This is a genomic window from Pseudomonas sp. A-RE-22 (assembly GCF_019956035.1).
In the GTDB taxonomy this organism is placed as follows: Bacteria; Pseudomonadota; Gammaproteobacteria; order Pseudomonadales; family Pseudomonadaceae; genus Aquipseudomonas; species Aquipseudomonas brassicacearum.
On the sequence record NZ_JAHBCZ010000025.1, the window covers coordinates 1 to 56,719 of the forward strand.

Here is a 56,719-nt window from a genome sequence, read left to right on the forward strand (position 1 = left end):
CAAGTGCGCCACGACTTCAACTTCGCCGCTGTCGGCGTGCCGGGCCTGACCCTGATGAACCGCTACATCAGCGGTGACAACGTGCACACCGCCACCGTTGATGACGGCAAGGAATGGGGCCGTGAAACAGAACTGGCCTACACCGTACAAAGTGGCGCGCTGAAGAGCCTCAACGTGAAATGGCGTAACGCATCGATTCGTCGGGACTACAGCACCAACGAATTCGATGAGAACCGCATTTTCATCAACTATCCATTCTCGCTTCTGTAATACCAGGATCCATTTGCCATGAGCGCATCCCATGGCAATCTGCGGCAGGGACGCCGATCCAGAGCGGTTCGTCGATCAAACGTTGACAAGGTAACGGAAGGATAAGGATATTCCCTCTCGGTCGTACGACAACTTATAACAACTGTACCTCTCATAGTTTGCTCAGGTAATGCCATGACCACGACACAGATTCGCCACCCCCTCAATCGCCTCCTATTGACCGGTGCCGCCGGCGGCCTTGGCAAAGTTTTGCGCGAGCGCCTCAAGCCTTTCGCCCGCCACATTCGCCTGTCGGACATCGCCAACATGGCCCCGGCAATCGACGAAAGCGAAGAAGTGGTGCCCTGCGACCTGTCGGACAAGCAGGCCGTGCATCAACTGGTCGAAGGTGTCGATGCCATCCTGCACTTCGGCGGTGTTTCGGTGGAGCGTCCGTTCGAAGAAATCCTCGGCGCCAACATCAGCGGCGTTTTCCACATTTATGAAGCCGCCCGCAAACACGGCGTCAAGCGGGTGATCTTCGCCAGCTCCAACCACGTCATCGGTTTCTACAAACAAGACCAGACCATCGACGCCCTCTCCCCTCGCCGCCCGGATGGTTACTACGGCCTGTCCAAGTCCTACGGCGAAGACGTCGCCAGTTTCTACTTCGATCGCTACGGCATCGAGACGGTCAGCATCCGCATCGGCTCGTCATTCGCCGAACCGCAGAACCGCAGGATGATGAGCACCTGGCTGAGCTTCGACGACCTCACTCAACTGATCGAATGCTCGCTCTACACCCCGAAAGTCGGCCACACCGTGGTCTACGGCGTGTCCGCCAACCGCGACGTCTGGTGGGACAACAGCCAGGCCGCACACCTGGGTTACCAGCCCAAGGACACCTCGGAAATTTTCCGCGCCAAGGTCGAAGCGCAGCCGATGCCGGCCGCCGATGACCCGGCCATGGTTTATCAGGGCGGCGCCTTTGTGGCGGCCGGCCCATTCGACGACTGATTCGCTGTTTTTCATGGGATACGCACGCACAAAGGAATCACCATGCAAGCCGAATTGATTGTCGATGCACGCAACGCCGTCGGGGAAAGCCCGGTTTGGGTCCCCGAGGAAAATGCCCTGTATTGGGTGGACATTCCCAGCGGTGGCCTGCAACGCTGGAATGCCAGCAGCGGAAAAATCCAGGGCTGGGAAGCCCCTGAAATGCTCGCCTGCCTCGCCTGTCACCAGGACGGTGGTTGGGTAGCGGGCATGGAGAGCGGTTTCTTTCGCCTGCACCCCAATGATGACGGCAGCCTGGACAGCGAACTGTGCGCAAGCGTCGAGCACAGCCGTACCGACATGCGCCTCAACGATGGCCGTTGCGACCGCCAGGGCCGCTTCTGGGCCGGCAGCATGGTGCTGAACATGGGCGCCAACGCGGACGCGGGCCGGATGTATCGCTACGAGGCAGGCCAGCGCAGCCCGGTCGAGGCGCAACTGAGCGGTTTCATCGTGCCCAACGGCCTGGGCTTCAGCCCGGACGGACGCACGATGTACCTCTCCGATTCACACCCGCTGGTGCAGCAGATCTGGGCTTTCGACTACGACATCGACAGCGGCACGCCGTCCAACCGGCGGCTGTTCGTCGACATGATGCCGTTGCCCGGTCGCCCGGATGGCGCCGCGGTGGATGCCGACGGTTGCTATTGGATCTGCGCCAATGATGCCGGGCTGATTCACCGTTTCACCCCGGACGGACGTCTCGACTGTTCGCTGCAAGTGCCGGTGAAAAAACCGACCATGTGCGCCTTTGGCGGCAGTCGCCTCGACACCCTCTTCGTCACCTCGATCCGCCCCGGTGACGACAACGACCCGCAGTCCCTGGCCGGTGGCGTGTTCGCCCTCAACCCCGGCGTCAAGGGCCTGGCTGAACCTGCTTTCGGAGGACGGGAGTACTCCGCGAACTGATCTGCTTCACCGATTCACTGGATGAGCCATAAAAAAACAACAAGACTGGAGATTGACCATGAATTTCAAACGTACGCTTCTGATCGCAGCCCTCCCCTTGGCCTTTCTGGCCCAGGCGGCCCATGCCCTCGATATCAAGATCGCCGACATCCACCCCAAGGGCTACCCAACTGTAGTCGCCGAGGAATCCATGGGTAAAACCTTGGAAAAGGAGAGTAACGGCGAGCTGAAGTTCAAGTATTTCCCAGGCGGTGTACTGGGTTCTGAAAAAGAAGTCATCGAGCAGATGCAAGCCGGCGCGATCCAGATGTCCCGGGTCAGCCTGGGTATCGTCGGCCCCGTCGTGCCGGACGTGAACGTCTTCAACATGCCATTCATTTTCCGCGACCAGGCCCACATGCGCGCTGTCATCGATGGTGAAGTCGGCGATGCGATCCTCGATCGGATCACCAATTCCGAATTCGGCCTGGTGGCCCTGGCCTGGATGGACGGCGGCACGCGCAACCTCTACACCAAGAAACCGGTGCGCAAGCTCGAAGACATGAAGGGCATGAAGATTCGCGTACAGGGCAACCCGATGTTCATCGAGACCATCAACGCCATGGGCGGCAATGGTATCGCGATGGACACCGGCGAGATCTTCAGCGCCTTGCAGACCGGCGTGATCGACGGCGCGGAAAACAACCCACCGACCATGCTCGAGCACAACCACTACCAGAACGCCAAGTACTACAGCCTGACCGGTCACCTGATCCTGCCTGAGCCGATCGTGATGTCGAAAATCACCTGGAACAAACTCACCCCAGAGCAGCAGGACATGGTGAAGAAAGCCGCCAAGGCCGCCCAGGCTGAAGAGCGCGTGCTGTGGGACAAGAAGTCCACCGCCAGTGAAGAAAAACTCAAGGCCGCCGGCGTCGAGTTCATCACCGTGGACAAGAAACCTTTCTACGACGCCACCGCACCGATCCGGGCCAAATACGGCGCGCCGTATGCCGACCTGATCAAGCGTATCGAAGCCGTTCAGTAAGCCCTCTCAATCCGTACTCATGAAAAGGCTGGGCGCGCCTGCGGTTAAAAGGTGCGCCCGGTTACGGTGGAACCCGATGAAGAATTTGCTGCTGCGTATCAACGACACGATTTACATGACGTGCATCTGGGTAGCCGGCCTATCTGTCCTGGCAGTTGCCCTGATGATTCCGTGGGGGGTGTTCGCCCGCTATGTACTCGGTACCGGCTCAAGCTGGCCAGAGCCCACCGCCATCTTGCTGATGATCGTGTTTACCTTCATCGGTGCCGCCGCCAGCTATCGCTCCGGCTCGCACATGGCCGTGGATATGGTCACTAGCCGCCTGCACCCGCACTGGCAAACCGCGGCGTCGATTTTCACCCAGCTATTGATGGCGGCGGTCTGCATCTTCATGACCATTTGGGGCACCAAGCTGTGCATGACCACTTGGAATCAATTCATGAGCGCCATCCCTACCCTGCGCGTCGGCATCACCTACATGCCGATTCCGGTCGGAGGTTTCCTGACCTTGATTTTTGTCCTGGAAAAACTCTTCCTGGGTGATCAAAGCCAACGTCGGGTCGTGCAGTTCGACCTGATCGAAGAAAGCGAAGGTGCCGTTTAATGGACGCTCTGATTCTGCTGGGCAGTTTTTTACTGTTGATCCTGATCGGCATGCCGGTCGCCTACGCGTTGGGCGCCGCCGCCCTGATCGGGGCGTGGTGGATCGATATTCCGTTCCAGGCCATGATGATCCAGGTAACAGGCGGGGTGAACAAATTCTCGTTGCTGGCCATTCCGTTCTTCGTGCTGGCCGGTGCGATCATGGCCGAAGGCGGCATGTCCCGCCGACTGGTGGCATTCGCCAGTGTGCTGGTGGGGTTCGTGCGTGGTGGCCTGTCATTGGTCAACCTGGTGGCCTCGAGTTTTTTTGGCGCGATCTCCGGCTCCTCGGTGGCCGACACCGCCTCGGTCGGTTCGGTGTTGATCCCGGAAATGGAACGCCGCGGCTATCCGCGTGATTACGCCACCGCCGTCACCGTCAGTGGTTCGGTGCAAGCGTTGCTGACACCGCCCAGCCACAACGCGGTGTTGTACTCCCTCGCCGCTGGCGGCACCGTCTCCATCGGTTCGTTGTTCATGGCCGGCATCGTCCCCGGCATCATGATGAACCTGTGCCTGATGGCGCTGTGCCTGGTCTTCGCGAAAAAACGCAATTACCCCAAGGGCGAAGTAATTCCCCTCAAGCAAGCGTTGAAGATCTGCAAGGAAGCCATGTGGGGCATGATGACCCTGTTCATCATCCTTGGCGGCATTCTCTCGGGTGTTTTCACCGCCACCGAATCGGCCGCCATCGCCGTGGTGTGGGCATTCTTCGTGACCATGTGCATCTATCGCGACTACAAGTGGAGCGAGTTGCCGAAACTGATGCACCGCACGGTACGCACCATCTCCATCGTGATGATCCTGATCGGCTTCGCCGCCAGCTTCGGCTACATCATGACGCTGATGGAGATCCCGGCGAAGATCACCACCGCGTTCCTGACACTGTCGGACAACCGCTACGTGATCCTGATGTGCATCAACGTGATGCTGCTGCTGTTGGGCACCGTGATGGACATGGCGCCATTGATCCTGATCCTGACACCGATCCTGATGCCGGTGATCGTGGGCATCGGCGTGGACCCGGTGCAGTTCGGCATGATCATGCTGGTGAACCTGGGTATCGGGCTGATCACGCCACCAGTGGGCGCGGTGTTGTTCGTCGGTTCCGCCATCGGCAAGGTCAGCATCGAAAGCACCGTCAAGGCGCTGCTGCCGTTCTACGCCATGCTGTTCGTAGTGCTGCTGCTCGTGACTTATGTTCCCGCCATTTCCCTGTGGTTGCCGCACCTGGTGTTGTAACCCCAAAAGCGCGCAAGTCCCCCCTTGTGTCGAGGGAGCAAGCTCCCTCGACACAAAAGCTTTTTCCCCACTCGACAGACGCGACCACCATGACGCAACCTCTTCTCTACCTCGAAGACGAACTCACCCGCCTCACCCTCGCCCCTCACCTGGGCGCCAGCCTCGTCGACTGGACGTTGCGCAGCAGCGGCGCGCCGCTGTTACGCCCTCCCGCTCCGCAAGCGCTGGAAAACCGTTTGCCCGGCAAGCTCGGCGGCTTCCCGTTGATCCCCTGGTCGAACCGGATCGCCAACGGCGGTTTCGACTGCCCCGGCGGCTGGCTGGCCCTGGAGGCCAATAGCCCCAACGATCCGTTTCCGATCCATGGCAGTGCCTGGCAACAACCGTGGCAAGTGATAGAGCAAAGTGCCCAGGACGTGTTGCTGCAACTCGACAGCCAATACCCGTTCGCCTATTGCGCCAGCCTGCGGATTCGCTTGAGCGGCGGTCAGTTGCAGATCGCCATGCACGTCACCCACATGGCCGAACAGGCCGCCTGGCACGGGCTGGGGTTGCATCCGTATTTTCCGCGCACCGCCAGTACTCGCCTGCAAACCCGCGCCAGCGAAGTCTGGCTGTGCGACGCATCGAAACTGCCAACGGAACTGAGGGACATCCCCGCAGAGTGGGATTTCCAGCACGCCCGGTTACTGCCAGACACGCTGGTCGACAACGGCTTCGGCGGTTGGGACGGGCACTGTCTGATCCAGCAACCGGACTTGGGTTATGAGCTGGAGTGCCGCGCCAGTGGCAGCGACTATTTCCTGCTGTACTGCCCCGTGGGCCTGGACTTCTTCTGCATCGAACCGGTCAGTCATCCGGTCAACGCCCATCACCTGCCGGGGCGACCGGGGTTGCGTTTGCTGGAGCAAGGGCAGTCGGTGGCGCTGGGGTTTTCGATGCAGTGTCGGATGCTCTAAGGCCCACTTCCCTGTGGGAGCAAGGCTTGCCCGCGATGAAGTGAAGGCGGTCTCCTGGGAAACCGAGGCGCCTGCATCGCGAGCAAGCTTTGCTCCCACAGGGTTTTGGGTTGCCAATGAATCCGCAGCCAAACGCAGGTCCCATTGTGGGAGCGAGCTTGCTCGCGATAGCGGTGGGTCTGCTGGCATCAATGTTGAAGTGCCGCCGCCTTCGCGAACAGGCTCGCTCCCACAGGGGGTCAGATGCCCAGGGTCAACCCATTGGCCGGCAACGGCAGCGCGGTCTTGTAGCGCACCTGCTTGAGGGCAAAGCTGGAGCGGATGTTCGCCACGCCCGGGACCTTGGTCAGGAAGTCCATCATGAACCGCTCCAGCGACTGGATGGTCGGCACCAGCACGCGGATCAGGTAATCCGGGTCGCCGGCCATCAGGTAGCACTCCATCACCTCCGGTCGGTCGGAGATCGCCTCTTCAAAGTGCTGCAGCGCCTCTTCCACCTGTTTCTCCAAACTCACATGGATGAACACGTTGACGTGCAGGCCCAGCAGGTCGGCGTCCAGCAGCGTGACTTGCTCGCGGATCACCCCCAGCTCCTCCATGGCCCGGACACGGTTGAAGCACGGCGTGGGCGACAGATTGACCGAACGGGCGAGATCGGCGTTGGTGATGCGGGCGTTTTCCTGAAGGCTGTTCAGAATGCCGATGTCGGTGCGATCCAATTTACGCATGAGACAAATAATCCTGTTTTTTATCGTTGTGCAGATTTTTTATCTGCAAATGATCTGAACAGCAAGCTAACAGAGAAAAATATTCTTCTGCGTCGAGCCTATGATTGTTGTAGGACAATTTCCCGTACCCGGGGAAATTCGTCAGCTAGCGCGCCCACTACAAGAAATTCACAAGATCGAGCGTAGAAAGCCATGAACCCAGCGTATGAACCGCTACGCCTGCACGTCCCCGAACCCTCGGGCCGTCCCGGCTGCCAGACCGACTTCTCCTACCTGCATCTGTCCGATGCCGGCACGGTGCGCAAACCTCCCATCGACGTCGAACCCGCCGACACCGCCGACCTGGCCCGTGGCCTGATTCGCGTGCTCGACGACCAGGGCAATGCCTTGGGCGACTGGGCCGCGGACATTCCCGTCGAGATCCTGCGCAAGGGCATGCGTGCCATGCTCAAGACTCGCATCTACGACAACCGCATGGTCGTCGCCCAGCGTCAGAAAAAGATGTCGTTCTACATGCAAAGCCTTGGCGAAGAAGCCATCGGCAGCGCCCAGGCCCTGGCGTTGAACATCGACGACATGTGCTTCCCCACCTACCGCCAGCAAAGCATCCTGATGGCCCGCGAAGTGCCGCTGGTGGACCTGATCTGCCAACTGCTGTCCAACGAGCGCGATCCGCTCAAGGGCCGCCAGTTGCCGATCATGTACTCGGTCAAGAACGCTGGTTTCTTCACCATTTCCGGCAACCTCGCCACGCAATTCGTCCAGGGCGTGGGCTGGGGCATGGCCTCGGCGATCAAGGGTGATACCAAGATCGCCTCGGCCTGGATCGGTGACGGCGCCACCGCCGAATCGGACTTCCACACTGCCCTCACCTTCGCTCACGTCTACCGGGCGCCGGTGATCCTCAACGTGGTCAACAACCAGTGGGCAATCTCCACCTTCCAGGCCATTGCCGGTGGTGAAGCCACGACCTTCGCCGGACGCGGCGTCGGTTGCGGCATCGCCTCCCTGCGCGTGGATGGCAACGATTTCATGGCGGTCTACGCCGCCTCGCGCTGGGCCGCCGAACGTGCCCGCCGCAACCTCGGCCCGGCGCTGATCGAATGGGTCACCTACCGCGCCGGCCCGCACTCCACCTCCGACGATCCGTCGAAGTACCGCCCCGCCGACGACTGGAGCCACTTCCCGCTGGGCGATCCGATTGCGCGCCTCAAGCAGCACATGGTGAAGATCGGCCAGTGGTCCGAAGAGGAACATGCGGCAGTTACCGCCGAACTCGAAGCCGAAGTGATCGCCGCGCAGAAGGAGGCCGAACAGTACGGCACCCTCGCCGGCGGGCAGATTCCAAGCGCCGCGACCATGTTCGAAGACGTCTACAAAGAGATGCCGGAGCACTTGAAGCGCCAGCGTCAGCAGTTGGGGATCTGACATGAACGATCACAACAACAATATTGCGTTGGACACCGCCATGACCACTACCACCATGACCATGATCCAGGCCCTGCGCTCGGCCATGGACGTGATGCTCGAACGCGACGACAACGTCGTGGTGTTCGGCCAGGACGTGGGTTACTTCGGCGGCGTGTTCCGCTGCACCGAAGGCCTGCAGAACAAGTACGGCACCTCGCGGGTGTTCGACGCACCGATTTCCGAAAGCGGCATCGTCGGCGTGGCGGTGGGCATGGGCGCCTACGGTCTGCGCCCAGTAGCCGAGATCCAGTTCGCCGACTATGTCTACCCAGCCTCGGACCAGATCATTTCCGAAGCGGCGCGCCTGCGCTATCGCTCGGCCGGCGAGTTCACCGCGCCAATGACCCTGCGCATGCCCTGCGGCGGCGGTATCTATGGCGGCCAGACCCACAGCCAGAGCATCGAAGCGATGTTCACCCAGGTCTGCGGCCTGCGCACCGTCATGCCATCCAACCCCTACGACGCCAAGGGCTTGCTGATCGCCTCCATCGAAAACGATGACCCGGTGATCTTCCTCGAACCCAAGCGCCTGTATAACGGCCCGTTCGACGGCCACCACGACCGCCCGGTAACACCGTGGTCGAAACACCCCTCGGCGCAAGTGCCGGACGGCTACTACACGGTGCCGCTGGACGTCGCCGCGATTACCCGTCCGGGCAAGGACGTGACCATCCTCACCTACGGCACCACGGTCTATGTGTCCCAGGTCGCCGCCGAGGAAACCGGTATCGACGCTGAGGTCATCGACCTGCGCAGCCTGTGGCCGCTGGACCTGGAAACCATCGTCAAGTCGGTGAAGAAAACCGGCCGCTGTGTGGTCGTCCACGAAGCCACCCGCACCTGCGGTTTCGGCGCCGAACTGGTGGCGTTGGTGCAAGAACACTGCTTCCACCACCTGGAAGCGCCTATCGAGCGTGTCACCGGTTGGGACACCCCCTACCCGCACGCGCAGGAGTGGGCGTATTTCCCAGGGCCGTCCCGTGTGGGCGCGGCGTTGAAACGGGTCATGGAGGTCTGAATGGGCACGCACGTTATCAAGATGCCGGACATCGGCGAAGGCATCGCGGAAGTTGAACTGTCGGTGTGGCACGTCAAGGTCGGCGACATGGTGGTCGAAGATCAGGTGCTGGCCGATGTCATGACCGACAAGGCCATGGTGGATATCCCCTCTCCGGTGCATGGCCGGGTCATCGCCCTGGGTGGCGAGCCCGGTGAAGTCATGGCGGTGGGCAGCGAATTGATCCGCATTGAAGTCGAAGGTGCGGGTAACCTGAAAGAATCGGCCCAACAGACGCCAGCGCCAGCCCCGGCTGCGCGAGCACCGAAGCCGGCACCCGTGGCAACACCTGAACCGGTGCCGGAAAAAACCGCCGCGCCACGCTGCGCCCCGCAAGCACCTGTGGCCCGCGACCCCGACGAGCGTCCACTGGCGTCGCCGGCCGTGCGCAAACACGCGCTGGACCTGGGCATTCAATTGCGCCTGGTCCAGGGCAGCGGCCCCGCCGGACGGGTCCTGCACGAGGACCTGGAAGCCTATCTGGCCCAAGGTCCGTCGACCCAGGCCAAGGGCGGTTCGGGTTATGTCGAGCGCCACGACGAGCAGCAGATCCCGGTGATCGGCATGCGTCGCAAGATCGCCCAGCGCATGCAGGAAGCGACCCAGCGCGCCGCCCATTTCAGCTACGTCGAAGAAATCGACGTCACCGCCCTGGAAGAGCTGCGGGTTCACTTGAATGAAAAACACGGCGCCAGTCGCGGCAAGCTGACCTTGCTGCCGTTCCTGGTCCGCGCCTTGGTCGTGGCCCTGCGCGACTTTCCGCAGATGAACGCGCGCTACGACGATGACGCCCAGGTCATCCACCGCTCAGGCGCGGTGCATGTGGGCGTCGCCACCCAGAGCGATGTTGGCCTGATGGTGCCGGTGGTGCGTCACGCCGAAGCCCGTAGCCTGTGGGACAGCGCGACGGAAATCTCCCGCCTGGCAACGGCGGCCCGCACGGGCAAGGCCAGCCGCGATGAGCTGTCCGGTTCGACCATCACCCTGACCAGCCTCGGTGCGCTCGGCGGCATCGTCAGCACGCCGGTGCTGAACCTGCCGGAAGTGGCGATTGTCGGCGTAAACAAAATCGTCGAGCGGCCCGTGGTGATCAAGGGCCAGATCGTGATCCGCAAGATGATGAACCTCTCCAGCTCTTTCGATCACCGGGTGGTCGACGGCATGGACGCGGCGCAATTCATCCAGGCCCTGCGTGGCCTGCTCGAACAACCCGCCACCCTGTTTGTGGACTAATCATCAATGGAGCAGGCGATGCAAACTTTGAACACCACGCTGCTGATCATCGGCGGCGGCCCTGGCGGCTATGTGACGGCGATCCGTGCCGGGCAACTGGGCATCTCGACCATCCTGGTGGAAGGCCAGGCGTTGGGCGGGACCTGCCTGAATATCGGCTGTATCCCGTCCAAGGCCTTGATCCATGTGGCCGAGCAGTTCCACCAGACCCGGCACCACAGCCAGGGGGCGGCCTTGGGCATCACGGTGGCGGCGCCGACGCTGGACATCGGCAAGAGCGTGGAATGGAAGGACGGCATCGTCGATCGCCTGACCACCGGCGTCGCGGCACTGTTGAAGAAGCACAAGGTCCAGGTCATTCACGGCTGGGCCAAGGTGATCGATGGCAAGACGGTCGAGGTCGGTGACACGCGCATCCAGTGCGAACACCTGCTGCTGGCCACCGGCTCGAAAAGCGTCAATCTGCCGATGCTGCCGGTGGGCGGGCCGATCATTTCCTCCACCGAAGCCCTCGCCCCCACCTCGGTGCCCAAGCATCTGGTGGTGGTCGGCGGTGGCTACATCGGCCTGGAGCTGGGCATTGCCTACCGCAAGCTCGGCGCCGAGGTCAGCGTGGTCGAGGCCCAGGAACGGATCCTGCCAGCCTATGACGGCGAGCTGACCCAACCAGTGCACGAGGCGCTCAAGCAGTTGGGCGTGAAGCTGTACCTCAAGCACAGCGTCGAAGGTTTCGATGCCCAGGCCAGCACCTTGCAAGTGCGTGATCCCGATGGCGAGACGCTGAACCTGGACACCGACCGGGTGCTGGTGGCCGTTGGTCGCAAACCCAACACCCAGGGCTGGAACCTCGAAGCGCTGGACTTGGCGATGAACGGTTCGGCGCTGAAAATCGACAACCGTTGCCAGACCAGCATGCGCAACGTCTGGGCCATCGGCGACCTGAGCGGCGAACCGATGCTCGCCCACCGGGCCATGGCCCAGGGTGAAATGGTCGCCGAGTTGATCGCCGGCCAGCACAGGGAGTTCAACCCAACGGCCATCGCCGCGGTGTGCTTCACCGATCCGGAACTGGTGGTGGTCGGCAAGACACCGGACGAGGCCAAGGCGGCCGGGCTCGATTGCATTGTGTCGAGCTTCCCGTTCGCCGCCAACGGTCGGGCCATGACCCTGGAATCGAAAAGCGGTTTCGTCCGGGTCGTGGCGCGACGGGACAATCACCTGATCGTTGGCTGGCAGGCGGTCGGCGTCGGCGTGTCGGAGCTGTCCACCGCGTTCGGCCAATCCCTGGAGATGGGCGCGCGCCTGGAGGACATCGCCGGCACCATCCACGCCCACCCGACGCTGGGCGAGGCCGTGCAGGAAGCGGCGTTGCGGGCGCTGGGGCATGCGTTGCATCTGTAACGCATCAGGATCATTCCCACGCTCCGCGTGGGAATGCAGCCAGGGACGCTCAGCGTCCCAAAGCCGAACGCGGAGCGTCCGTTGAAGTATTCCCACGCGGAGCATGGGAACAATCATCGAGTGAGGCTGCGAAACACCCGCGGAATGAAGTATTGTTGTCCCCATCCAAAAAACGTCAGAAGCCTTGAACCGTTTCGACGGTTGTTAAGAAATAGAGGGTGTCATGGGTAACGAGAGCATCAATTGGGACAAACTGGGCTTTGACTACATCAAGACCGACAAGCGCTACCTGTCGCACTGGCGCGATGGTGCCTGGGACGCGGGCACCCTGACCGAAGACAACGTGCTGCACATCAGCGAGGGCTCCACCGCCCTGCACTATGGTCAGCAGTGCTTCGAAGGCCTGAAGGCCTATCGCTGCAAGGACGGTTCGATCAACCTGTTCCGCCCGGACCAGAACGCCGCCCGCATGCAGCGCAGTTGCGCCCGCCTGCTGATGCCGCACGTCGAGACCGAGCAGTTCGTCGAAGCCTGCAAGCAAGTGGTCCGCGCCAACGAGCGCTTCATCCCGCCTTACGGCACCGGCGGCGCGCTGTACCTGCGCCCGTTCGTGATCGGCGTGGGTGACAACATCGGCGTGCGCACCGCACCCGAGTTCATCTTCTCGATTTTCTGCATCCCGGTCGGCGCCTATTTCAAGGGCGGCCTGACCCCGCACAACTTCCTGATCTCCAGCTTCGACCGCGCCGCCCCACAAGGCACCGGCGCGGCCAAGGTCGGTGGCAACTACGCCGCCAGCCTGATGCCCGGCTCCCAGGCCAAGAAGGCCAGTTTCGCCGACTGCATCTACCTGGACCCGATGACTCACTCGAAAATCGAGGAAGTCGGCTCGGCCAACTTCTTCGGCATCACCCACGACAACAAATTCGTCACCCCGAAATCCCCTTCGGTCCTGCCGGGCATCACTCGCCTGTCGCTGATCGAACTGGCCAAATCGCGCCTGGGCCTGGAAGTGATCGAAGGTGACGTGTTCATCGACAAGCTGTCGGACTTCAAGGAAGCCGGCGCCTGCGGTACCGCTGCGGTGATCACCCCGATTGGCGGCATCAGCTACAAGGACAAGCTGCACGTGTTCCACAGCGAAACCGAAGTCGGCCCGATCACCCAGAAGCTCTACAAAGAGCTGACCGGCGTGCAGACCGGCGACGTGGAAGCGCCAGCGGGTTGGATCGTCAAGGTTTGATCCAAGCCTTTGCGGGCACCTGAAGGCTTTTTGGCCTCAATAAAAAGCCCACCCCGGCTTCAGCAGGGGTGGGCTTTTTTATTCCTTCGCTCAGTTACCCTCGACGCAAAACCGGCCATCGCCCCCAACGCTGGCGAAACCATCCGTAACCGCTGACCAGCAAGATCCCGCCCAGCACCAGAACCGCGCCAACGATGAAGTTCGGCTCCAGCGGCTCATCCAGCAACCAGACGCCAAAACCGATGCCAAACAGCGGCGTCATGAACGACAGCACCCCCAGTTGCGAAGCGAGGTAGTGGCGCAGCAGGGAGAACCAGATCAGGAAGCTGGCGAAGGACACCAGCAACACCTGGAACGCCATGCTGGCGATGAGTTGCGGCGTGGGGTTGATCGTCGTTTGCCCTAGCGCTATCGACAGTCCAATCAACAGCACCCCGGCGCCAACCAGTTGGTAAAGCAGCGTCTGGCTGGCCGGCAGATTCGTCAAACGCGAACAGCGTACCGTCACCGTGGTTGCGCCCCACAGCGCACCGGCCAGCAAGCCCATGCCGTCACCGAGCAACGAGCTGCCGTTCGCTGCGCCCGAGCCCCCGCTGAAAGCCACCACGATCCCGCCGAAGGCAACGGCGATGCCCAGCCATTGCGCCGGCTTGAGGCGTTCGCTCGGCAGTTTCCAGTGCAAGCCGAGGGCGGCGAACATAGGTGCGGTATAGAGGAAAATCACCATGTGCGAAGCCGTCGTATGCCGCAGGCCTTCGCCCACCATCACGAACTCCAAGGCAAACAACAACCCCACCAGCAGGCCCGGGCGCCAACTGCCATCGGCCAGGGACAGGCGTTCACCGCGCACCAGCACCAACAACCAGACCAGTGCCGCAGCGATGGCCGAGCGCACGCCCAGTTGCAGCATCGGCGCCATGTCGGCGGCGCCGGCCTTGATCGCGACTTGCTGGAAACCCCAAATGGCACAGAGGCCGGTCATCAGGGCGCAGACCTGGCCATCCAGGGCGCGGCGGGTGGTCATGGGAACGGTCCTTGGGCAGAAAGAGATGAAAGGATTGTCTGCCTGACACCTTTGCTGGATATAGTGATTACCCGACAAGCCATCCCGGTAATCCGCCATTGCGGTCGATATGCAGCCTCCAGCCCAACATCTGAAGATTCCTCCGTTCGAAGCCGCCCTGCCCTCGTCGATTTTCTTTCGCAGCGCCTGCATGCCGGCCCATGCCACTTACCCCCGGCACCGGCATGCCTGGGGTGAGTTCGTCTACTCCTACAGTGGCGTGATGGAAATCGAGATCGCCCAGCACCACTACCTGGCGCCACCGCAGTACGGCATCTGGCTGCCACCGGACATGGAACACGTTGGCTTCAATCGCCATGAGGCCTGCCATTGTTCGTTGTACCTCGCCGCGGAACTGTGCGACGCGTTGCCGGCCGTACCCTGTGCGCTGACCTTGAGCCCGCTGATCCGCGCCCTGCTGGAAGAGCTGCGCAGCGATCCACCGAGCCAACCGCAGACGCCCGAGCAGCAGCGCTTGCTGCAGGTATTGGTGGACAAGCTGGCGCAGGCCCCCCATGTCGGCAGCTACCTGCCCTCCTCGGATGATCCATTGCTGGGCCCCGTGCTGCGTGCCTTGGAGGCGAACCCCAGCGACCCGCGCTCCTTGCCGCAACTGGCCCGCGCCGCCAACACCACCGAGCGCACGCTGATGCGCCGGGCCCAGCGGGACCTGGGCATGTCATTGGTGGAATGGCGCCAGCGTCTCAGAGTCATCGAAGCCCTGGCCCTGCTCGAACGTGGTCAGAGCGTGGAAACCATCGGCCTGGACCTGGGCTACAGCAGCGCCTCGGCGTTCATCAGCATGTTCCGCAAGATGATGGGCACCACGCCGGATGAGTATCGGCGCCGGCATATGGCTGGATGACGCGGGTGGTGCTGAAACTGCTATCGCGAGCAAGCTCGCTCCCACAGGGGCGCTTGGGTATTCATGAGTATTGTGTTCACCGCAGGCTCACTGTGGGAGCGAGCTTGCTCGCGATGACGGCGGTGGGTTTGACATCGATTTCGGCACTGACCCCAAACCGCCCCGCCATCTCCCGGCGACCAATGGTCGTCACCCCCAGCGCCCGGCTGTCCAGGTCCTGGATCACCCACTTGCGCTTGATCGCCACTTGCAGCAACGCCGCCCCCAAGGCACCGCCCAGGTGCGGACGGCGCATGCTCCAGTCCAGGCACGGACAGGCGAATCGGCGGCGTTGCGTGGCAAGGTGCTGGACATCGATGCCCAAGCCCTCGAACACCGCCTCGCCGGACTCACTCAGCCGATAGCCATCACCGTCCACCTCTATCAGCCATCCAGCCTCGATCATCCGATCATGCAGGCGCACCGCAAGGGTGCCGGCCATGTGGTCGTAACAGGTGCGGGCAAATTGCAGGCGATCCGGTGTGCGCGGGGTGAAGGTCGGTGCGGCGCTCTGGCCGATCACCATCAGCGCCTCGAGAGCCTGGGCGACGCGCGGATCGGCCAGGCTGTAATAACGATGACGGCCCTGGACATGCAGGCGCACCAGGGCCATTTGCTTGAGTTTTGCCAGATGGGCGCTGGCGGTCGAGGCGCTGACCTCGGCGATACTCGCCAATTCGGTGCTGGTGCGGGCATGGCCGTCCATCAACGCGCACAGCATCCGGGTGCGCGCCGGTTCGGCAATGGCCGCGGCCACTTGGGACACGCCCAGGTCATGGTGCTCTGCGTTCATATTTCGCTCCCCGACGAATCAAGCCATGCATCGACTGGAGATAGTAGCAACACTTTCTCCATCACGAACAAGGCAGCGCTTCATGGACCCGATCACCGCCGCGACGCATTCCGACCCTTACCCTTTTTACGCCGCCCTGCGCGCTGCCGGCGGGCTGGCGTTCGATCCCGGGCTGAACCTGTGGATCGCCAGCAGCGCCGAGGCCGTGTGCGCGGTGCTGCACCATCCCGATTGCCATGTGCGCCCAGCCCACGAGCCGGTGCCAAAGGCCATCGCCGAAGGGCCGACCGGACGGGTGTTCGGGCACCTGATGCGCATGAACGAAGGGGAGCGGCAGCATTGCCCAAGGGCGGCGATTGCGCCGCGGTTGCAGGACATCAATCCCCGGCAGGTCGAGGCACTGGTCAGGGCGCGCTTTCTCCGAGAGGGCGCCGAAGGCCTGCACCAGGCCCAGTTCATCGGGCCGGCCAGCGTGGTCGCGGCGTTGCTGGGTTTCAACCCGACGGACTGTCAGCGGGTCAGCGAGTTGACCGGAGACTTCGTCGCTGGCCTGTCGCCCCTGAGCCAAGAACCACAACTGGACTTGGCGCACCGAGCCAGCGAGCAACTGACCGGTTTATTCCAGGCGCGGATCGAGGCGCAGGACAACCCTTTGTTGCTGGGCATTGGCCAAGGCTTCGAAGGCGCTGATCCAAACAGTAAAATCGCCAACCTGATCGGTCTGCTCTCGCAAACCTATGAAGCCACCGCTGGCCTGATCGGCAACGCGTTGCTGGCGCTGATCGGCGATCCAGCGCTGCGCCGGACGCTGCGGGAGGCCCCCACACAGATCGACTCATTGCTGGCCGAGATCCAACGCTTCGACCCGCCGGTGCAAAACACTCGCCGCTTCATCGCCGCACCCTGCAAAATCCTCGGCACTGCGCTGAACCCTGAAGAGGTGGTCCTGGTGCTGCTGGCCTCAGCCAACCGCGACCCGCAGCTCAACCCCCGACCAGACACCCTGCTGCTCGACCGCCCGAACCGCCGCAGTTTCAGCTTCGGCAGCGGCCGCCATGAATGCCCGGGCCAAACCCTGACCATGGACATCGCTTGCGCCACGCTGGCGGCAATTCTGGAGCGCGAACCGCCATTGGATCAGTTGACCTGGTGCTACCGCCCCTCCGTCAACGGCCGCATCCCGCTGTTCAGCGAGCGGTCACGTACCGACAGGCCATGACTTGCTCAGCCCATCAATCGTCCCGAGTCAGGACTTCCAGCAACTCGATTTCAAAGATCAGGTTGGCGTTGGGCTTGATGTGGGCACCCATGGACCGCTCACCGTAGGCCAGGTGGGCCGGCACCCACAACTTGCGCTTGCCACCGACTTGCATGCCCATCAGGCCCAGATCCCAGCCCTTGATGACGCGACCGGTGCCGATCACGCATTGGAAGGGTTTGCCGCGACTGTAGGACGAATCGAATTCGGTGCCGTCTTCAAGGGTGCCGCGGTATTGGGTGGTGATCAGCGCACCTTTGACTACGCTTTTGCCGTCGCCCTGTTCCAGGTCGATGATTTGCAGCTCTTCATTCATGGCGGTATCCCTCGTGTGATCCAGGCGCGGGGTTTTCGCAGAAATCCGCGCGCATGGCAAACGTTGTATGCCATGCGCCAGGGAACCGCGACGGTCTCTTCGGTTCACATGGGTATCGACCCTGCTTTTCAGATAAGGATTTTCTGATGATCGACTCTCGCCCGCTCCACGGCTTCATTCCGCCGTACATCCTCAATCGCATCATCGCCCACGGCTCCGAACAGCAACGCTCCAGCGCCCTCGGCACCTTGACCCACGTGCGCAGCCTGCGGCACAACCCCGGCCCGCCCGGCAACCTTCCCGCCGCCGCGAAGCTGCCCAAGCCCGGCAAGGCCGGACAGCCGCAACGCAGCGTGCATGACGCCCAGAACACCATGGAACTGCCCGGCCAGCCGGTCCGCCTGGAAGGCCAGCGGGCCAGTGGCGACCCAGCCGTGGACGAAGCCTACGATGCCCTCGGCGCCACCTACGATTTTTTCTGGAAGGTCCTGGGGCGCGACTCCATCGACAACAAAGGCTTCGCCCTGGTGGGCAGCGTGCATTATGGCCAGGGTTATGAAAACGCCTTCTGGAACGGCGCGCAGATGGTGTTCGGCGACGGCGATGGCGAAATCTTCCAGCGCTTCACTCGCTCCCTGGATGTGGTGGCCCACGAGCTGGCCCATGGCGTCACCGAAAGCGAGGCAGGCTTGGTCTACGCCAACCAATCCGGTGCGCTGAACGAGTCCATCTCCGATGTGTTCGGTGTGCTGGTCAAGCAGTTCGTACTTGAACAGACCGCCGACCAGGCCGACTGGCTGATCGGCGCCGACCTGCTCACCGACAAGATCAACGGCAACGGCCTGCGCAGCATGTCCAACCCCGGCAGCGCCTACGATGACCCGTTGCTGGGCAAGGACCCGCAACCGGCGCACATGCGCGAATTCGTCATTACCCGTGAAGACAACGGCGGCGTGCACATCAACTCCGGCATCCCCAACCGGGCCTTTTATCTGGTGGCGACCACGCTGGGCGGATTTGCCTGGGAAAAGGCCGGCCGGATCTGGTATGAAACCTTGTGCGACCGAAGATTGGCCAATGACGCGTCCTTCAGCGCCTTCGCCCGCCTGACCGTCGAGCACGCCCGCCAGCGCTTCGGCACGCGGGAAGTGCAAGCGGTGCAGAACGGCTGGGCCCAGGTCGGCGTCGACCTGACACAGGAGAGCTGATGAAAACCCTTCCAGACCTAGACGACAAGGCGGTGATACGGCTGTCGCGCCAGGGCGGCGTGGCCGCCATCCATGCGCTGACCCGACCACGGGAAATCGAATTCGCCCAGTGCGACCTCGACCAGCGCACACGCATCAGTTCGGTCCTGGAGGGCTGCCTGCCACTGACCTCCTCCACGCCCGGGCGCGGCGACCAGCGGTTTTTCCAGATCGAGGTGCACTATCGCGCCAACGACCAGGACGACGAGATGGTGCTGCAGGTGCCTGAGGACCAGGCACCCGGCGAGCTGGTTCACCTGTGGGACAAAGGCGAAGTGCTCTGACCTAACGCGTGGCTGGCACGATCTTGACGATTGCGCCGGACACGGTTTCGATCAGCAAGTACTTGTCGTCGATCTGCACCCATTGCTGCTCGTTTGTCGGTTGCTCGAGTTTCTTCTGTTTCCAGTCTTTCATGGCCCTGTCCGCGCGCTGATAGTCCGCCGGCACCCGGTCGTTCTCCACCAGCCTGCGGCCATTGCTCGGCGAATGCTCCAGGGCGTCTGCGGTTTTCTCGACCGCTTGCGCAACAGGCCCAAGGGCTCCGAGGCCGGCGATCAGGACCAGGCTGGCGATCAGGGATGGTTTGCGCATAGAAAAAAACTCCAGTTATTCGAGGGACTGAATCTGGGACTTCGCGGGCGGCGAATCATTCCTTAATTTCTGGAAACTGTACCCCCTGCTTGCTCCCTCGCCACGGGATGTGCCTGGCATGGCATAGTGGCAAGTCTTGGCCCAACACCCGCCGGACGGACCCATCATGAGCACCAACGCCTCTTCCCCTGCCCTCAAGGAAATCTTCAACAGCGCCCGCCTGGAGCACATCGCTGACGAAATGCGCGCGGTTTATCCAGCGTTCGATGCCCCGGCGTTTTTGCACATGGCCAACGACGGGCTGGCCGAGTTATCGGTGATGCAACGCATGGCCCGAGTCAGTGAGTGCCTGCATGCGGTGCTGCCCCTCGGTTATGAAGCGTCGCTGGAGGTGCTGCGCGCCCTGGCCCCGCGCCTGAACAGCATGTTCGTCAGCATGTTCCTGCCACACTACGTGGCGTCTTATGGCCGGCATCGCTTCGACGTGTCGTTGGACGCGCTCAAGTATTTCACCCGGTTCGGCTCGTCGGAGTTCGCCGTGCGGCACTTCCTGCGCGACGACCTGGAACGCACCCTCAAGGTCATGCACGACTGGTCGCTGGACGCCAACGAGCACGTACGCCGCCTGGCCAGCGAAGGCAGCCGGCCGCGCTTGCCGTGGTCGTTTCACCTGGAGCCGATCCAGGCCAACCCTGACCTCGCCGCGGCGATCCTCGACACGCTCAAGGCCGACGATAGCCTTTATGTGCGCAAATCCGTGGCCAACCACCTCAACGACGTCACCAAGCAACATCCCGACTGGGTGCTGGACCAGATCGAAGGTTGGCCCCTGCAGAACCGCCACACGGCGTGGATCGCCCGGCATGCGCTGCGCAGCCTGATCAAACAAGGCAACCCCAGGGCGTTGGGCGTCATCGGGGTCGGCGGCAAGGCACAGGTCCAAGTGCTGGATTTGCAAGTGACGCCTGCGGTGATTCGCCTGGGGGAACAGGTCACGCTGTCCTTCACGGTGCAATCAACCCTTGAGCAGAGCCAACGCCTGGTGATCGACTACACGGTCGACTACGTGAAAGCCTCGGGCGGCACCTCGGCCAAAGTCTTCAAGCTCAAGACCTTCGACCTGCCCGCCCAGGGTTGCGTCAATCTCAGCCGCTCCCAGCACATTCGCGAGCTGACCACCCGCAAACATTACGCGGGCCGGCATGCCGTGCACCTGCTGGTCAACGGCGAACGGCTGGGCAGCACGGCGTTCGATATCGTGCCTTGAAGTGGTTCAGCCCACCGCCACCCGTTGTGCCTGGCGAATGTCGTGGATGAACCGCTCAGCCGGCAGTGGATGCCCCAGCAGATAGCCCTGCAGCGAATCGCAGCCCAACTGGGTCAGGAAGTCTTGTTGCATATCGGTCTCCACGCCTTCGGCGACGATCCGCAGGCCCAGGGCCTGGCCGAGGGCGACGATGGCCGAGACGATCGCCGCGTCATCGCTGTCGTGTTCCAGGTCACGCACGAAGCCGCGATCGATCTTCAACTCGTTGGCCGGCAGGCGCTTGAGGTACATCAGGCTCGAATAGCCAGTGCCGAAGTCGTCGATGGACAGGTCCACGCCCATGTCCGAGAGCTGTTGCAGCACCGTCATGCTCGCGTCCGCATCGCTCATGGCGGTGGTTTCGGTGATTTCCAGGGTCAGGCTGTTGGCCGGCAGCTGATGCGTCTCCAGGGCCTTGGCCACGCTCTGCACCAAACCGATATGGCAGAACTGCAAGGCCGACAGGTTCACCGCAATGCGCCAATCGGTATAACCGAGCACGTACCATTCGCGCATCTGCCGACAGGCTTCGTTCAACACCCATTCGCCGATGGGGATGATCAAGCCGGTCTTTTCCGCCAGGTCGATGAAGGTGTCGGGCATCAACAGGCCCTGGATCGGATGGCTCCAACGCAACAAGGCCTCGGCGCCGACCGGCCGGCCGTTGGCGGCGTCGAACTTGGGCTGGTAGTACAGGCTGAACTGCCGCTGTTCGACAGCGATGCGCAGGTCTTGCAGCAATTGCAATTGCTTGCGGGCGTTGCTGTTCATCGACGCGTCGAAAAAGCTGTAGCCGTTTTTGCCGGCGCCCTTGGCGTGGTACATCGCCGCGTCGGCGTTCATCAGCAGTTCTTCGGCACTCTGGCCGTTGCCAGGGTAAAGGGCGATACCGACGCTGGCGGAGATCTGCAAGTCATGGTCGGCCACCCGGAACGTGCGGGCGATCAAGCCGACCTGACGTGCCGCCAGTCGCAAGGCATCATCGGGTTCGGCCAGTTGCACCAGCAGCACGAACTCATCACCGCCGATCCGCGCCAGGGTGTCCTGGCTGCGCAGGTCTTCGCGCAGGCGCAAGGCCACGTCCCGCAGCAACAAATCGCCCATGTGGTGACCAAAGGCGTCGTTGACCGGCTTGAAACCATCCAGGTCGATGAACATCAGGGCGAAGCAGCCGCCCTGCTCTTGCACCCGGTGCATGGCCTGGTCGATACGATCAGCCAGCAATACCCGGTTGGGCAGTCCGGTGAGGGGGTCGTGCAGGGCCAACTGGGTCAGTTCCCGGTTGGCCAGGGTCAGCGATTGGGCCAGCTCGGCGGTGCGGGCTTCCAGGCGCGCATCGAGAATTGACGTCAGCAAGGCGATGGCCAGCACCGCCAGGGTGGTGATCAACACCAGATTGTCCAGGCCCTTGCCGCTCAAGCCGTCCAGGGAGCCACAAAAGCTGCCGTCGCTGAACCGCGCCCCGGCCATGCCGGTGTAGTGCATGCCGACGATGGCGATGCCCATGACCACCGCAGCGCCTGCACGAGCCAGACGCACGTGGGGGGTGTTCTGGCGCAGGCGAAAGGCAATCCACAGCGCCGCCGCCGAAGCGCCGACGGCAATCACCAGCGAAGCCCCGAACAGCGTCGGGTCATAGTCGATGCCTGGCTGCATTCGCAGCGCGGCCATGCCGGTGTAGTGCATGGTGCTGATCCCGGCACCCATGATCAGCGCACCGAACGCCAGTTGCCACGCCGGTAATCGTGGCTGGCTGACCAGCCATAGGGCAAAACCGCTGGAAAGAATCGCGACCAGCAGCGACAGTGCGGTGATCGATATGTCGTAGCCAAGCTCCACCGGCAAGCTGAACGCGAGCATGCCGATGAAGTGCATGGACCAGATGCCCACCCCCATCGCCAGCGCGCCCCCGGTCATCCACAAATGCGCGGCGCGCCCCTGGGCGGTCGCGATCCGCCCGGCCAGGTCCAGGGCGGTATAGGAAGCCAGCACAGCAACAAACAAGGAAATCGAAACAAGGGCGGGGGAATAACTGCCGATGAGCATGGTTTTTTCTCGTAACTGGAGACCGGACTGCTTCCATGCCCGGTTGAAGGCCGGCGATTGTACTTAATCGTGACAGGGACGCACGAACCAAATGTCAAAAAGCCATCAAAGCTGGAATATTTTCGACGAAAGACACCACCCTTCGCAGGGTGAATATTTTTTGTAAACCATCAATCCTGTGTTCACCGCAGATCCATTGTGGGAGCGAGCTTGCTCGCGATGGCGGTGTGTCAGTCTACGCACCAGGCCCAAGCCGTTCAGCTACTATCGAAGAACCACTTCAAGGAGGATTCATTCATGGGCGTTGCCGCCAATCGGGCTTTGACCACCGCGCTGGTAGTCATCGATGTACAGAACGACTTCATCCCCGGCGGCCAACTGGCCGTGCCAGGCGGCGATGAGATCGTGCCGCTGATCAACCAGCTTGGCCATTCATTCAGGCACGTCGTCCTTGCCCAGGACTGGCACCCGGCCGGGCACGCCTCGTTTGCGTCCAGTCATCCGGGCAAGCAACCATTCGATATCGTCCAATTACCCTACGGCGAACAGAAACTCTGGCCCGACCACTGCATACAGGGCAGCAACGGCGCCGCGCTGCACCCGGCACTCGACCTCGCCCATGCCAAGCTGATCATTCGCAAGGGCTGCAACCCGGACATCGACAGCTATTCAGCCTTCATGGAAGCGGATCACCTGACCCCTACAGGCTTGACCGGCTATCTCAAGGAGCGCGGCATCGACACGGTTTACCTGGTGGGGCTGGCCCTGGATTTCTGCGTGATGTTCTCGGCGCTGGATGCCCGGTTGGCGGGGTTCAATGCGGTGGTGATACTGGATGCCTGCCGGGGCATCGATATCGACGGCTCGATGGAGGCGGCAATCCGACGGATGCAGGAAGCGGGCGTGCAATTGATCGAGTCCACTGCGATAGATGGTCGCCCCTTCACTTGATCGCTCATACTAGCCGCCTCCCCTCTGGACAGTGAGTCTCCATGCCCTTCCTCGCCCGCACCCACCCGCGTCTGTCCAGCGCCACGGTCCTTGGCCTGGCGGTGGGTATCCTGGCTCCCGTGGACTCGATCATCAGCAAGATCCTGATCGGCTGGAATGTCGGCGTCTGGACCTACCTGGTGCTGATGTCCTGGCTGACCGTGCGAGCCAAGGCGCCCGACGTCCGGCGCATCGCCGAAATCGAAGATGAAAATGCCGGGCTGGTCCTGCTGGTGGTCTGCATCGCGGCATTGGCCAGCCTGGCCACCATCACCCTAGAACTGGCCGGCAGCCGCGACCTGAATGCCGCCGGCAAGCTGTTGCATTACGGTTTCACGGCAATGACCGTGATCGGTTCCTGGTTGCTGATCGGGGTGATCTTCAGCGTGCACTACGCGCGCTTGTATTACACCTGGGAGGGCAAGGAGCCGGCGCTGCGGTTTGCCGAAGGGCTGACCACGCCCAACTATTGGGACTTCCTGTATTTCTCTTTCACCATCGGCGTGGCGGTACAGACCGCGGACGTGGGCGTCGCCACGCGGCAACTGCGCAAGATCGTCCTGGCGCAATCGCTGATCGGTTTTGTGTTCAACACGGCGATCCTGGGGTTTTCGATCAATATTGCGGCGGGGTTGTTTGGGTAAGGCGTATGGGGGCCGCTTCGCGGCCCAGCGGGAGCAAGCTCCTCGCCACAGAGACGGTGTCAGGTATCAGGCGTTGGCAGCCACAGCCTGAAGCGCGCCCCACCCAGCGGCGAGGCTTCGACGGTCAGCGTGCCGCCCTGGGCTTCCAGGGCTCGGCGGCTGATGGCCAGGCCAAGACCGAAGCCGCCAGTGGCGCGGTCGCGGCTGCGGTCCAGGCGGTAGAACGGCTCGAACACGCGCTCGCGTTCGCTGTCGGGAATGCCGATGCCGTCGTCATCGACCCAGATCTCACAGCCTTGATCACCCACCAGCACACCGATCTGAATGCGCTTTTCGCAATAACGCATGGCATTGCGCAGCAGGTTCTGCAAGGCCCGTGCGGTCAGGCGCGGGTCCAGTACGAAACGCTCCAGTGCCCCGTGCAACAGCACGTCGATCACCACGTCCGGCGCCGCCAGGTCCTCGTCGACGCTGCCCAGGATGCTGTCGATGAACTCGTCCAGCGCCACCTCGACCCGTTCGGGCAGGCGTTGCGGGTTCTGCAAACGGCTGTAGGACAGCAGTTCCAGCACCAACTCATCAAGCTCGCGAATGTGCGCCACCAACCCTTGCAGGCGCTCACGACTGGCCGCCGGCAGGTCATCGGACAGCGCCAGGGCCAGGCCGAAGTCGAGCCGCGTCAGTGGCGTGCGCAGTTCGTGGGACACGGCGTTGAGCAGGTCCCGTTGTTGGTTGAGCAGGTTCTCGATGTCACCCGCCATCGTGTCGAACACGTGGGCCAGGCTGCCGATGTTCGAACTGGAGGCAATGTGCGTACGCTCGCCCAAATGACCTTTGCCGAAGCGTTCGGCGGTGCGCCTGAGGCGTTCCAGGTCGCGCCAGTGAGGCCGCAACCAGAGCAACAGGCATGCCAGCATCGTCGCGCCGATCAACACGTTGATGCTCCAGTACAACCAACTGACGTCAGCCGGGTCCGGCGGCACGACCATCTTCACCGCCGTGCGCCCGTCCAGCGGCGCCGCCGCCAAGGTGCGCCAGGCCCAGTCGCCAATACGCACCACGTTCTCGCCGCGCTTGAGACGCGCCTGCTCTTCGGCACTGAAGCCGCCGTCATCGAACGCAGCCAGCTCGATTCGCAGTGGCTCGAACTCCTTGTCCATCTGCGCCGCCAGCGCCGGCCACTGCTCGCTGGGCACGGCGCGGAACTGCTTGACCATCAAGGTTTGCAGGCCACGGGAATAATCGAGGTTGTAGGTCAGGAAACGGTCGTGAAACAGGCGGACCACCAGTTCCGGCATCAGGTAGATCGCCGCGCTGTAGGACACGATGGTGACCAGGTAAAGGCGAATCAGCAGCTTCCACATCGGCTCAGCATTCCCACTCGGAACGACTGAACAGATAACCCTTGCCTCACACGGTCTTGATCTTGCGGGCCTCGTCGGCGTTGTCGTCGAACTTGCGCCGCAATTTGGAAATCGCCACGTCCACCGAACGGTCGGTGCCGTTGAACTCAATGCCGCGCAGGCGCTGCAGGATCTGGTCGCGGCTCAGCACTTCGCCGGAATGCCGGGCCAGCACCACCAGCAAGTTGTACTCGCCGCTGGACAGCTCCACCGCTTGTCCGCGCCAGGTTACGGTACGCTCGGACAGGTCGATGCAGAGGTTGCCCATGACAATGCGGTCGTTGACTGTCTGCGGCTCGGTAAGGCTGCTGCGCCGCAGCAAGGTACGCACCCGCGCCAGCAACACCCGAGGCTCGCAAGGCTTGGTGACGTAGTCGTCGGCGCCCATCTCCAGGCCCAGCACCTGGTCGTGGCTGTCGTCCCGGGCGGTGAGCATCAGGATCGGCAAGGTCGCCGAGTCGGCCCGCAGCAGGCGGCAGACCTGCAAACCGTCCAGCCCCGGCAGCATCAGGTCGAGGATCACAAGGTCCGGCGGATCGACGCGCGCCCGCTCACGTACATGGTCGCCACGGCTGAGCACGCTGACCTGATAGCCGTTGCGCTCCAGGTAACTGGCGATCAGCTCGGAGAGTGCGGTGTCGTCTTCGACCAGGAGGATGTTGGGCATGGGTGTTTCCAGAAAAGTGCTGTGGCGCCTGGTGGGGCCACAATCGCGAGCAAGCTCGCTCCCACAGGGATGTTCGGTACGACACAAAACCAGTGTGGGAGCGAGCTTGCTCGCGATGGCGGCATGCCAGGCGCAGAGAATCTCAAGCTGCCAAGGATATACGCCCTCATCTACCGCCGAGCAAAACCCTTACATAATTTCACACAACCTCTACGAATTATTACCCCGAATACAAAAATGCCCCGACATTGTCGGGGCATCACAGCGCTCAAGGCAGAACTCTTCAATCAGAAGAAATAACTCAACCGCAAGCTACCACTCCAATCCTGACTGACGGTTGTCCCTTTGCTGCCTCCAACCTGACCCGAGACCTGCCAGTTACGTTGGGCCGGCGTCCACTTCAGGCCCGCACCGTACTCAAGCGCTGTGCTGGCGCGGTCGTCATCGAAGCTGTCGTCGTTGATCCTGACCTCGTTGGTCTTTATGAACTCATGATTAATGCCCGCCGACAAACTCGGCTCCAACAGGCCGCCATTTTCGAGACTGATCACGCGTCCGCCCCTGAGGCCCACGTTCCCTTGCACAGAACGCATAGTGTCGGCTTTGACTTCAAGGCCGTTGTCCAGTCGGTAGCTATCGCTCTGGGTCACGCCCGTCGAGACTCGCACCTGTGGCTCGATGAAATAGTTATCTTGCAAGCGAATATGCTTGCCCACCGCGACCGAACCGCTTGCGCCCAATGCCTTGTATTCACCCTTGGAGCGTGTACCGTCACTCATGGTGACCCTGGCTTTATTGTTGAACTGGTTGACCTTGGCCATGACGTTGACGAATACACCGCTCTGGACATCATAGGTACTGCCGTAGACACCGAGGTTTACGCTGTCGACCGTTGCGCTGGATCCGTACCGCAAATCCATGTTGGTGTGGCTGGTGCCTACGAAACCACCGAGTACCCATGGGCGATTGCCAATATCCACCAATGTATCGGCACCGCCGGTGATCCCGTTCTGGTTCTGCGAGTAACCATCGCCATAGGCGTTGTCGACGCTGTATTGATTACCGTAAGTACGTACCCAGACGCTGTTGCTCAACTTGATGTCGTTATCGCTGGCCGAACGCATTGACGCATCGGGCCGTGCGCTTAATCCCCGATCACCGATCTGATCGTTGAGCATGTTCATCTCTGCGTTCAATACGCTACGAGCACTGCCGGCCAAAGCCAATGCGGTATTGGTGGACGGGCTGACGGTGTCCCGGTCGGGATCAAGGTACAAACCCTCCCCATCCTTCTTCAAGCGGTAGACGAAGGTACCGGCATCGACCGTTTCTCGACCACCCAGCGAGAAACTCGCATCGCCAGCGGCAATGTTGCCGATTTTGACGGCGTCGGCACTGGTTGGCGTAGTCCCGGTCGCGGAGACCAGCAACTGATGTTGCCCGCTGGCAGTACCGGTAACATTCAGGAAGTCCGTATTGCCGTTACCCAGGTCGGTGCCCATTACAAAAGTACCGTTACCGGAAAGCTCACCTATGTTCAGTTGCTGGAACTGCTCATTGGTGCCCATGCGGACCACACCACTGCTCAAGCCCAGACGCTGTACTGTATTGTCGCCAGTCATCACCCATTGCGCGGCATTGTCAATGTTCAGGTTGCTCGAGTCGGTAATCTGGCCCGTCAGCACGGAGCCGTTGTTGAGCAATACAGTGCCATTGGCATCCGAGAGCACATCACCGGTCATCTGGCTGTTGTTGTCGAGCTTGAGATCAAACACGTTCTCCACGTTGCCATTAATCACTGAACCGTTATTCAGGCTGACCGCCGTCCCTGTCCCCGCAACGGCCATTACGTTACCGTTCAGGGTGCTATTGTTGTTGAGGTTGACGTTGGTAACGTTCTGCAGATTACCTTCAAGCGAGGAGCCATTCTGCATCAGCCAGGACACCGTACTGCCGGTATCGGCTATGACGTCGCCGCGTAGAGCGCTTGCATCGACGTTGACGTTGGCTGTGGAAGTATTGCTGGCTTGAAGCAGTGTTCCGTTGCCGCCGTTCAACTGCGAGCCATTGAGTACGTTGATGGTCGCGACAGCACCAGGACCACCGAAGGCGCCAACGACAATTGCCGACCCCGTGTCCCCCGCTACGACTGTATTATTCAAGGTCACCGTGCTGGCAGTCACACCGGTATTGTCCACGCCGATTCGCAGGCCATCCTGACCACCGGAGATCGTGCTTCCGGTCGCCGAAAGCGTTGCCCCTTCCAGTTGAACGCCGTAACTGGTCGCACCAGTGCCACGCAAGGTCGAATCGTTGACCGTCAGGACGCTGAAGCCCGTGGCGTTTGCGCCGCCGACGAGTCCGGTAATTGTGCTTCCACCTGTGACCGTGGCGCTGGAGGCGGTTGGGGTGTTGATGTTACGCCCCAATAGCAGACCCATGCTGTTGGTACTGGTAATAGTGCTACCTTGGATCGTGGCGGAGCTATCGCTGAGCGCAAACGCTCCTCTCCCCGTCGAGCTTTCTACAGTTGCGCCGGTCATCGCGATATCGGAGCCATCGCGAGCGTCAATCCGCGCACTCTGACCACCATTGAATATGACATTGGCATTTTGCGAGCTGATCGTGAGTGCGCTCGCATTGTTTATTGTCAATGTTCCACCTTGAGACACAGCCCACACCTCTGGTGCTGGAGGATTAGTAACGGTCTCACTTTCCCCAGGAGCAAGAATTCTGGCATGAACCGCAGGAGTGCCGAGGAACAATACGGCAAGCAGATAGCCCGTACTCTTGCGATTTATGAGCGTTGGAAATTGAGGCATGGGGACTCCGCATAATCAATTTAACAACCTCTCTTCAAGCAGAGAAGTCATCGAAAAAAACGTTCGCAAGACTAAACAGCAATCCAAACGAAAGATGTCGGAAATCTCTTCACCAAAAGTAGGAAAAATCCCTTAATCTCTGAAACATACAACTCATAGACAGCAGCCAAACAGTATCGCGAGAGGGTCAGCCCCTCTCGCGATACTTACTTCATGGTGAAGGTACAGGCAGCCTGTCGCAGTACTCGCCGCTGGAAGTGATTGTATCAAGCGGCTTAATGACCGGTATCGAGGTCTGTAAACCACCAATATCGGCAGTGTACCAATACTTACCAAATGCACGAGAACCGAGCACCGGTTGTGCTGCTTTGAACACCGCAGCACTTCCGACAGTAGCGACATCCACTGTCGTTGCGTCTTGGATAGTATAGAGCTGTGAATCTTCTGTGCCGGGGATCAAATTAGCTCCAGCAGCATCCGTATAAGCCGCAAAATGTGCAGTAATGACTAAACCTTGCGGCAGAATGGTCGATTTCGGAATAGTAAGAGCCAAACGCCAGTTGGTAGTTGCGTCGTTCATTGCAAAACAGTCGATTTGATCCTTGGTGGCAGGGTTGCGAATTCTGATAGTTGGCTCTGGCAGATCAATTCTTCTGCCTCGGACAATGACCGTCTGGGATTCAGATTTGATTACGTTCTTGTCGATCCCGGTTTTTTGTCGTGTCCAGTGCGCAAGCACGCTGGGCGTCGGAAGCGCGGCTATGGCGTTCGCCGCAATAGGCACCTCGAACTCAATCGCGTTACTAAAGGGTGAATAATCGCCCACCAACAGATTATTCACATAACATTTAACCGTCTCCGCCGAAGAAATCGGTGGATGCGTGAGGGGGAGCACAACTTTGAATTTGCCCGCCTTATCGCGATCGCCTGGCAGCAACTCGTTAGTTGTCAGCGACTGCCCCGTTACTACAGGCAAAGCAAATGCGGGATTGGTCAGATCCGGCAACTCCGGATATAGCCCTCCTGGCGGATACAGATCCATCCAGAAAAACAATGGAGGGGAAGGAAATGGCGCTGCTGCACCGCGCTCCAGTTCAAAATAGGCTTTGACTTCCAAGGCATCTGTTGACGCGCCAAAAATACCCTTTAGCCCAACGTCATAAGGAAGTGTAAAGTTCAAATCCACATCGGCAAGAGGTTGGGGGCCAAACGCCTTGAAATTAGTTGGGTCATTTGCCTCTTCGACGTAAAACGTTATCTGGTCGCCTGGCTCAGCATTATCGATGGGCAAACGCTCGACAATACCCAACACCCCGCCGCCGGAAAAATCATCAAGGTATAAGGTTGTCGTCCCATTCGGATCAGTGACCGGGACTAAAGGATGCTTGTTCAGGACCGGATCCAGCGCAAGCCCCAGCGTCAACAGCGCGGAGGGCAATGAGCTTGCGCTTCTATTTCCAGGAAGGTCCGTCCAAAAATAATGGATGTTGATGCGCCCATTCGGCAACCCTCGCAAGACACTGCTCGCCACCGTAAACACACCCGTTGCGGGAACTGTCGCGTTGTAGACCTCAATATCCGTACCGCCGGTGGCAAAATGCACCTCCAGCACATCGTCGAGACGACGTAGTGGATAGGTCACGTCAACCGTAAATTGCAGTTCCGTGTTGGCGGCCAGCCAGGCTTCGTCCACCGTTCTCAAGGGATCCACGGGCGCATTGGTAAAGGCCGGGGTAGGCGCAGGCGGATTTTTTTTACGTGATGGATACTTGACTTCAAACGGTGCCGTTCGGTCTATGTTGAATTCTACAATATTGGTGAAGTCATAGTTGCCTGCACCGTCCTTAAAAAAAATCAACTGGACCTGCCAACGGGTGGGCGTTGCGGGTTGGGCGTCTTCAATAAAGTCAGCCGCTGGAAGAGGAATAGGTATGACGCCAGCAGGTCGGTCAACGATCGCGCCAAGTAGTACAGTATTTTTAGCGTCGCCTAACGCTTCTCCTACCCGTGCATAATGTATGTCAACCTCGTCGTCCTCCCCCTCTTCCGTCGGTACAGGCCGCTCCATATTTGCAATAATTTCACCGGACTCCAGAACAGCAATTGAGATTGACTCGTCCGCCAACTTGTCAATATCCAAATCTAGGTCCAGCACTCCGGATTGCGTGGACACAGGACGAGTTTTTGGGGGAACAATTTTGATAGCCATGGTTGTCTCTCCAATTACATTCATGCTGAGGGATTACTTTCACCGGGTGTCACTCTGTCTATTCTCACCAACCCTTTATTTGACTCGGCAACGAGCTTTCCCCCTTGAAATAGTTGATACACCACCACTGCAGAATCGTTATCAATCAGCGGCCTGATATTGGGCTGAAACGGAACCACCAAATCAAAACCAGCTGATATGTCTGGGGCTTGAAGTGTTCGTTCCCAGACGCCGTATGTCTCCGTCACTGGCGGTCCGCTGCCATTCAAGCTCGAATAGCCTTGCCATTGAACTTTTACCCGATCCCCTGGCACGGCGATATTGGCCAAACTCGGTACAGCAATCGTAGCGCCACTCGTTAACGGCGGAACGGTGTTATTATTCAAATACCCCCAAAGAGTCGCGTGTGGAAATGTTGGCGCGGCTAATATTATGAGCGGTGTGTGATTGATGGTGAGTTGTCTGGGAGGGGATGGATCATCATTGCCACCTGCCCCCTTCCATACCTTGTAATAAACATACGCCACACCATCCTTGGCTAAATGTTGAGGCGTCAAGTCGAAATATAAAAAATTCACCGTCAGGGGCACTGGATAAAACATGGTATAAAGCCGACTTTCCAGCCCATCTTGAAGCCAGGTGATCCAGAGTTCATCATTGGGATGCGGATCAATCCAATACGGGATAACAATTCGTGTCCCCCGCTGCAATATTTCGCGAGGCACATGACCTTCCAGATCATTATCATTTATGCCTTCCACCGAGAGGGGTTTCGCCTGAACTTCGCTATTCGTAATCTGTTCCCGACTTTCTTCTTGCGAAGCCATCGCGATCACCCTATCAAAGACTTCAATCGAAATTTCCCCAGTCCGTAAGGGCATTTAGCGCGGGGTGATGATAATTTCCAACTGTCAGATCTGACAGGTAGCAACGCCGTTCATCGGATAAACGAAAAGAACCGAGGCTTGGACAAACGGATAGAGGGATCAAACAGATAACGAGGGGGGCGCCCCCCTCTCACTGCAGACGAGTGCCTTCCCCCATTACAAATGGGCTCAGAAGGGGATTTGCGCTTACTTAGTTGTCAGGTAGGCGGGTTTACTAATTGCGCGGCGCAATCTGCAATTCGTCCACAGGCGATAGCCAGCTCTCCCCGTCCCACCACCAACCCAACCCGAATATGCCCCGCCGCACTCGGCCCAAACGCCTCCCCCGCCAGCACCGACACGCCATATCCGTCCAGCAGCCGCTCGGCAAACACCTGGGCCGCCAGGCCGGTCTGGCGCACATCGATCATCACGAACATGCCGCCATCGGGCCGCACGGGTTTGAGACCCGGGCAGTCGTCAAGCAAGGCACACACCAGGTCCCGGCGTTGGCGATATTCCTCGCGCATCCGCGTCACTTCAGGCAAATCCTGCTCCAGCGCAACCTGGGCGGCGCGCTGGACGAAATCCGGCAAGCCGAACAACATGCACAGCGACAGGTTCGCCAAATGTCCAGCGAGAATTTCGGGGCCGATGGCCCAGCCGACGCGCCAACCGGTCATGGCGTGGGATTTGGACAAGCTGTTAATTGTGACCGTGCGTTCGGCCATGCCCGGCAGTCCGGCCGGGCTGATGTGTTCGCCTTCGTACAGCAAGTCACTGTAGACCTCGTCGCTGATCAGCCACAGGTCATGGTCGATGCACAGGTGCGCCAGTGCTTGCCAGGTCGGCAGTGGCAGGCTGGCGCCGGAGGGATTGTTGGGGCTGTTGAGCAGCATGGCGCGGGTGCGCGGGGTGATCAGCCGAGCGACGTCGGCCGGTTGGACCCGGAAAGCGTTTTCCGGGCTCACCTGCACCGGCACCACTTTCGCCCCGCAGGCGCCGAACACCGCTTCGTAGGTGACATACATGGGTTCGGCGACGATCACTTCGTCGCCAGGGTCGAGCAGGCATTGCGCGACCGCGTAGACAGCACATTGCGCTCCGGGCAGCACCGTGACATGCCCGGCGCCTACCGGTTGGCCGCTACGTGCTTGATGGCGTCGGGCAATGCTGGCCCGCAGGGAGTGCAGGCCACGAGTATCCGAGTAGTGAGTGTCGCCGGCCCGCAAGCTGGTGACAGCGGCCTCGACGATGGCGCGCGGTGTGTCAAAATCCGGGTCGCCCACCGACAGCAACAACACATCCATGCCCTGTTCGCGCATGGCCAGCGCCCGGTCGTGAATCTGCCAGGCGGCGGCACCATCGCCGGTGATGCGTTGGGTCAAGACTGAGAAGCGCATGTATCTCTCCTGATTGCGCGATATCCAGCCTCAACCCTATCTCAAATCACAAACCGCGCCACCATCGCATTCAACCCCACCGCCAGGCGCGACAGTTCGTGGGTCGCGTCGCTGGTCTGTTTCGCACCGCTGGCCGATTGAGTCGCCAGGTCGCGAATGTTCACCAGGTTGCGGTCCACCTCACGGGACACCTGGGCCTGCTCCTCCGACGCACTGGCGATGACCAGGTTGCGTTCGTTGATCTGATGGATCGACTGAGTGATCTGCTCCAGGGCCACTCCGGCGGCGCGGGCCATTTCCAGAGTGCTTTGGGTACGCTGGTTGCTTTGCTGCATCGACTGCACGGCCTGGCCGGTGCCGTTCTGGATGCCGGCGACCATTTTTTCGATTTCCTGGGTCGATTGCGCAGTGCGATGGGCCAGGGCCCGGACTTCGTCGGCCACCACCGCGAAACCGCGTCCGGCCTCCCCGGCGCGGGCGGCTTCGATGGCGGCGTTGAGGGCCAGCAGGTTGGTCTGTTCGGCGATGGCGCGGATCACGTCCAGCACCTTGCCGATGTCGCGGCCCTGGACCGCCAGGCCTTCGATCATCGAGGCGGTCGCCTGCACATCGTGGGTCATGGTCTGGATCGCGTCGACGGTTTCGACCACACGCGTGCGGCCTTCCTGGGCGGCCTGGGTCGACTGGTTCGAGGCTTCGGAGGTGGACACCGCGTTACGGGCAACCTCTTCGACCGCAGCGGTCATTTCGTTGACTGCCGTGGCCGCCTGTTCGATCTCGTTGTGCTGCTGTTGCAGACCGCGGGAGGATTCCTGGGTGACTGCACTCAGTTCTTCGGCCGCGGCGCCCAATTGGGTGGCGGAACCGGCGATCTGCTCGATGGTTTTGCGCAAGCTGTCTTGCATCACGGCCAAGGCTTGAAGCAAACGCGCCGGCTCATCCTTGCCATCGTCCGCAATGACCTGGACCAGGTTGCCACCGGCGATGGTCCGGGCCGCCTCCAATGCCCGGTTGAGCGGCGCGACGATGCTGCGGGTCAGCAGCAAGGCCAGCAGGACAGTGGCCAGTGCGGCAATGATCGAGACAACGATGATGCCGGTGATGGCGCTGCTGTAGTTTTCACCGGCCTTGGCCGATGCTTCGCTGGCGCCGGCCACGTTGATCGCGATGAGCTTGTTGAGCTGCTCGCCCATCAGGTCGGTACCTTCCTTGATTCGCGTATTGATGAGGCTGCGCAACTGGTCGGCCTTGTCCTGTCGCGACAGTTCAAGCATTTCCTGCTGGGCTTGCAGGTATTTTTCCAGGGTCGCCGAAAAGGCCTTGTACAGCTCGGTCTCTTCCGGAGTGGCCGGCAGCGCGGCGTAGCTGTTATTGGCCTTGTGCAGCTTTTCCACCAGCACGTTGATGCGGGTCTCGGCCTCTTTCAGGCTGGCCGGGTCCCGGTTGACCAAGATGCGAAACGAGAGGATGCGCATGCGCAGCACGTTTTCCATCACATTGCCCAGGTAGCCGACACTGGGCAGTTGATTCTGCTCCATGTCCAGCGAGGCCTGGCGGATGATCGACATGCGACTACCGGCAAACACGCCGAGCACAACGACGAGCAAGGCAATGACGGTGAAGCCGAGAAAGGCTCGGGGGGCGATATTCAGGCTGCGTAGGGACATGGAAAGACCTCGAAATGTTGGGTCGAGCATCCATGCCGGCAAGCGCACTGATTGGAGTTATGGGGGTATACGCTTAACCGGTTATCGGCTGGGCTTTAGGGTTTGTGCAGGGTTATGTAAAAAAATATTTCCTGTAGGAGCTGGCGAAGCCTGCGATCCTTTTGATCTTTCACTTTTGACTCGACTGCCTGGAACAAGATCGCAGCCTCGTTGCACTCGACAGCTCCTACAGGCCTCCTACAGGCCTCCTACACGGCTACTACAGGTCCACGCGTCCGTTGGGTCTACCGCGCCGCCACCCGCCAAAGCCGTGCAATGTCCCGGGCACGCTCGCTCAGCAGGCGCGGGGCGTCGGTGCAGGCTTGCTGCAAGGTCATCGGCCCGCTGGCCAGGGCGAAGGCGGCGTCGATGCCGTGTTCATACAGCGCTTGGTAGCCCTCCCCCAGCGTGCCGGCAATGACCACCACCGGTACGCCGTGCTGGCGGGCGATGCGGGCCACGCCGAAGGGGGTCTTGCCGCGCAGGGTCTGGGCGTCGAAACGGCCTTCGCCGGTGATCACCAGGTCGGCGCCGTTGACCGCCTCGGCAAGCCCGGTCAACTGGGCTACGACGTCCACGCCGGTACGAAACTGCGCCCCCAGGAACGCCTTGGCCGCGAACCCCAGGCCACCGGCTGCGCCACTGCCCGGCTCGTCGTGCACATCCTTTTTCAACGCCCGCGCGCAATGTTCGGCGAAATGCCCCAGGGCCCGGTCCAGCGCCTGCACTTGAGAAGCCGAGGCGCCCTTCTGCGGACCAAAAACCACGGACGCGCCATGGGGGCCGCAAAGCGGGTTATCGACATCGGCGGCGATCTCGAAGCTGACCCGGGCCAGGCGTGGGTCCAGATCGCTCAGGTCGATACGCGCCAGGTTCGCCAAGGCCAGGCCGCCGGGAGGAAGGGGACGGCCCTGGTCATCCAGCAACACCACGCCCAGAGCCTGCATCGCACCGGCTCCGGCGTCGTTGGTGGCACTGCCACCGATCGCCAGGATCACCCGCCCGGCGCCTTCATCGAGGGCTGCGCGAATCAGCTCGCCGGTGCCGTAGGTGCTGCTGGAACAGGCATCGCGTTGCCCCGGCGGCACCAGTTGCAAACCACTGGCCTCGGCCATTTCAATGATTGCGGTGCGACTCTCGGCCAACCAGCCCCAGCGCGCCTCGACGGCAACACCCAACGGACCACGAACCCGGGTGTGGCGCCACTCACCGTTACAGGCCGCCAACACCGACTCCACCGTCCCCTCCCCGCCGTCGGCCATCGGGCATTTGATCAACTGCGCATCCGGCCAGACCTCGGCCAGCCCCTGGGCGATGGCATCGGCGACGCCCTGGGCGCTGAGGCTGTCCTTGAACGAGTCGGGGGCGATGACTATTTTCATATTATTCTCCGGTTCCGATGCACAGCATGCTGCCAGCTGACCACAGCCGTGACGCCGGTCCGCTGCACAAAAGACACCGGGTATTATTGTTCAAATTCACAAATACCGGTTTTCCAGGAAGATTCAGGTTGAAGCTGCCGGCCTCATCGCGAGCAGGCTCGCTCCCACAGGGTTATGTGGGTGTATCGGCGGTCTGCGGCAATAGCTGCACCCCCAGGTACAACGCCAGCATCCCGTCCAGGCGCAACGGGTCCACGCCGCTGAGTTCGGCGATGCGTTCCATGCGGTAGCGCAGGCTGTTGCGGTGGATGCCCAGGGCGTCGGCGCAGGCCTGGCTCTGGCCGTCGTGCTCGCACCAACTGCGCAGGGTGGCGAGCAGTTGGCCGTTGCTGTCCTTGGCGATGACCTTGCGCAACGGGGTCAGCAGTTCGTCCAGGGCATCGTCGCTGCGATGGCGCCAGAGCAGCACCGGCAGGCGATAGCGGTTGAGGGCCAGCAGGCGCGATTGCGGCAACACATCACGCCCATAGGCCAGCAGATCAGCCACCCGCCGATAGCAACGCCGCAAGCCCGCCAACCCTTCAGCCTGCCCGCCCACTGCGATCCGCAGGATGTTCCAGCCCAGCCCATCGAGCTTGCCCAGCAACCGCTCGTTCTCCACCGAGGCGGTGACCGGCCGGCACCAGAGCAAGGAAGATTTGGACGAGGTCAGGCACCAACTGTCCGGGTAGCGCGACATCAACCACGCGCTCAACGTCTCGACGGTCTGCCCGGGCCCATGTTCCAGGCCCAGTTCGAACAGATACGGCACCCGCGACAATTGCGGCTTGAGGCCCATTTGCCGGGCTTCGTCCAACAATCGCGGCGAATCCCCCGCATCGCCCAACAGCAGCGCCAGCAAGTCATCACACCGCTGGCGGCGCCATTGCTGCTCGGCCTGCTGGTTACGCTGTCCCACCAACATCTCGGCGGTCATGCGCACCAGCTCGGCGTAAGTGCGCAGTAGCGCAGGCTCACCCGTGATGCCCAGGACGCCGATCAGCCGTTGATCGAGCATCAGCGGCAGGTTGATCCCCGGCTGCACACCCTTGAGGTGCATCGCGGTGTGCTCGTCGATTTCCACCACCCGACCGTTAGCCAGGACCAGTTGCGCGCCCTCGTGACGGGTGTTGACCCGCTCGCGCTCGCCGCTGCCGAGGATCAAGCCCTGGTTGTCCATGACATTGACGTTGTACGGCAGGATCGCCATCGCCCGGTCGACGATGTCCTGCGCCAGGTCGTGATCGAGTTCGAACATGGGCGGTGTTCCTTGCAAGCGGCGTGAATTGTTGTTTCCAGGCATGGGTTTGGTCAGGCGCACAGGGTCTGCATTCAAACCCTGTGCTCTGGCACAAAGACACGGCCCCCTGGGCTGGCCGAGACTCAATGGGCGGTCAACGTTACCCCTTGGCTCGCAAAAATCATAATAATGAGAGACCCGCCATGTCCCAGAGCGCAATAGCCCTCCTGGCTACCCCCGACGAAAAAAATACCGTCTACAAGCGCATCACCCTGCGCTTGATCCCCTTCATTTTCATCTGCTACCTGTTCAACTACCTCGACCGGGTCAACGTTGGCTTCGCCAAGTTGCAGATGCTCGACGCCCTGAAATTCAGCGAAACCGTGTACGGCCTCGGTGCCGGGATCTTCTTCATCGGCTACGTACTGTGCGGCGTGCCAAGCAACCTGGCCCTGACCAAGTTCGGTCCACGGCGCTGGATCGCGCTGATGATGATCACCTGGGGCACCCTGTCGACGTGCCTGCTGTTCGTCACCACCCCCACCGAGTTCTATACCTTGCGGCTGTTCACCGGCGCCGCCGAGGCCGGGTTCTTCCCTGGCGTGGTGCTGTATCTCTCGCAATGGTTCCCGACGTTCCGACGGGGCCGGATCATGGCGTTGTTCATGTCGGCCATCCCGGTGTCCGGCCTGCTGGGCAGTCCGTTTTCCGGGTGGATCCTCAACCACTTCGCCGCCGGCCAGGGCGGCCTGGCGGGTTGGCAGTGGATGTTTTTGCTGCAAGGCATTCCGACGGTGATCCTCGGGGCGCTGGCGTTCTTCCTGCTCAGCGACACCTTCGCCAACGCCAAATGGCTGACCGACCAGGAACGCGACGTGCTCACCGCCGACCACGCCGAAGACCTGGCCAACAAACCAAAGACCGCCACCGACTCGCTGTTGGCGGTGTTCAAGAACCCGGCGATCTGGGCCTTCGGCCTGGTGTACTTTTGCATCCAGAGCGGCGTGTACGCGATCAACTTCTGGCTGCCGTCGATCATCAAGAGCCTGGGTTTTGGCGATAACCTGGTGATCGGTTGGCTGAGTGCAATCCCGTACCTGCTGGCGGCCGTGTTCATGTTGCTGGTGGGCCGCTCGGCGGACCTGCACAAGGAGCGCCGCTGGCATCTTGTCGTGCCGATGCTGATGGGCGCCGTCGGGCTGCTGATCGCCGTCAACTTCGCCACCACCCCGGCCATCGCCATCATCGGCCTGTCCATCGCTACCATGGGCGCCCTCACCGGCCTGCCGATGTTCTGGCCGGTGCCCACGGCCCTGCTCAGCGCGGGCGCGGCGGCCGGTGGGTTGGCGTTGATCAACTCCATGGGGCAGATGGCGGGATTCCTGAGCCCGTACCTGGTGGGTTGGGTCAAGGACGCCACCGGCTCGACCGACGCGGCGCTGTACCTGTTGGCGGGCGTGATTGTCTGCGGCAGCCTGCTGGCGTTGCGCATGACCCGTACCCTAAGGGCCTGACACCCTTTTTTCCCACAGAGGTAGTTCCACAGTTGATTGGGGCGTTTGAGAATTCTGTTTGATCCGTGCGGTGGTTCTGGGGTTTGATTGAATCTTTCCCCATGGATAAAAGGATCTTGTCATGAGCTACCGCACGCTAGGCCATTCCGGGTTGCAAGTCTCGACGCTGACCCTGGGCACGATGATGTTCGGCGAACAGACCAGCACCGAGGATTCGCTGCGGATCATCGACAAGGCCTGGGACCAGGGCATCAATTTCATCGACACCGCGGACGTCTACACCAACGGCCGTTCCGAGGAAATCGTCGGCGAGGCAATCGCCCGTCACCGCCAGGAATGGGTGCTGGCCACCAAGATCGGCTTCGGCCCGCCGGACGGCATGCCCAACCGCAGCGGCCTGAGCCGCAAGCACATCTTCAATGGCATCGAAGCGAGCCTGACGCGCCTGGGCACCGATTACCTGGACATCTATTACCTGCACCGCGAAGACCACAACACGCCGTTGCACGTCACCGTGTCGGCCATCGGCGACTTGATTCGCCAAGGCAAGATCCGCTACTGGGGCCTTTCGAACTACCGTGGCTGGCGCATCGCCGAGGTGATCCGCATCGCCGACAGCCTGGGCATCGACCGGCCGGTGATCAGCCAACCGCTGTACAACATCGTCAACCGCCAGGCGGAAACCGAGCAGATCACCGCGGCACAGAACTACGGCCTCGGCGTGGTGCCGTTCAGCCCCCTGGCCCGAGGCGTGCTCAGCGGCAAGTACGCGCCGGACGTGGCGCCGGACGCCAACAGCCGTGCCGGACGCCAGGACAAACGCATCCTGGAAACCGAATGGCGGGTCGAGTCCCTGCGCATTGCCCAGCAGATCCTGCAATACACCCAGGGCCGCGGCGTGGGCATCGTCGAGTTCGCCATCGCCTGGGTGCTGAACAACAGCGCCGTGACCTCGGCCATCGTCGGGCCGCGCACCGAGGAGCAGTGGGATTCGTACACCAAGGCGCAATCGGTCAAGATCAGCGCAGAAGATGAAGCGTTCATCGATTCGCTGGTGACGCCGGGGCATGCTTCGACGCCGGGGTTCAACGATGTGAGCCATTTCGTGCCGGGACGAGTGCCTGTGGGAGCAAGGCTTGCCCGCGATGAACGATAACGCGGTTCACTGTTAAACCGTGGCGTGGCTATCGCGGGCAAGCCTTGCTCCCACAGGGCTTGCTCCCACAAGCCTTGCTCCCACCATCAACACCCTCGCCACAGGCAGGGTGTTGATTGATCGCCCTCAAGAGAATCACCGTGTCCAAAGGCATCGTTCTATCGGTCTCGGCCTCCGCGCTGTTCGCCGTCATGTACTACTACACCTCGCTGCTCTCACCGCTGACAGGCGTGGAAATCTTCGGCTGGCGCATGCTGCTGACGATGCCGTGCATGACCGCATTCCTGCTGGTGACGCGGGAGTGGAAACTGGTCACGGCGCTGATCCAACGCCTGATCGCCACGCCACGGCTGTTGATCGCGGCGATAGCCTCGTCGGCACTGATGGGCGCGCAACTGTGGCTGTTCATGTGGGCGCCGCTCAATGGCTACAGCCTGGACGTGTCGCTGGGGTACTTCCTGTTGCCGCTGTCGATGGTGCTGACCGGACGCATCGTCTACGGCGAACGCCTTTCCTACCTGCAGAAAGTCGCCGTGTTCTTCGCCACCCTTGGCGTGTTCAACGAGTTGTACCAGGTGGGTGGTTTTTCCTGGGCAACCTTGCTGGTGGTGATCGGCTACCCGATCTATTTCATCCTGCGCAAACGCATCAAGACCGACAACCTGGGTGGGCTCTGGCTGGACATGACCCTGATGCTGCCCGTGGCGCTGTGGTTCGTGCAAAGCGGTGAACAGGGCCTCGACGTTTTCGATCAATACCCGTGGCTGTCGCTGCTGATCCCGGTGCTCGGGGTGATCAGTGCCAGCGCGCTGGTGTCCTACATCGTCGCCAGTCGGTTGCTGCCGTTCAGCCTGTTCGGGTTGTTGAGTTATGTCGAGCCGGTGTTGCTGCTGGGCGTTGCGCTGCTGTTGGGCGAAAGCATCAAGGCCGGTGAATGGCTGACCTACATCCCCATCTGGATGGCGGTGGCGGTGCTGGTGTTCGAAGGGTTCAAGCACTTGGTGCGGCAGCAGCGCAGGGCCTGAGCCTTACACCGCTCCCACATTTGGAACTGTGTCGGGCAATAAAAAGCCCGCCCGGCATCACTGCCGGGCGGGCTTTTTCATGGCTCAGGCCTTACTCGGTCGCCAACACTCCACGACGCACCTGGTCGCGCTCGATGGATTCGAACAGCGCCTTGAAGTTGCCTTCGCCGAAACCATCGTCGCCCTTGCGCTGGATGAATTCGAAGAACACCGGCCCCATCAGGGTTTCCGAGAAGATCTGCAGCAGCAGGCGCTTGTCGCCCTGCTCGGAAGCACCGTCCAGCAGAATGCCCCGCGATTGCAGTTCATCCACCGGTTCGCCGTGGTTCGGCAGGCGGCCTTCGAGCATTTCGTAATAGGTGTCCGGCGGCGCGGTCATGAAGCGCATGCCGATGCTTTTCAGGTGATCCCAGGTCTTGACCAGGTCATCGGTGAGGAAGGCCACGTGCTGGATGCCTTCGCCGTTGAACTGCATCAGGAACTCTTCGATCTGCCCGGCGCCCTTGGACGATTCTTCGTTCAACGGGATACGGATCATGCCATCCGGGGCGGTCATGGCCTTGGAGGTCAGGCCGGTGTATTCGCCCTTGATGTCGAAGTAGCGGATCTCGCGGAAGTTGAACAGCTTCTCGTAGAAGCCGGCCCAGTAGGCCATGCGTCCGCGATAGACGTTGTGGGTCAGGTGGTCGATGATTTTCAGGCCCGCGCCCACCGGGTTGCGGTCAACGCCCTCGAGGAACACGAAGTCGATGTCATAGATCGAGCTGCCTTCGCCAAAACGGTCGATCAGGTACAGCGGCGCACCACCGATGCCTTTGATCGCTGGCAGGTTCAGCTCCATCGGGCCGGTCTCGATGTGGATCGGCTGGGCGCCGAGTTCCAGGGCACGCTTGTAGGCCTTTTGCGAATCCTTGACCCGGAACGCCATGCCGCACACCGACGGACCGTGCTCGGCGGCAAAGTATGACGCCACGCTGTGGGGTTCGTTGTTGAGGATCAGGTTGATCGCGCCCTGGCGATACAGGTGCACGTCCTTGGAGCGGTGGGTGGCCACTTTGGTGAAACCCATGATCTCGAAGATCGGCTCCAGGGTGTTGGGGGTCGGGGATGCGAATTCGATGAATTCAAAGCCCATCAGGCCCATGGGGTTTTCGTATAGATCTGCCATGTCGGCGCCTCATCAGTCGGGTCAATTAACAAAAAACGTTAGTTGCTGGCGATGCTGAGGACACGGGGCGGCGCGCAGGAAATGCCACGAACGCTGCGGGCGAGGAAATCGCCATAGATCAGTTGAAACCCAAGTATCTTCATTGTCGACCCAAGGCTCTTGCGGGCGAGGCTTCTGCTGCCAGAAGACGTTATTCTTATATGCGTAACTCGATTCTACACAGCGTAACCAGGTTTGTCCGCCTTCTGTATCAAATCGCCTTTTCCTTCGACCGCGCAAGGGGTTTGTTGCACAGGAAAATCCCCACCAGGATCACGCCCCCGCCGACACACATCAAGGCCGTGAGCCGTTCGTCCAGCAGCAGCGCCCCCAGCAGCACCGCCGTCAACGGATTGAGCGCGATGAACACCCCGGAACGGGTCGCACCGATCCGACGAATGCCGTCATACCAGGCGATATAGGCCAGGGCCGAGCCCAGCACGCCGAGGTACAACAGGCTCAGCCATTGCTCAACGTCCAGGCCGCGCAGGACTTCGACACGAATCTCGCCCGCCGCCGCGCAGGCCAGCCACAACATCAGCGTGCCCAGCAGAATCGACCAGGTCACGGTCTGCAAGGGGCCGAGGCTGTCATTGAGTTTTTTCGAAAACAGCGAATAGATACCCCAGCCCAGCACGCAGCCAAAAATCAGCAGATCGCCGATCCAGCCCTGCGCGGCGCCTTGCAACAAGGACGGATCACGACTGACGATCACCAATCCCGCCCCACCGATGCAGAGCACGATGCCCGCCACTTTCAACCGGCTCAGCCGCTCCTTGAACAACCACCAGGACGCCAGCCCGATCACCGCCGGGTTCAAGGCCACGATCAGCGAGGCCCGCGACGCATTGATGTACTGCAAGCCATAGAAGAAGCACAGGTTGTAGAAAAAGATGCCAAAAAACCCCAGCGCGGCCAATTGCAGCCCCTGTTTCACACTGGGCCTGGCCAGCGGGATCCCGGCCAGGGCGAGAAACGCCAGCAGCGCGAGACTCGCCAACAGGAAACGCAGGCTGGCGGCAAACATCGGCGCCACGGCATCGGCAAGGATCCGGCCGGCCACGAAGGTCCCGCCCCAGATCATGGTGACCATGGCGAGCTTCAAGTAGACCGGCAGGTCCGACGAGGCTGGGAGGGTTTGTTCGAGGGTTTTCATGGTTTCACCACCGCACGCTAATGAGAAGAACGCAGAACCTGTGGCGAGGGTGGTTAATTGTGGGAGCAAAGCTTGCTCCCACAGGGTGGAACCTTGCCAAAAGGTGTTGTGCTGCTTCCTGATTCAAGTCAGATACCTCATTATCTGGCTCATGCCTTGTCATCGTAAAATGAGCAATTCCTCATGACCCTCACCCAACTCGAAATCTTCTCCCTGGTCGCCGAGCTGCGGGGGTTCACGGCGGCGGCAACGCGCCTGGGCATCGGCCAGTCAGCGGTATCCCACGCCATCAAATCCCTGGAACAAGAATTGGGCGTTGAATTGCTCAGGCGTCATCAGTCCCAGGTGGAACTCAGCGACATTGGTCAGCAATTGCTTCTGCGGGCCCGGGCCATGCTCGGGCTGGCCAACACCTTGCGCCAGGAAGCCGCCGATGCCCGGGGCATGCGCCGAGGCACCTTGCGCATCGGCTCGTTCGGGCCCACGTCATCGATGAAACTGTTGCCCGGTATCCTGCAGCGCTATCGAGACTTGCACCCGGGCATCGAAGTGCACATCGACGAAGGACCCGACAGGCAGGTCCTCCAGTGGCTGGACGAACGGCGGATCGACGTCGGCTTCGTGGTGTTGCCCGAGGAGCGTTTCGATACGTTCATGCTGATGGAAGATCAGATGGTCGCCCTGCTGCCCACTAACCATCCCCTCGCCGCCCGGGCCAGCCTGAGCCTCAAGGACCTGTGCAACGACCCCTTCGTGCACACCGAGGCCGGATCATCGGAGCTGGTTTCGCGCCTGTTCAATGCCGCCCGGCTGACCCCGAATGTGCGTTTTCGGTGTTCGCAACTGCTCAGCACCCTGGATATCGTCAGGCGCGGTGAGGCGGTGAGCGTGGTGTCCGAAGGTTCGTTGCCGGAGGGCGAAAGCCTGGGCTTCGTCGTGCGCCCCTTGTCGCCGCGGGTGCCGCGCCAGATTGGCCTGGCAGTCCTGGACAGCCGCCAGGCCTCGCCCGCCACCCTGGCGTTTATCGAGCTGGCCCGGCAGTCATGAGCCCGGCATCAAACCTGTGGGAGCCTGGCACTGAACCTGTGGGAGCAAAGCTTGCTCGCGATGAAGGCACCTCGGCTCTCCAGGTGGACCGCATGATCGTTCATCGCGGGCAAGCCTTGCTCCCACAGACCTCGCTCCCACAGTCACCCTGTGGTCAGCAAGCACTCGGCAAGCCATCTATCATGGTCGGCATCCGACGATTCCCCCTCATCCCTTTTCTTCTCAGGTTGTGCTGATGCCCTTGACCGCCGCACGCGCGCACACCCGCCCCCGTCGCTATCTCGTCACCCTGCTTTGCGGCCTGGTACCGATGCTGTCAGGGCTGGCCATTTTGTACATGCAGGCCGAACGGACGCTGGCGCAACAGACCCGGCAGACCGCCGAGGAACTGGTCAGGCAGATCGAGCTGATGCTCGACAACACGGCCTTGGCGGCCCATGAACTATTACCCCTGGCCGGCCAGCCCTGCGAAGCGGTGAAGCTGGCATTACGCGAACAAGTGACGCGCCGGCCCTTTGTCCGTTCGACCAACCTTATCTGGGACAACAACCTGTATTGCAGCTCGCTGTTCGGTGCCTTCGAGGAACGCGTCAACCCGAGCGACTACCATCAAGGCAGCTTGTGGCTCATGGACGGCAACCCGGTCACGCCGGATACCGCGCTACTGATTTACCGGATCAACGAGGGCCATCAAGGCGCCTTGGCCACGCTTGACGGGTACCACCTGACGAACGTCTTGCGCTTGATCGGCCGCCAGACCCGGCTACGACTGCAAGTCGGGCCGAACTGGCTGGCGGCGGACGGCAAGGTCCGACCGGCGCCCATACCCGGGCTGCCGGTCGCCCAAAGCGAGCTGGGTTCATCGCGCTACGCCTTCAACGTAGAAGCCGGCTTCGATGAGGGTGAAACCTGGCGCTACATGGCCAGGGAATATCCGCCGCTGTTCAGCTTGCTGATCTTCTTCGGCGTCGTGGCCGGGACCCTCGGGCACTGGCTGCAAAAACGCGCCTCCTCGCCCAGTCGTGAACTACAACGGGCCCTGGAAGCCGGCGAGTTCGTGCCCTATCTGCAACCGGTCGTGCACAGCGACAGCAAACGCTGGGCCGGCGTCGAAGTGCTGATGCGCTGGAATCACCCCAAGGAAGGCCTCGTTCGCCCGGACCTGTTCATCCCGTTCGCCGAACACAGCGGCCTGATCGTACCGATGACCCGGGCGCTGATGCAGCAGACCATGCACCTGCTGGCACCGCTGGCGCCTCAACTCGAAGCACCGTTTCATGTCGGCATCAACATCACCGCCCGCCACTGCCAGGATCTGGCGCTGGTGGACGATTGTCGCGAATTTCTCGCCGCCTTCGCGCCGGGTGCGATTGCCCTGCGAGCTGATCGAACCTACGCCCGTTACCCGGCAACTGTTCGACCAGCTGCGGGAACTGGGCGTCAAGATTGCCCTCGACGATTTCGGCACGGGTCATTCCAGCCTGGCGTACTTGCGCCAGTTCAACGTGGATTTCTTGAAGATCGACCAGAGTTTTGTCGCGATGATCGGTGCCGATACGCTGTCACGGCACCTGCTCGACAGCATCATCGAACTGTCGGGCAAGCTGGGCCTGGACATGGTGGCCGAGGGCGTCGAAACCGTCGAGCAAAGCGACTACCTGAGCGCCCATGGGGTGAACTTTCTACAGGGTTATCTATTTGGTCGACCGATTAGCGGGCAGGCGTTCATTGAGACCTTGACCGACCTTAATGGCAGTTAACCGCCGCCGATCTATTGACGACGATGCCCAACTGATAAAAGCTTTTGCTGTTGTTACATAACGAAAAAGTTACGATTTACACTTTCCGGATTAACTACTACAATTTTTCTACCTGTGCCAGATAGCAGGAGAGTCATTAACACCAAGGCGCTCGGCTTATAGCTTTGTTTGCGGTTGGTATCAGCCAAATATTTTGATTGGAGTAACGATTTTGTCCAGACTCGCTGAATTTCGTGCAGCCGAAAAGGCCCTTCAAGAACAGCTCAAGCAGTTGGAATCGCTGAAGAACGATGCCGGGCTCAAGAAGGAAATCGAATTCGAGGAAAAGCTCCAGGGACTGATGAAAACCTATGGCAAGAGCCTGCGCGACATCGTCGCGATCCTCGACCCGAACCCGTCCAAGGCGAGCCTGCAATCGAGCAAACCCATCAAGACCCGCCGTGCGCGAGTGGTAAAGGTTTACCAGAACCCGCACACCGGCGAGTTGATCGAGACCAAAGGCGGTAATCACCGCGGTCTGAAAGCCTGGAAAGAACAGTACGGTGCAGCTACCGTCGATTCCTGGTTGCGTGGTTGACAGCGTCCATGATGAAAAAAAGCCCTGAATACACTCAGGGCTTTTTTATGGGCTAAACTTTTTGGATTAAATCCCGAGCGTATTACACTGACGGCCTTATAGTTTCAAACTGTTTCGCACCGACTGTATTTCATCCTGGCTTTCAACAAACACCTGCGCCTGCCCTGCATAGGACAGCACATAAGCCTTGCCCCCATTTAGTGCCGCGACGAGTGCCTGAGACAATACATGGCGTCCGTTTTGCGTGATCGTGCAAGTGGTTTCCAATGCAGTTACGCCGCCCAACATGGAAGCATGGATCTTATTGCACACACTTTGGTAACCGCCCTGGAAGAAATCCTTCTGGATCGACTTGCGCATTTCCAGCAACACGCCTTGCAAGTTGACCTGGTGATCGGGCTCGACGGTAGTCGTGGTCAATTCCATGACCATCACGGCATTGCCTGCCGAATCGCTCTTGGTTGCACGTTGTCGCAAGGGGCCCGACGCCGCCGCATCGGCGGGCAGTGGCTCGACAACCCAGCCTTGGGGCCAGGCGATCTGCGGTTCGTCCGCCTGGACGCCGCCGACACTCGCAATGCAGGCAAACAGCAGGACAAACAGCGAAAGGAACGGTCGAATCATTGCGTTGGCACTCAAGGGCGAATCGTAAAGTCTGAAGCCCGAGGCAGAAGCAGGCAATAGCCACACGCGGTTTGGCGACACCGCGTCCCTTGCGTATCATGGGCGCACCTGCAAGGAAGCCGTCTGACGCAAGCCCAGGAACCGTCGCAACCAAGCTTGCGACGCCGTTTGCCCCACTTATTTCCGGAGGGCCCATGAGCCTGCACGAACTCAATACTTTCCCTGGCGTCACCGCACAACCTGATGCCGCCACGGCCAAGTTCGTCTTCAACCACACCATGCTGCGAGTCAAGGACATCACCCGGTCCCTGGACTTCTACACCCGCGTGCTGGGTTTCTCGCTGGTGGAGAAACGCGACTTCCCGGAAGCCGAGTTCAGCCTGTACTTCCTGGCACTGGTGGACAAGAACCAGATCCCGGCGGACGCGGCGGCGCGGACCGAATGGATGAAGTCGATCCCTGGCATCCTGGAACTGACCCACAACCATGGCACCGAAAGCGACCCGGCCTTCGCCTACCATAACGGCAACACCGACCCACGCGGCTTCGGCCACATCTGCATCTCGGTACCGGACATCGTCGCCGCCTGCGAGCGCTTCGAAGCACTGGGCTGCGATTTCCAGAAACGCCTGAACGACGGCCGCATGAAAAGCCTGGCCTTCATCAAGGACCCGGATGGCTACTGGGTTGAAATCATCCAGCCTGCGCCGCTGTAAACCTCTCCACCGTCCCCCTGTGGGAGCGAGCTTGCTCGCGATGACGGCGGCACATTCAACCTGGATCCAGGCTGACCCACCGCTATCGCGAGCAAGCTCGCTCCCACAGGGGGATGCGTGATCCAAAACAAAACCCCATGAGCCAGGCTCATGGGGTTTTGTTTTTTCCGCTATCGGTTGTTCAGGCCGGCGCAGAGGTACGGATCAGGTGGTCGAAAGCACTCAGCGAAGCCTTGGCGCCCTCGCCTACGGCAATCACGATCTGCTTGTACGGCACGGTGGTCACGTCACCGGCGGCGAACACGCCAGGGATCGAGGTTTCACCCCGGGCATCGACGATAATCTCACCCCGCGGTGACAGCTCGACAGTGCCTTTGAGCCAATCGGTGTTGGGCAACAGACCAATCTGCACGAAGATCCCCTCCAACTCCACATCCCGCACGTCACCGCTCGGACGGTCCTTGTAGCGCAAGCCATTGACCTTCTGACCGTCTCCAGTCACTTCGGTGGTCTGGGCGTTGGTAATCACCTTCACGTTCGGCAGGCTGTGCAGTTTGCGCTGCAATACCGCGTCGGCACGCAATTGCACATCGAACTCCAGCAACGTGACGTGGGCGACGATACCGGCCAGGTCGATGGCCGCCTCGACGCCGGAGTTACCACCGCCGATCACCGCCACGCGCTTGCCCTTGAACAGCGGACCGTCGCAGTGCGGGCAGTACGCCACGCCCTTGTTGCGATACTGCTGCTCGCCCGGCACGTTCATTTCGCGCCAGCGGGCACCGGTCGCCAGGATCACGGTCTTGGCCTTGAGGCTCGCACCGCTGGCGAACTTGATTTCATGCAGCCCGCCGTCTTTGCCAGGCACCAAGGCGTCGGCACGTTGCAGGTTCATGATGTCCACATCGTACTGCTTGACGTGTTCTTCCAGGGCGACGGCCAGTTTCGGCCCTTCGGTTTCCTGGACCGAGATGAAGTTCTCGATGGCCATGGTGTCGAGCACCTGGCCGCCGAAACGTTCGGCCGCCACGCCAGTGCGGATGCCTTTACGGGCCGCGTAGATCGCCGCCGAAGCACCGGCCGGGCCACCGCCGACTACCAGCACATCAAAGGCGTCCTTGGCGCTGATTTTCTCGGCCTGGCGTTCGATGCCGCTGGTGTCGATCTTGGCGAGAATCTCTTCCAGGCCCATGCGACCCTGGCCGAAGTTCACACCGTTGAGGTACACACTCGGCACGGCCATGATCTGGCGTTCATCGACTTCGGCCTGGAACAGCGCGCCGTCGATGGCAACGTGGCGAATATCTGGATTCAGTACGGCCATCAGGTTCAGCGCCTGGACCACGTCCGGGCAGTTCTGGCACGACAGCGAGAAATAGGTCTCGAAGTTGAACTCGCCCTTGAGGGAGCGGACCTGTTCGATGACGTCGACACTGGCCTTCGAAGGGTGACCGCCAACTTGCAGCAAGGCCAACACCAGCGAAGTGAATTCGTGGCCCATGGGAATGCCAGCAAAACGCAGGCTGATATCGGCTCCCGGGCGATTCAACGAAAACGAAGGCTTGCGCGCATCGCTGCCGTTGTCGAGCAAGGTAATCTGATGGGAAAGACTGGCAACGTCTTGGAGTAACGCGAGCATTTCCTGGGATTTCGCACCGTCGTCGAGGGAGGCGACGATCTCGATCGGCTGGGTGACCCGTTCCAGGTATGACTTCAACTGAGCTTTAAGATTGGCGTCCAACATACGGGCGATTTCCATTTTTTGAATTCAGAAAAAACAACGCCCGAGCGAATCTCGCCCGGGCGTTTTTTGGGGCGAAGCGGCTTACTTGATTAAGAGCGGATCGCCCTCGGATGACTCACAGACTTAGATCTTGCCGACCAGGTCCAGGGACGGAGCCAGGGTGGCCTCGCCTTCTTTCCACTTGGCTGGGCAGACTTCGCCCGGGTGAGCAGCAACGTATTGAGCGGCCTTGATCTTGCGCAGCAGCTCGGAAGCGTCACGGCCTACACCGCCGTCGTTGATTTCAACGATCTTGATCTGGCCTTCAGGGTTGATCACGAAAGTACCGCGGTCAGCCAGGCCGACTTCTTCGATCAGCACGTCGAAGTTGCGCGAGATGACGTGGGTCGGGTCGCCGATCATGGTGTACTGGATCTTGCCGATGGCTGGCGAAGTGTTGTGCCAGGCAGCGTGGGCAAAGTGAGTGTCGGTGGAAACGCTGTAGATCTCGACGCCCAGCTTCTGGAACTCGGCGTAGTTGTCGGCCAGGTCTTCCAGCTCGGTTGGGCAAACGAAGGTGAAGTCAGCCGGGTAGAAGAACACGACAGACCATTTGCCTTTCAGGTTGGCGTCCGATACTTCGACGAATTCGCCGTTTTTGAAAGCGGTAGCGTTGAACGGTTTAACTTGGCTGTTGATGATAGGCATCGATGTTTCTCCGTCAGGGTTGAAAGTTGATGGAGAGGATCTTAACCACTCATCCCCAGGCTGGCTCATTGGCAAACCTGATGCGAATGATTGGTTTTGGCTATCAGCAGCTAAATAGATAGAAGAAAACTTAATATGGCGAGCCGGCTCGCTCGCCATATGTTCGTCGGGTGGTCAGGAGGCGACGGGCGTACGCATCGTCACGAATTCTTCGGCAGCCGTCGGGTGCACGCCGATGGTTTCGTCGAAGTCGCGCTTGGTGGCGCCGGCCTTGAGTGCGATGGCCAGCCCTTGGACGATTTCACCGGCGTCCGGCCCGACCATGTGGCATCCCAACACCTTGTCGGTCCGGGCATCCACCACCAGTTTCATCAGGGTGCGTTCCTGGCATTCGGTCAGGCTCAGCTTCATCGGCCGGAAGCGGCTTTCGAAAATCTCTACCTCATGCCCCTCCTCCCTGGCCTGCTCTTCGGTCAGGCCAACTGTGCCGATGTTCGGCAAGCTGAACACGGCGGTGGGAATCATCCGGTAATCCACCAATCGATACTGCTCGGGCTTGAACAGACGCCGCGCCACCGCCATGCCTTCGGCCAGGGCAACGGGGGTGAGCTGGACGCGACCGATCACGTCGCCAATGGCCAGGATCGACGGTTCAGCGGTCTCGTATTTTTCGTTGACCTGGACAAAGCCCTTCTCATCCAGCGTGACACCGGTGGTTTCAAGGCCCAGGTTGTCGAGCATCGGCCGCCGGCCGGTGGCGTAGAACACGCAATCGGTGAGCAACGTCTTGCCGTCCTTGAGCTCGACCCTGAGGCTGCCATCGTCCAGCTTTTCGATGGACTTGATGTCTGCGTTGAACTGCAGGTCCAGGCCACGGCGGGTCAGCTCTTCTGCCAGGTGCTTGCGCACCGCACCGTCAAAGCCGCGCAGGAACAGCTCACCGCGATAGAGCAAGGACGTCTGCGCACCCATGCCGTGGAAGATCCCGGCGAACTCCACCGCAATGTAGCCACCGCCCACCACAATCACACGCTTGGGCAGTTCCTTGAGAAAGAACGCCTCGTTGGAGCTGATGGCGTGCTCGCGCCCCGGAATGTCCGGGATCACCGGCCAACCGCCCGTGGCGATCAGGATGTGCCTGGCGGTGTAGCGCTGGCCGTTGATCTCGACCTCATTGGGCCCGGTCAGCCTGGCGTGACCTTCGTGCAGCACGACGCCGCTGTTGACCAGCAGGTTGCGGTAGATGCCGTTGAGGCGATTGATTTCCCGGTCCTTGTTGGCGATCAACGTGGCCCAGTCGAAACTCGCCTCGCCCGCCGTCCAGCCATAGGCCGACGCCTGTTCGAAGTCCTCGGCGTAGTGCGCGCCGTAGACCAGCAGTTTTTTCGGCACGCAGCCCACGTTCACGCAGGTCCCGCCCAGGTAACGGCTCTCCGCCACGGCCACCTTGGCCCCGAAACCGGCGGCAAACCGCGCAGCCCGCACACCACCGGAACCGGCGCCAACCACATACAAGTCAAAATCGTAGGCCATTTTCTATCTCCTTCGGCAGGTCATCAGCATACCTGCTGTTTTCACCTGAGGCAGCGTTGCGATGGTTATGGGGGCGGAAAATGGAAAAGCCAGTTGGGCCGCTCAAGTTACGCCGATCCATGTGGGAGCGAGCTTGCTCGCGATGGCGGCGGCACATTCAACATGGGTGTAGGCTGGCCCACCGCTATCGCGAGCAAGCTCGCTCCCACAGTTGTTTTGGGGTGGTCTCAGGATTTTTCATATCCCACAGGGTTTTGTTTGTGTGATTGATGATTGGCGAGAGACTTTTCCCCAAGCCAAAAAAAACGCCCCGAACCAGTCGGGGCGTTTTTTTCAAGGCGTGGCGCAGGCTATCAGTAAGCCTTGCCCGTCTTGTAGAAGTTCTCGAAGCAGAAGTTGGTCGCGTCGATGTAGCCTTCGGCGCCACCGCAGTCGAAACGCTTGCCCTTGAACTTGTAGGCCATGACGCAGCCGTTCTGGGCCTGTTTCATCAGGGCGTCGGTGATCTGGATCTCGCCGCCCTTGCCTGGCTCGGTCTGTTCGATCAGGTCGAAGATATCTGGGGTCAGGATGTAGCGACCGATGATCGCCAGGTTCGACGGTGCGTCTTCAGGTTTTGGTTTTTCAACCATGCTGTGGACGCGGTAGATGTCGTCGCGGATCATTTCGCCGGCAATCACGCCGTACTTGTTGGTTTCCTGCGGATCGACTTCCTGGATCGCCACGATGGAGCAGCGGAACTGCTTGTACAGCTTGACCATCTGGGTCAATACGCCGTCGCCTTCGAGGTTGACGCACAGGTCATCCGCCAGGACCACGGCGAACGGTTCGTCACCGATCAGTGGGCGGCCGGTCAGGATCGCATGGCCCAGGCCTTTCATTTCGGTCTGGCGAGTGTAGGAGAACGAGCACTCATCCAGCAGTTTGCGGATACCGACCAGGTATTTTTCCTTGTCGGTGCCCTTGATCTGGTTTTCCAGCTCGTAGCTGATGTCGAAATGGTCTTCCAGGGCGCGTTTGCCGCGACCGGTGACGATGGAGATTTCCGTCAGGCCCGCATCGAGGGCTTCTTCGACGCCGTACTGGATCAGTGGCTTGTTCACCACCGGCAGCATTTCTTTGGGCATGGCTTTAGTCGCTGGCAGGAAGCGAGTACCGTAACCGGCTGCTGGGAACAAGCATTTCTTGATCATATAAGTCCTTGAAAAGGCGGTGTGTACGAGTTTCGGCGCAGTCTAATCAGGCAACAGGCACCTTACAATGCCCGCGCTGGCCAACCGGTGCCATCATAGAGAAATAAAAAACGGCGGATAGTTCAATCGCCTTTCGTTTCGATGGCTCCAGCGGACCCACTGTACGCCAGTGAGCGCTGTTTGCGAGCATTTGACGTATCATGGTGCCCTTGATCACGCCAATGAGGCAGCTAGATGTCGGCAACAAGAAACGCAAACGGTTATTCGGTCAGCCAGGGCAAGGACGGCCAGTGGTGGATTATCAACTACCACGGCGAGCAGGTCGCCGGTCCCTTGCCCAGCAAGGCCATGGCGGTGGAAGTGGCCGCGGTATTCCAGGATGAGCGCGCTGCCCCCGCAGTGAAAGAACGCGACACCGCCCCCGCCCGCAGCCCCCGCCGCAAGAAGTAACCAGACGAGCCTCGTAAAAATGCCACGCGGGCATTGAACGAGGCTTGTTTAGCTGTACCGGAGTGGCCATTCGCTATAATCTCGCGCTTGCCCTTCCCTCCTTGATGACGACCCCATGAAGACACTTCTGGCACTGTTTGCAGTCCTGGCCCTGGCGGGCTGTGCCTCAGCCGAAAAAACCTACCTGGACAACGGCGAACAAGGCCTGGCCATCGACTGCTCGGGTGAGGCCAACTCCTGGGCGACGTGCTACGAAAAGGCCGATGCGTCCTGTGCCGGCACCGGCTACCGCATCGTCGGTACCGACGGCACGCCCCAGGCCAAGGAAAGCGAGAAGACCCTGGGCGTCGACGTCGGCAACTTCACCAGCCGCAGTGTCGTGGTGGTCTGCAAGTAATCAAATGTGAATCTCGGCAAACTTGATGCCCAGCCCGCGCAGGGTTTCGATCAGTTCGTCGAGACGGGCAAAGGACTCGACTTCGTCCTGGTCATCCACCAGGAAAAAACTGCGTCCGGCGCTTTTCTTGAAGAACACGATCCATTCGCCCGGGCTCGCCGGGTTCTGAATCACGTGGGTGGCACAGATAAGACCTTCTGCATGGCGCTCGCGCACCTGCTCGCGTTTCATCGACTGACTCCATGAATGACAATGCCGCCAACGTGAACCGTGGCGGCATTTTTTGTCGAGGGCAGTAGTTTATCCGATGCCCGGTCCGCTCGTCAGGCGCGCAATGCGATCAGCCGGAAATGCAGGCGTTGGCCGCATCCTGCACGTCGCCCGGACGCACCGGTACATTGGACATGCTTTCGTGCAGCTTGATGCTGCTGCCACTGGAGCGTTCGTCAATGTCGAACACCGCCGCCGGCAGGGTCGACAGTTTGCCCGGGACGATCAATCGGACGCCATTCTTGTGTGGCTCCACTTGCAGCGGACCACGGCTTTTGGCCAGTTTGTCGGAAACACACTTGGCATATTCGTGAGGTTTCTTTCCGGAGATGACGCTCATGGTGGGGGGCGTCTGGTTGATGTCCGATACCGATGCACATCCACTCATGGCCAATGCCAACACCCACACGCTGCGCTTCATATGATTCCTCCGATAAAGATCCTCCGACAGTGCAGACGCCGTTTTTCTCCGGTGCCGCACCGCTTTATTTTTCCCGCAACCTGCAATAAATGAACAAAGCCTGGAGCGCGGGCCGGATATTAACACTCGGGGCTGATAAACTGCGCATCATTGCCCCTTGCTATCGTTTTGATTTTGTAGAAAAAGCCCTTCTGGAGGCGCCCATGAAATTCATCCACCAGCGCGAGCACCTGAACGAAGACGACATTGTCGTCATCGAATGCTCCCAAATGTGCAACATCCGTTTGATGAACGACGCCAACTTCCGTAGCTTCAAGAACGGCGGCCGGCACACGTATCACGGCGGCGCGTTCGACACCTTCCCGGCCCGGATCACTGCCCCTAGCACCGGTTTCTGGAACATCACCATCGACACCGTCAACCGCCGTGCAATCAGCGTCACGCGCAAACCGACCCTGACCCACAAGATCAAAATCATCCGGCGTTCCAGCTCGAAACTGAGCTGAGCCTCGCCCACTTTCAAGACAGGCAAAACCGTGTCCCAGACGACCAAATACGTCATCAAGTACAAGCTCAACGACGAACGCCGCTTCGAATTCGCGCAACTGGAAACCGGGACCGAGGAAGAAGCCAGGGCCGCATTGCAAAAGCTGCATGGCCAGACCGACGACGTGATCAGCGACGTCAAGGTCAGCAAAGCGCTGTAACAACTCATCCGACTGTTTTTGTGGGAGGGTTATCCCCATTGTGGGAGCAAGGCTTGCCCGCGATGCAGGCGCCTCGTTCACCCCGACAGAACGCGTTGCCTTCATCGCGGGCAAGCCTTGCTCCCACAGATAATCCTCTCGCCACAGGGTGACGGGTGTGTCAGCTCAGGGTAGGTGAGCGCTCGGCCGTTGACACACCGCAAGATCCGGAGTGTCAGCCGTCAAAGCACTCCCCAGACTGACCAGTCCTTTCTACCAAGGATTGTCATCATGTCCCTACCCTCGCTAATCCAATGCATACACGACCTGGACTGGCCAGCCCTGGAGAACAGCCTCGACCAGGACGGCTGTGCAATCATTCGCAACCTGCTACCGACAACACAATGCCGGCTGCTGAGTGGTCTGTACGCCGAACCCGGGC

Annotated in this window: 54 protein-coding genes and 2 pseudogenes (1 of these 56 cut by a window edge); 31 read left to right on the plus strand and 25 right to left on the minus strand. The window is 60.7% G+C overall.

All coding sequences use genetic code 11. The annotated features are described in order from the left end of the window. The 7 genes from KGA89_RS14200 to KGA89_RS14230 form a co-directional block, all read left to right on the plus strand. On the plus strand, window positions 1-270 hold a 270-nt coding region (locus tag KGA89_RS14200; protein WP_223471870.1), incomplete at its 5' end, for an OprD family outer membrane porin. A gap of 174 nt (window positions 271-444) precedes the next feature. Beyond that, on the plus strand, window positions 445-1,266 hold the full coding sequence (locus KGA89_RS14205; RefSeq protein WP_223471871.1) for an NAD-dependent epimerase/dehydratase family protein: 822 nt from the start codon (window positions 445-447) through the stop codon (window positions 1,264-1,266). Between the two features lie 42 nt (window positions 1,267-1,308). After that, on the plus strand, window positions 1,309-2,214 hold the full coding sequence (locus KGA89_RS14210; protein WP_223471872.1) for an SMP-30/gluconolactonase/LRE family protein: 906 nt from the start codon (window positions 1,309-1,311) through the stop codon (window positions 2,212-2,214). Window positions 2,215-2,272: 58 nt separating this feature from the next. Then, on the plus strand, window positions 2,273-3,241 hold the full coding sequence (locus KGA89_RS14215; protein ID WP_003202921.1) for a TRAP transporter substrate-binding protein: 969 nt from the start codon (window positions 2,273-2,275) through the stop codon (window positions 3,239-3,241). Between the two features lie 76 nt (window positions 3,242-3,317). Beyond that, on the plus strand, window positions 3,318-3,845 hold the full coding sequence (locus KGA89_RS14220; protein ID WP_223471873.1) for a TRAP transporter small permease: 528 nt from the start codon (window positions 3,318-3,320) through the stop codon (window positions 3,843-3,845). After that, window positions 3,845-5,125 (plus strand): TRAP transporter large permease, encoded by a 1,281-nt coding sequence (locus tag KGA89_RS14225; protein ID WP_003202926.1) that lies wholly within the window; start codon window positions 3,845-3,847, stop codon window positions 5,123-5,125. Before KGA89_RS14220 ends, KGA89_RS14225 begins: the two co-directional genes overlap by 1 nt. An 89-nt stretch (window positions 5,126-5,214) precedes the next feature. Next, window positions 5,215-6,084, plus strand: a complete 870-nt coding sequence (locus KGA89_RS14230) for an aldose 1-epimerase (protein ID WP_223471874.1) — start codon at window positions 5,215-5,217, stop codon at window positions 6,082-6,084. A gap of 239 nt (window positions 6,085-6,323) precedes the next feature. Here KGA89_RS14230 and bkdR read toward each other — a convergent pair whose 3' ends face one another. After that, entirely contained in the window at window positions 6,324-6,812 is a 489-nt protein-coding gene (gene bkdR, locus KGA89_RS14235; RefSeq protein ID WP_223471875.1) for a Bkd operon transcriptional regulator BkdR, read from the minus strand. A 192-nt stretch (window positions 6,813-7,004) separates the two neighbouring features. Between bkdR and KGA89_RS14240 the strand changes: the two genes are divergently transcribed. The 5 genes from KGA89_RS14240 to KGA89_RS14260 all read left to right on the plus strand — a co-directional run bounded on the left by KGA89_RS14240 (window position 7,005) and on the right by KGA89_RS14260 (window position 13,216). Further along, window positions 7,005-8,240 (plus strand): 3-methyl-2-oxobutanoate dehydrogenase (2-methylpropanoyl-transferring) subunit alpha, encoded by a 1,236-nt coding sequence (locus KGA89_RS14240; RefSeq protein WP_003202930.1) that lies wholly within the window; start codon window positions 7,005-7,007, stop codon window positions 8,238-8,240. Window position 8,241: 1 nt separating this feature from the next. Further along, window positions 8,242-9,300, plus strand: a complete 1,059-nt coding sequence (locus KGA89_RS14245; protein ID WP_013693602.1) for an alpha-ketoacid dehydrogenase subunit beta — start codon at window positions 8,242-8,244, stop codon at window positions 9,298-9,300. Continuing rightward, window positions 9,301-10,572, plus strand: coding sequence for a dihydrolipoamide acetyltransferase family protein (locus KGA89_RS14250; RefSeq protein ID WP_223471876.1), 1,272 nt, complete (start codon window positions 9,301-9,303; stop codon window positions 10,570-10,572). Between the two features lie 18 nt (window positions 10,573-10,590). Then, window positions 10,591-11,973, plus strand: a complete 1,383-nt coding sequence (gene lpdA / locus KGA89_RS14255; RefSeq protein WP_003202934.1) for a dihydrolipoyl dehydrogenase — start codon at window positions 10,591-10,593, stop codon at window positions 11,971-11,973. A gap of 223 nt (window positions 11,974-12,196) precedes the next feature. Next, the gene (locus tag KGA89_RS14260) at window positions 12,197-13,216 is read left to right on the plus strand and encodes a branched-chain amino acid aminotransferase (RefSeq protein ID WP_003202935.1); all 1,020 of its coding nucleotides are present in this window, start codon (window positions 12,197-12,199) and stop codon (window positions 13,214-13,216) included. Between the two features lie 94 nt (window positions 13,217-13,310). Here KGA89_RS14260 and KGA89_RS14265 read toward each other — a convergent pair whose 3' ends face one another. After that, on the minus strand, window positions 13,311-14,240 hold the full coding sequence (locus KGA89_RS14265) for a DMT family transporter (protein ID WP_003202937.1): 930 nt from the start codon (window positions 14,238-14,240) through the stop codon (window positions 13,311-13,313). A gap of 109 nt (window positions 14,241-14,349) precedes the next feature. Between KGA89_RS14265 and KGA89_RS14270 the strand changes: the two genes are divergently transcribed. Next, a complete protein-coding gene (locus tag KGA89_RS14270) occupies window positions 14,350-15,144 on the plus strand; it encodes an AraC family transcriptional regulator (RefSeq protein ID WP_003202939.1) in 795 nt (264 codons plus the stop codon). A 76-nt stretch (window positions 15,145-15,220) separates the two neighbouring features. Here KGA89_RS14270 and KGA89_RS14275 read toward each other — a convergent pair whose 3' ends face one another. Then, on the minus strand, window positions 15,221-15,976 hold the full coding sequence (locus KGA89_RS14275) for an ArsR/SmtB family transcription factor (RefSeq protein WP_223471877.1): 756 nt from the start codon (window positions 15,974-15,976) through the stop codon (window positions 15,221-15,223). 82 nt (window positions 15,977-16,058) lie between these two features. On the opposite strand from KGA89_RS14275, the gene KGA89_RS14280 reads away from it, so the two are divergent. Next, complete coding sequence (locus tag KGA89_RS14280) at window positions 16,059-17,195, plus strand: cytochrome P450 (RefSeq protein ID WP_223471878.1); 1,137 nt, start codon at window positions 16,059-16,061, stop codon at window positions 17,193-17,195. A 13-nt stretch (window positions 17,196-17,208) separates the two neighbouring features. On the opposite strand, the gene KGA89_RS14285 is transcribed toward KGA89_RS14280, so the two are convergent. Continuing rightward, entirely contained in the window at window positions 17,209-17,550 is a 342-nt protein-coding gene (locus KGA89_RS14285) for an FKBP-type peptidyl-prolyl cis-trans isomerase (RefSeq protein WP_003202944.1), read from the minus strand. Between the two features lie 146 nt (window positions 17,551-17,696). Between KGA89_RS14285 and KGA89_RS14290 the strand changes: the two genes are divergently transcribed. Then, on the plus strand, window positions 17,697-18,758 hold the full coding sequence (locus KGA89_RS14290) for a M4 family metallopeptidase (protein ID WP_114731340.1): 1,062 nt from the start codon (window positions 17,697-17,699) through the stop codon (window positions 18,756-18,758). Continuing rightward, window positions 18,758-19,081: a protealysin inhibitor emfourin gene (locus tag KGA89_RS14295; protein WP_003202948.1), complete on the plus strand. Its 324-nt coding sequence runs from the start codon at window positions 18,758-18,760 to the stop codon at window positions 19,079-19,081. Before KGA89_RS14290 ends, KGA89_RS14295 begins: the two co-directional genes overlap by 1 nt. 1 nt (window position 19,082) lies before the next feature. On the opposite strand, the gene KGA89_RS14300 is transcribed toward KGA89_RS14295, so the two are convergent. Continuing rightward, window positions 19,083-19,391, minus strand: coding sequence for an RcnB family protein (locus tag KGA89_RS14300; RefSeq protein WP_003202950.1), 309 nt, complete (start codon window positions 19,389-19,391; stop codon window positions 19,083-19,085). Window positions 19,392-19,557: 166 nt separating this feature from the next. Here KGA89_RS14300 and KGA89_RS14305 point away from each other — a divergent pair, with 166 nt between their 5' ends. Continuing rightward, window positions 19,558-20,658, plus strand: a complete 1,101-nt coding sequence (locus KGA89_RS14305) for a DNA alkylation repair protein (RefSeq protein WP_027913201.1) — start codon at window positions 19,558-19,560, stop codon at window positions 20,656-20,658. A 6-nt stretch (window positions 20,659-20,664) separates the two neighbouring features. Here the strand turns inward: KGA89_RS14305 and KGA89_RS14310 are convergent, their stop codons facing one another. Next, on the minus strand, window positions 20,665-22,743 hold the full coding sequence (locus KGA89_RS14310; RefSeq protein WP_223471879.1) for a putative bifunctional diguanylate cyclase/phosphodiesterase: 2,079 nt from the start codon (window positions 22,741-22,743) through the stop codon (window positions 20,665-20,667). A 297-nt stretch (window positions 22,744-23,040) separates the two neighbouring features. Here KGA89_RS14310 and pncA point away from each other — a divergent pair, with 297 nt between their 5' ends. Next, window positions 23,041-23,694, plus strand: a complete 654-nt coding sequence (gene pncA / locus KGA89_RS14315; protein ID WP_223471880.1) for a bifunctional nicotinamidase/pyrazinamidase — start codon at window positions 23,041-23,043, stop codon at window positions 23,692-23,694. Between the two features lie 41 nt (window positions 23,695-23,735). Continuing rightward, window positions 23,736-24,377, plus strand: coding sequence for a DUF1345 domain-containing protein (locus KGA89_RS14320; RefSeq protein WP_223471881.1), 642 nt, complete (start codon window positions 23,736-23,738; stop codon window positions 24,375-24,377). A 59-nt stretch (window positions 24,378-24,436) separates the two neighbouring features. On the opposite strand, the gene KGA89_RS14325 is transcribed toward KGA89_RS14320, so the two are convergent. The 10 genes and pseudogenes from KGA89_RS14325 to KGA89_RS14365 all read right to left on the minus strand — a co-directional run bounded on the left by KGA89_RS14325 (window position 24,437) and on the right by KGA89_RS14365 (window position 38,132). Continuing rightward, the gene (locus KGA89_RS14325; protein WP_003202960.1) at window positions 24,437-25,741 is read right to left on the minus strand and encodes an ATP-binding protein; all 1,305 of its coding nucleotides are present in this window, start codon (window positions 25,739-25,741) and stop codon (window positions 24,437-24,439) included. 46 nt (window positions 25,742-25,787) lie between these two features. After that, window positions 25,788-26,447 carry a response regulator transcription factor gene (locus tag KGA89_RS14330; RefSeq protein WP_223471882.1) on the minus strand — a complete coding sequence of 220 codons (660 nt, stop codon included), beginning with the start codon at window positions 26,445-26,447 and terminating at the stop codon, window positions 25,788-25,790. Window positions 26,448-26,734: 287 nt separating this feature from the next. Beyond that, window positions 26,735-29,269, minus strand: a complete 2,535-nt coding sequence (locus tag KGA89_RS14335) for an autotransporter outer membrane beta-barrel domain-containing protein (RefSeq protein WP_223471883.1) — start codon at window positions 29,267-29,269, stop codon at window positions 26,735-26,737. A 211-nt stretch (window positions 29,270-29,480) separates the two neighbouring features. After that, complete coding sequence (locus KGA89_RS14340; RefSeq protein WP_003202967.1) at window positions 29,481-31,478, minus strand: hypothetical protein; 1,998 nt, start codon at window positions 31,476-31,478, stop codon at window positions 29,481-29,483. A gap of 20 nt (window positions 31,479-31,498) precedes the next feature. Then, a complete protein-coding gene (locus tag KGA89_RS14345; protein WP_223471884.1) occupies window positions 31,499-32,305 on the minus strand; it encodes a hypothetical protein in 807 nt (268 codons plus the stop codon). A 257-nt stretch (window positions 32,306-32,562) separates the two neighbouring features. Beyond that, on the minus strand, window positions 32,563-33,747 hold the full coding sequence (locus tag KGA89_RS14350) for a pyridoxal phosphate-dependent aminotransferase (RefSeq protein WP_223471885.1): 1,185 nt from the start codon (window positions 33,745-33,747) through the stop codon (window positions 32,563-32,565). A gap of 41 nt (window positions 33,748-33,788) precedes the next feature. Continuing rightward, window positions 33,789-34,652 (minus strand): methyl-accepting chemotaxis protein, encoded by an 864-nt coding sequence (locus tag KGA89_RS30820; RefSeq protein ID WP_371916751.1) that lies wholly within the window; start codon window positions 34,650-34,652, stop codon window positions 33,789-33,791. Then, window positions 34,647-35,444 (minus strand): annotated as a pseudogene (locus tag KGA89_RS30825) (MCP four helix bundle domain-containing protein); the annotation flags it as partial. The pseudogene KGA89_RS30825 and the gene KGA89_RS30820, both read right to left, overlap by 6 nt. Window positions 35,445-35,698: 254 nt before the next feature. After that, complete coding sequence (locus KGA89_RS14360; RefSeq protein WP_223471886.1) at window positions 35,699-36,835, minus strand: glycerate kinase; 1,137 nt, start codon at window positions 36,833-36,835, stop codon at window positions 35,699-35,701. Between the two features lie 172 nt (window positions 36,836-37,007). Continuing rightward, on the minus strand, window positions 37,008-38,132 hold the full coding sequence (locus KGA89_RS14365; RefSeq protein ID WP_223471887.1) for a sugar diacid recognition domain-containing protein: 1,125 nt from the start codon (window positions 38,130-38,132) through the stop codon (window positions 37,008-37,010). Between the two features lie 185 nt (window positions 38,133-38,317). Between KGA89_RS14365 and KGA89_RS14370 the strand changes: the two genes are divergently transcribed. From KGA89_RS14370 to rarD, 3 genes are all read left to right on the plus strand, one after another. Then, a complete protein-coding gene (locus KGA89_RS14370) occupies window positions 38,318-39,628 on the plus strand; it encodes an MFS transporter (RefSeq protein WP_003202977.1) in 1,311 nt (436 codons plus the stop codon). A 121-nt stretch (window positions 39,629-39,749) separates the two neighbouring features. After that, the gene (locus tag KGA89_RS14375) at window positions 39,750-40,784 is read left to right on the plus strand and encodes an aldo/keto reductase (protein WP_223471888.1); all 1,035 of its coding nucleotides are present in this window, start codon (window positions 39,750-39,752) and stop codon (window positions 40,782-40,784) included. A gap of 140 nt (window positions 40,785-40,924) precedes the next feature. After that, window positions 40,925-41,809: an EamA family transporter RarD gene (gene rarD / locus KGA89_RS14380; RefSeq protein ID WP_003202980.1), complete on the plus strand. Its 885-nt coding sequence runs from the start codon at window positions 40,925-40,927 to the stop codon at window positions 41,807-41,809. Between the two features lie 91 nt (window positions 41,810-41,900). Here the strand turns inward: rarD and hppD are convergent, their stop codons facing one another. Then, the gene (hppD, locus tag KGA89_RS14385) at window positions 41,901-42,977 is read right to left on the minus strand and encodes a 4-hydroxyphenylpyruvate dioxygenase (RefSeq protein ID WP_013693613.1); all 1,077 of its coding nucleotides are present in this window, start codon (window positions 42,975-42,977) and stop codon (window positions 41,901-41,903) included. Window positions 42,978-43,227: 250 nt separating this feature from the next. Then, on the minus strand, window positions 43,228-44,172 hold the full coding sequence (locus KGA89_RS14390; RefSeq protein ID WP_223471889.1) for a DMT family transporter: 945 nt from the start codon (window positions 44,170-44,172) through the stop codon (window positions 43,228-43,230). A 183-nt stretch (window positions 44,173-44,355) separates the two neighbouring features. Between KGA89_RS14390 and KGA89_RS14395 the strand changes: the two genes are divergently transcribed. The 3 genes and pseudogenes from KGA89_RS14395 to KGA89_RS14405 all read left to right on the plus strand — a co-directional run bounded on the left by KGA89_RS14395 (window position 44,356) and on the right by KGA89_RS14405 (window position 47,556). Continuing rightward, window positions 44,356-45,219, plus strand: coding sequence for a LysR family transcriptional regulator (locus tag KGA89_RS14395; RefSeq protein ID WP_003202987.1), 864 nt, complete (start codon window positions 44,356-44,358; stop codon window positions 45,217-45,219). A gap of 235 nt (window positions 45,220-45,454) precedes the next feature. Further along, a pseudogene (locus tag KGA89_RS14400) lies at window positions 45,455-46,979 on the plus strand (EAL domain-containing protein). Window positions 46,980-47,190: 211 nt separating this feature from the next. Beyond that, on the plus strand, window positions 47,191-47,556 hold the full coding sequence (locus tag KGA89_RS14405; protein ID WP_013693615.1) for a histone-like nucleoid-structuring protein, MvaT/MvaU family: 366 nt from the start codon (window positions 47,191-47,193) through the stop codon (window positions 47,554-47,556). Window positions 47,557-47,652: 96 nt separating this feature from the next. Here the strand turns inward: KGA89_RS14405 and KGA89_RS14410 are convergent, their stop codons facing one another. Beyond that, entirely contained in the window at window positions 47,653-48,180 is a 528-nt protein-coding gene (locus KGA89_RS14410; protein WP_003202993.1) for a DUF4946 domain-containing protein, read from the minus strand. Between the two features lie 194 nt (window positions 48,181-48,374). On the opposite strand from KGA89_RS14410, the gene gloA reads away from it, so the two are divergent. Further along, window positions 48,375-48,896 (plus strand): lactoylglutathione lyase, encoded by a 522-nt coding sequence (gene gloA / locus KGA89_RS14415; protein WP_013693616.1) that lies wholly within the window; start codon window positions 48,375-48,377, stop codon window positions 48,894-48,896. Between the two features lie 181 nt (window positions 48,897-49,077). Here gloA and ahpF read toward each other — a convergent pair whose 3' ends face one another. The 4 genes from ahpF to galU all read right to left on the minus strand — a co-directional run bounded on the left by ahpF (window position 49,078) and on the right by galU (window position 54,053). Next, a complete protein-coding gene (gene ahpF, locus KGA89_RS14420) occupies window positions 49,078-50,640 on the minus strand; it encodes an alkyl hydroperoxide reductase subunit F (protein WP_060613945.1) in 1,563 nt (520 codons plus the stop codon). A gap of 123 nt (window positions 50,641-50,763) precedes the next feature. Next, window positions 50,764-51,327, minus strand: coding sequence for an alkyl hydroperoxide reductase subunit C (gene ahpC, locus KGA89_RS14425; RefSeq protein ID WP_003202998.1), 564 nt, complete (start codon window positions 51,325-51,327; stop codon window positions 50,764-50,766). A gap of 174 nt (window positions 51,328-51,501) precedes the next feature. After that, on the minus strand, window positions 51,502-52,860 hold the full coding sequence (gorA, locus tag KGA89_RS14430; RefSeq protein ID WP_003203000.1) for a glutathione-disulfide reductase: 1,359 nt from the start codon (window positions 52,858-52,860) through the stop codon (window positions 51,502-51,504). A gap of 353 nt (window positions 52,861-53,213) precedes the next feature. Further along, window positions 53,214-54,053 carry a UTP--glucose-1-phosphate uridylyltransferase GalU gene (galU, locus tag KGA89_RS14435; RefSeq protein ID WP_003182953.1) on the minus strand — a complete coding sequence of 280 codons (840 nt, stop codon included), beginning with the start codon at window positions 54,051-54,053 and terminating at the stop codon, window positions 53,214-53,216. 234 nt (window positions 54,054-54,287) lie between these two features. Here galU and KGA89_RS14440 point away from each other — a divergent pair, with 234 nt between their 5' ends. Both KGA89_RS14440 and KGA89_RS14445 read left to right on the plus strand, forming a co-directional pair. Beyond that, a complete protein-coding gene (locus tag KGA89_RS14440; RefSeq protein ID WP_003203002.1) occupies window positions 54,288-54,503 on the plus strand; it encodes a hypothetical protein in 216 nt (71 codons plus the stop codon). Between the two features lie 115 nt (window positions 54,504-54,618). Further along, entirely contained in the window at window positions 54,619-54,900 is a 282-nt protein-coding gene (locus tag KGA89_RS14445; RefSeq protein ID WP_003203004.1) for a hypothetical protein, read from the plus strand. Here the strand turns inward: KGA89_RS14445 and KGA89_RS14450 are convergent, their stop codons facing one another. Continuing rightward, the gene (locus KGA89_RS14450; protein WP_003203005.1) at window positions 54,901-55,131 is read right to left on the minus strand and encodes a hypothetical protein; all 231 of its coding nucleotides are present in this window, start codon (window positions 55,129-55,131) and stop codon (window positions 54,901-54,903) included. A 109-nt stretch (window positions 55,132-55,240) separates the two neighbouring features. Beyond that, window positions 55,241-55,591 (minus strand): hypothetical protein, encoded by a 351-nt coding sequence (locus KGA89_RS14455; protein WP_003203007.1) that lies wholly within the window; start codon window positions 55,589-55,591, stop codon window positions 55,241-55,243. A 203-nt stretch (window positions 55,592-55,794) separates the two neighbouring features. On the opposite strand from KGA89_RS14455, the gene KGA89_RS14460 reads away from it, so the two are divergent. The 3 genes from KGA89_RS14460 to KGA89_RS14470 form a co-directional block, all read left to right on the plus strand. Further along, a complete protein-coding gene (locus KGA89_RS14460; RefSeq protein ID WP_003182962.1) occupies window positions 55,795-56,097 on the plus strand; it encodes a DUF1883 domain-containing protein in 303 nt (100 codons plus the stop codon). A 30-nt stretch (window positions 56,098-56,127) separates the two neighbouring features. Further along, complete coding sequence (locus KGA89_RS14465; RefSeq protein WP_003203009.1) at window positions 56,128-56,298, plus strand: hypothetical protein; 171 nt, start codon at window positions 56,128-56,130, stop codon at window positions 56,296-56,298. A 270-nt stretch (window positions 56,299-56,568) separates the two neighbouring features. Then, window positions 56,569-56,719 carry the 5' end (the start) of a 2OG-Fe(II) oxygenase gene (locus tag KGA89_RS14470; protein WP_003203010.1) on the plus strand. It continues 566 nt past the right edge of the window, so only the first 151 of its 717 coding nucleotides appear in the window; its start codon is at window positions 56,569-56,571; the stop codon falls past the right edge of the window.

Coding starts and splice junctions, on each gene's coding strand:
- KGA89_RS14335 (WP_223471883.1), bottom strand. CDS start 29,269: ATGCCTCAATTTCCAACGCTCATAAATCGCAAGAGTACGGGCTATCTG.
- KGA89_RS14300 (WP_003202950.1), bottom strand. CDS start 19,391: ATGCGCAAACCATCCCTGATCGCCAGCCTGGTCCTGATCGCCGGCCTC.
- KGA89_RS14275 (WP_223471877.1), bottom strand. CDS start 15,976: ATGAACGCAGAGCACCATGACCTGGGCGTGTCCCAAGTGGCCGCGGCC.
- KGA89_RS14325 (WP_003202960.1), bottom strand. CDS start 25,741: ATGTGGAAGCTGCTGATTCGCCTTTACCTGGTCACCATCGTGTCCTAC.
- KGA89_RS14280 (WP_223471878.1), top strand. CDS start 16,059: ATGGACCCGATCACCGCCGCGACGCATTCCGACCCTTACCCTTTTTAC.
- gorA (WP_003203000.1), bottom strand. CDS start 52,860: ATGGCCTACGATTTTGACTTGTATGTGGTTGGCGCCGGTTCCGGTGGT.
- gloA (WP_013693616.1), top strand. CDS start 48,375: ATGAGCCTGCACGAACTCAATACTTTCCCTGGCGTCACCGCACAACCT.
- KGA89_RS14220 (WP_223471873.1), top strand. CDS start 3,318: ATGAAGAATTTGCTGCTGCGTATCAACGACACGATTTACATGACGTGC.
- KGA89_RS14205 (WP_223471871.1), top strand. CDS start 445: ATGACCACGACACAGATTCGCCACCCCCTCAATCGCCTCCTATTGACC.
- bkdR (WP_223471875.1), bottom strand. CDS start 6,812: ATGCGTAAATTGGATCGCACCGACATCGGCATTCTGAACAGCCTTCAG.
- KGA89_RS14270 (WP_003202939.1), top strand. CDS start 14,350: ATGCAGCCTCCAGCCCAACATCTGAAGATTCCTCCGTTCGAAGCCGCC.
- KGA89_RS14370 (WP_003202977.1), top strand. CDS start 38,318: ATGTCCCAGAGCGCAATAGCCCTCCTGGCTACCCCCGACGAAAAAAAT.
- KGA89_RS14285 (WP_003202944.1), bottom strand. CDS start 17,550: ATGAATGAAGAGCTGCAAATCATCGACCTGGAACAGGGCGACGGCAAA.
- KGA89_RS14250 (WP_223471876.1), top strand. CDS start 9,301: ATGGGCACGCACGTTATCAAGATGCCGGACATCGGCGAAGGCATCGCG.
- KGA89_RS14455 (WP_003203007.1), bottom strand. CDS start 55,591: ATGAAGCGCAGCGTGTGGGTGTTGGCATTGGCCATGAGTGGATGTGCA.
- KGA89_RS14450 (WP_003203005.1), bottom strand. CDS start 55,131: ATGAAACGCGAGCAGGTGCGCGAGCGCCATGCAGAAGGTCTTATCTGT.
- KGA89_RS14390 (WP_223471889.1), bottom strand. CDS start 44,172: ATGAAAACCCTCGAACAAACCCTCCCAGCCTCGTCGGACCTGCCGGTC.
- KGA89_RS14365 (WP_223471887.1), bottom strand. CDS start 38,132: ATGTTCGAACTCGATCACGACCTGGCGCAGGACATCGTCGACCGGGCG.
- KGA89_RS14210 (WP_223471872.1), top strand. CDS start 1,309: ATGCAAGCCGAATTGATTGTCGATGCACGCAACGCCGTCGGGGAAAGC.
- KGA89_RS14295 (WP_003202948.1), top strand. CDS start 18,758: ATGAAAACCCTTCCAGACCTAGACGACAAGGCGGTGATACGGCTGTCG.
- KGA89_RS14395 (WP_003202987.1), top strand. CDS start 44,356: ATGACCCTCACCCAACTCGAAATCTTCTCCCTGGTCGCCGAGCTGCGG.
- KGA89_RS14265 (WP_003202937.1), bottom strand. CDS start 14,240: ATGACCACCCGCCGCGCCCTGGATGGCCAGGTCTGCGCCCTGATGACC.
- KGA89_RS14350 (WP_223471885.1), bottom strand. CDS start 33,747: ATGCGCTTCTCAGTCTTGACCCAACGCATCACCGGCGATGGTGCCGCC.
- KGA89_RS14240 (WP_003202930.1), top strand. CDS start 7,005: ATGAACCCAGCGTATGAACCGCTACGCCTGCACGTCCCCGAACCCTCG.
- KGA89_RS14445 (WP_003203004.1), top strand. CDS start 54,619: ATGAAGACACTTCTGGCACTGTTTGCAGTCCTGGCCCTGGCGGGCTGT.
- KGA89_RS14345 (WP_223471884.1), bottom strand. CDS start 32,305: ATGGCTTCGCAAGAAGAAAGTCGGGAACAGATTACGAATAGCGAAGTT.
- KGA89_RS14310 (WP_223471879.1), bottom strand. CDS start 22,743: ATGCTCATCGGCAGTTATTCCCCCGCCCTTGTTTCGATTTCCTTGTTT.
- lpdA (WP_003202934.1), top strand. CDS start 10,591: ATGCAAACTTTGAACACCACGCTGCTGATCATCGGCGGCGGCCCTGGC.
- KGA89_RS30820 (WP_371916751.1), bottom strand. CDS start 34,652: ATGCAAGACAGCTTGCGCAAAACCATCGAGCAGATCGCCGGTTCCGCC.
- pncA (WP_223471880.1), top strand. CDS start 23,041: ATGGGCGTTGCCGCCAATCGGGCTTTGACCACCGCGCTGGTAGTCATC.
- KGA89_RS14340 (WP_003202967.1), bottom strand. CDS start 31,478: ATGGCTATCAAAATTGTTCCCCCAAAAACTCGTCCTGTGTCCACGCAA.
- KGA89_RS14320 (WP_223471881.1), top strand. CDS start 23,736: ATGCCCTTCCTCGCCCGCACCCACCCGCGTCTGTCCAGCGCCACGGTC.
- KGA89_RS14375 (WP_223471888.1), top strand. CDS start 39,750: ATGAGCTACCGCACGCTAGGCCATTCCGGGTTGCAAGTCTCGACGCTG.
- ahpF (WP_060613945.1), bottom strand. CDS start 50,640: ATGTTGGACGCCAATCTTAAAGCTCAGTTGAAGTCATACCTGGAACGG.
- KGA89_RS14410 (WP_003202993.1), bottom strand. CDS start 48,180: ATGATTCGACCGTTCCTTTCGCTGTTTGTCCTGCTGTTTGCCTGCATT.
- ahpC (WP_003202998.1), bottom strand. CDS start 51,327: ATGCCTATCATCAACAGCCAAGTTAAACCGTTCAACGCTACCGCTTTC.
- KGA89_RS14225 (WP_003202926.1), top strand. CDS start 3,845: ATGGACGCTCTGATTCTGCTGGGCAGTTTTTTACTGTTGATCCTGATC.
- KGA89_RS14440 (WP_003203002.1), top strand. CDS start 54,288: ATGTCGGCAACAAGAAACGCAAACGGTTATTCGGTCAGCCAGGGCAAG.
- hppD (WP_013693613.1), bottom strand. CDS start 42,977: ATGGCAGATCTATACGAAAACCCCATGGGCCTGATGGGCTTTGAATTC.
- KGA89_RS14360 (WP_223471886.1), bottom strand. CDS start 36,835: ATGAAAATAGTCATCGCCCCCGACTCGTTCAAGGACAGCCTCAGCGCC.
- galU (WP_003182953.1), bottom strand. CDS start 54,053: ATGATCAAGAAATGCTTGTTCCCAGCAGCCGGTTACGGTACTCGCTTC.
- KGA89_RS14230 (WP_223471874.1), top strand. CDS start 5,215: ATGACGCAACCTCTTCTCTACCTCGAAGACGAACTCACCCGCCTCACC.
- KGA89_RS14460 (WP_003182962.1), top strand. CDS start 55,795: ATGAAATTCATCCACCAGCGCGAGCACCTGAACGAAGACGACATTGTC.
- KGA89_RS14330 (WP_223471882.1), bottom strand. CDS start 26,447: ATGCCCAACATCCTCCTGGTCGAAGACGACACCGCACTCTCCGAGCTG.
- KGA89_RS14260 (WP_003202935.1), top strand. CDS start 12,197: ATGGGTAACGAGAGCATCAATTGGGACAAACTGGGCTTTGACTACATC.
- KGA89_RS14215 (WP_003202921.1), top strand. CDS start 2,273: ATGAATTTCAAACGTACGCTTCTGATCGCAGCCCTCCCCTTGGCCTTT.
- KGA89_RS14245 (WP_013693602.1), top strand. CDS start 8,242: ATGAACGATCACAACAACAATATTGCGTTGGACACCGCCATGACCACT.
- KGA89_RS14305 (WP_027913201.1), top strand. CDS start 19,558: ATGAGCACCAACGCCTCTTCCCCTGCCCTCAAGGAAATCTTCAACAGC.
- KGA89_RS14290 (WP_114731340.1), top strand. CDS start 17,697: ATGATCGACTCTCGCCCGCTCCACGGCTTCATTCCGCCGTACATCCTC.